We start from the raw sequence: 57671 nt of genomic DNA, 5'->3' as shown, positions 1-57671 counted from the left end.
CGAAGCTTCCGGCCTTTGGCCACTTTGACCTTTTACACGCGAGCCGGCGCCTGTTTGCTGACCGGCTCGAATCGTGCCGGCTGAGCGTGGTGGAACGGGACATTCTCGGGTTTGTCCGCCACGACGACACCCCGGGCTACCTCGCCCCGATGCTGTACTTTGACTATGTGAACGAAGGGCTTCCCGAGTTTGTGACCGGCATCCTGGAACACAATGAACAGGATATTTTATCGCTTATTACGCTTTACATTGATATTTCCAAACGAATTCTTGCCGACGGGGGCAGCGAAAAACAGTCGCTTGCCGTCGCCAAATGGTTTGACCAGCAGAAGGAATGGACCAAAAGCGCCCAGCATTACACGGCGATGGTCGAAAACGGGGAAGGTGATGGGGAAACGATGCACCGCTACGGCGTCAACCTGAAGAAACAGCACCGGTACGCCGAGGCAGTCCCCTGGTTTGAAAAGGTCTGGGAGCGTAACGAGGATTCCCGGTATACGCTCGAGGCCGGGGTGGAGCTTGCCAAATGGGAAGAGCACCAGGCGAAAAATCCCGAACGCGCGCTTCTGTATGCTTTAGGTGTGCAGAGCAAGGCGGAACGGGCAGGGCTCAAGCTTCCTGCCGGCAAGCAGGCCGATCTGCACAAACGGCTGGAGCGCCTGATGGCCAAACGGGGGCGGACGTCTTGAGGCGCCTGGCAGCGACCGGCTACAAGCCGGCCGAACTCGGCATCTTCAAAGACGACGCCCCGGAAATTGCCTACATCCGGAAAACGCTCGAGAAGCGGCTGCGGGCCCTGATTGAAGAGGGCAGCGAATGGCTGATTATTTCCGGCCAGCCCGGGGTGGAATGGTGGGCCGCCGAAGCCTGGAACGAGCTACGGGAGGAGTACGACCATATCCGGCTCGCCGTGCTGGAACCGTTTCTTGAACAGGATTCCATCTGGCCGGAGCACGTCCGCACCGCCTATGCGGAATTAAAACAGAGCGCGGACTACGTGGACGCGATTTCCAAGCGCCCGTATGTGAATCCGTCGCAGCTGAAGGCCAAAAACGACTTTATTATTTCCCATACGGACGCGCTCCTGATTTTATATGACGAAGAGCAGGAGGGCGTGCCGAAGTATATGCTTGCCTCCGCCGAGCGCCGGCAGCAGAGCGACCATTATCCAGTCTATACGATCGTTCCGGAGGACCTTGAGGAAACGGTCCGGGAGGAAGCCGAGCGGGAATGGGACGGGTAGGCGCAGGAAGGAAATTGACTTTTTTCATGTATTCTGAAAGAATGTAAGCAGATAAATGCGCGGCCGTCCGCCAGGCAGGCGCCGGCGCCCGCGAATGTATCATACAAATAAAGCAGAGGTGGTCCTTGCTGATGGAACAGACACAGTTAACTGCCAAAGACATTTTAGACAAAGATTTCAAAAACAGTGTCAAAGGCTACAACAAAGACGAAGTCGACCAATTTTTGGACATGATTATTCAGGACTATGAACAGTTCGAACAAAAGGTACGCGAGCTTGAAGACCAGCTGAACCGCTCGCCGGAGCAGCGCACAGCCGCGTCGCCGGAGGGCGACTCCCGCTACCAGCGCACCGTGACGTCGTCGATTTCCACCCGCTCCGAAAGCGGTGCCGGCAATCCGGACACCCCATCAAACGCCGCCGCAGCCGAACCGGCAGCCGGGACAACCAATTACGATATTTTAAAGCGGCTCTCGAACCTCGAAAAAGAAGTATTCGGCAAAAAACTATACGATTAAAGGCGGGAACCGGAAGATATGCGCACCATTCACATTGACGGGGCCAGCGCCGGCCAGCCCGGGCCTTCCGGCGTCGGGGTTTTCGTCAGGCACGATGACGGCAGCGTGGAGGAATTTTCCCGCCCGCTCGGATGCCTGACCAACAACGAAGCGGAATTTGAGGCGTGTGTGTACGCGTACGAACTCTGTCGCGAGCGTGGCTGGCATTCGGCCTCTATCCGTACGGATTCGCAGCTTGTGAATGCCTCGGTGGAAAAACGGTTTGTGAAACGAAAGCTGTACCAGCCGTATTTAGCCAAAATCCTGCGTGCTGAAGAAGAACTGCCTCTTTGTTTTCTGAAATGGGTGCCGTCCCGGGAGAACCGGGCCGCCGACCGGCTCGCCAGGCAGGCCGTGCTCGCTTCGCGCAGGGAGGATTCGTGCTGAGCGGCAATTTCTTTTCTTGCTTCTCCTGCCCGGAACCGATATAATGGTTCATGGTCATACAGAGCCGGGAGCCGTTCAGGTGATCGCTGCATGTACCCATGCAGAGGAAAGTCCATGCTCGCACAGCCTGAGACGGCTGTAGTGTTCGTGTCTGACGAAACCATAAGTCAGAGCAGCTCCGTTTCGGGGCTGACGGCGGGGAAACAGCCTGTGTCCCACCGGATATGGCTGGAGTCCCCTGAACAGTGCCACAGTGACGTAGTCCGGCGGGAAACGGCCGGAGTGGAACGCGGTAAACCCCTCGAGCGAGAAACCCAAAATTAGGTAGGGGCGCCTTTCGGAAGGAATACAACGGAACGAAAGGGCAGAAGTTTTCTGCAGATAGATGATTACCACCCGAGTGCAAGGTGAACAGCCGCTGGCAGCACAAGGGAACAGAACATGGCTTACACGAACGGCCCCGGCTTCTTGAAGCAAAACCCCTGGAGGAATTCAGGGGTTTTTTTAGTAGATATGAACGGATATTTCACTCCAAGGAGGAACCTATGACACAACCAACATACACCTTAATCGCCACGGCAACGATGGGGCTCGAAGCCCTGGTCGCCAAAGAAATCAAAGCGCTCGGCTACCGGCACCTGCGCACCGAAAACGGCCGGGTGGAATTCGAAGCGCCCGCCGAGGGCATCGCCCGGGCCAACCTGTGGCTGCGGACCGCCGGCCGGGTTAAAATCAAAATCGGCTCGTTTGCTGCGGTAACGTTTGACGAGCTGTTCGAACAGACGAAGGCCCTCCCGTGGGAGAAGTTTCTGCCCGAAAATGCCGAATTTCCCGTCAGCGGACGCTCGGTCAAATCTACCCTGTTCAGCGTCTCGGACTGCCAGGCAATCGTCAAAAAAGCGATCGTGGAACGGCTGAAGCAGTCCTACCAGAGCGAATGGTTCCCGGAAAACGGAGCGCTCTTTAGGCTCGAAGTGGCGCTGCATAAGGATGAAGCTGTGCTGTCGCTCGACACGTCCGGAGCCGGACTGAACCAGCGCGGCTACCGGGAAACGCATGCCCGGGCCCCCCTCAAGGAAACGCTCGCCGCGGCCCTGATCACACTCGCCAACTGGCACCCGGACCGCCCGCTGGTGGATTTATTCTGCGGCTCGGGGACGATCCCCATCGAAGCGGCCATGATCGGCCAGAACATGGCGCCCGGCGTAAACCGCTCGTTTGTCAGCGAAACGTGGCCGTGGGCCGAAGCCATGCAATGGGAAACCGCACGCCAGGAGGCCGAAGACCTTCTTCGCGACGACCAGCCGCTGATGATTATGGGCAGCGACCTGGACCCCAAAGCGATTGAAGTCGCCGAGGAAAATGCCAAGGAAGCCGGCATGTACGGCCTGATTACGTTTAAGCAGATGGCGGCACGGGATTTTAAGCCGAAAGGCGAGTACGGGGCGGTGATCAGTAATCCGCCGTACGGGGAAAGGATCGGGGAGCGCGACGAGGTGGAGAAAATGTATCAGGCACTCGGCCAGATCGCCCGGGAGACGCCGACCTGGTCCTACTACGTCCTGACGTCGCACGAACGGTTTGAAGCGCTGTTCGGCCGGCAGGCGACCAAACGGCGCAAGCTTTACAATGGCAATCTCAAGACAGATTATTACCAGTACTGGGGACCAAGGCCCCCGCGCCCGTCTTAATTGTTCGGGTGGTCGGTGTCCCCGAGCCGGGGGTTATCGAAATGAAGATAGTCGATGGCCGGATGATAGCTGATGGTCATGCCGTCGAGGTACCACTGGTCCTGCGGCTCGACAAAAAAGCGGAGGCCGCCTGCTTCTGTCTGGTAACTGACGGCGGACGGCTCGCCGGGGTCAACCCCGATGGAAAATCCGCCGGAGCCAACGCCGCCAATGCGGACAAACAGGCGCACCGCGGCACCGTCGGCCAGATCCATTTCCTGCTTGTAGTGCTGGCCGGCTTCTTCGGTAATGGTCATTTGCATACGTATCTTTCGCTCCCTTCCACTCTTTGTTATATCATGAAGGAAGGAGCCATACCAAACAGAGTTCATATCAAGGAGGAATCGTCATGCCGGATTATGCACAAATCGAACAGGAGTTTTTGAACGAACAGCGCAGCCTCAATGCCTACGACCAGGCGCTCAGCCTGCTTGGCTGGGACGCGCGGACCGGCGCGCCCAGAAAAGGCATGGAGGAACGCTCGGAAGTGGTGGGGGCTCTTGCCGCCGAATTGTTTGCCCGAAAAACCTCCGGGCACCTGAAGGACATGAGCCAGCATCTGCTCGAACCGGAAGCGGCGGAGCAGGTCTCCGCCGTTGCGCGGCGGGCTGCGGAAGAGACCCTGGTGGACGTGGAGCGGATGGAGCGCCTGCCCCGGAACGAGTATCAAGCGTTCACCACGCTCACTTCCAAAACGGAATCATACTGGGAAGAGGCGAAAGCCTCCGGGGATTTCGAAAGTTTCCGCCCCTACCTGGAAGAAATTGTGGCGTACCAGCGCCGGTTCGCCGATTACCTCGGGTACGAGGCGCATCCATACGACGCGCTGCTGCATGACTTTGAGCCCGGCATGACCGTCTCGACCCTCGATGATACATTTTCCAAGCTCCGGGACGGCCTGCTGCCGCTTGTGGAACAGGTGAAAGCAGCCCCGGCCCGGCCCGATACATCGTTTCTGCATGCCCATGTTCCAAAGGACCGGCAGCGTGCCTTCAGCGAGCACGTGCTCCGGCAGATGACGTACGACTTTGATGCCGGACGGCTTGATGAAGCCGTGCACCCGTTTGCCGTCGGCCTGAACCACAACGACGTGCGGGTCACGACCAAATACGACGAACACGATTTCCGCACCGCCGTGTTCGGTACGATCCATGAAGGCGGCCATGCGCTGTATGAGCAGAACCTCGGCACGGACCTGGCCGGCACCATTTTAGCGGACGGGGCGTCCATGGGCATTCACGAGTCGCAATCGCTCTTCTGGGAAAATTTCGTGGCGCGGACCCGCTCGTTCTGGGAAAACAACTACGGCAAACTCCAGGAGCTTAGCGGCGGCCAGTTTCAGCACGTGGCCCTCGATGATTTTTATTTTGCCGTCAACAGCGTCGAGCCGTCCCTGATCCGGATCGAAGCTGATGAAATGACGTATTCGCTGCACATCATTCTCCGCTACGAGCTGGAAAAAGCCCTGATCGAAGGCAGCCTGCAGGTAAAGGACCTGCCGGAGGCCTGGAATGAAAAAATGAAGCAGTACCTCGGCGTCCTGCCATCCAATCACGCGGAAGGCGTGCTGCAGGATGTGCACTGGGCAGGCGGGGCCTTTGGCTACTTTCCGTCGTATGCGCTTGGCTATATCTACGCCGCCCAGTTTCAGCAGGCCATAGTCCGTGACCTTCCGGCATTCGACGATCTGGTTGCAAGCGGCGACCTTGCGCCGATCCGGCACTGGATGACCGAACGCGTGCACCAGCATGGGCGGATGAAGCGCCCGGCCGATATCGTTACGGCCGCCACCGGGGAGGGGACGAACCCGGAGCCGCTGCTCGCTCATTTGTCCCACAAATATCAGAGCCTGTACCGCTGGTCCTGATCCCGCCGGCGCCTCCGGCGGCGAATTTCCGCTCCGGGACGTTTGAAGGAGGCGCTTTTGTGAAATAAAGTAGAGACTCTAATATTTTAGATGTCCCTTGCACCAGAACCATTAGAGGGGGATTGGCATGATTACATTCACTGACATTGCAAAGACGTTTCCGGGCGCTGAACACCCGGCCGTCCAGAACTTCAACGCCACGGTCGAGCAGGGGGAATTTTTCGTCCTGATCGGCCCGAGCGGCTGCGGCAAGACGACGACGCTGAAAATGATCAACCGGCTGATTGAGCCCACCGCCGGCACGATTCATATTCAGGGCAAGGATATCCGGGAGTGGGACCGCCACGAGCTGCGCTGGAACATTGGGTACGTACTCCAGCAGATTGCGCTGTTTCCGACGATGACCATCGCGGAAAACATTGCGGTTGTTCCGGAAATGCGGCGCTGGAAGAAAAACGAGATCAAGGACCGCGTCGATGAACTGCTGGAGATGGTCGGTCTCGACCCGGATACATACCGCAACCGGAAGCCGTCGGAGCTCTCCGGCGGCCAGCAGCAACGGATCGGGGTCATCCGGGCCCTTGCTGCCGATCCGGACATTATTCTGATGGACGAGCCGTTCAGCGCGCTCGATCCGCTGAGCCGGGAGCAGCTGCAGGAGGACATCCGGGCCCTGCAGCAGAATATCCAGAAAACGATCGTCTTTGTTACCCACGACATGGACGAAGCGCTCGCCCTCGGCGACCGGATCTGTCTCATGAAAGATGGCGACGTCGTCCAGACCGGCACGCCCCGGGAGCTGAAAAATGAACCGGCCAACGATTTTGTGCGCGACTTTATCGGCGACCGCCGGGACGAATGGGATACCCCGGTCCGATCGGTCATGAGCGGGCGGGACAGCCAGTACATTGCAAGCGTCCACGATATGCCCGAGATGCCGCTGTACCCGGCGCCGCTCTATATTTTCGACCAGAACGACACGTTTCTCGGCCGGCGGGACGGCGACTCGATCACGTCCCAGAAAACCGTGATTTCCCCGGATCACGTGCTGTACGACGCCCTTAGAACCTTTAATGACACCGAGGCCGAAGCGCTGCCGGTGCTCGAGGAAGGGCGGCTCGTGGGGGCGCTCAGCTACAAAGACGTCATGCAGTTTCTGCAGAAAGCAAAGCTCGCATCCGCAGGAGGTGACACGAAAGCATGAACCTTCTCGAAAATACGTATCAGCTGTTTACTGATGAACAGGGACAGTTCTGGACCCTCGTGTGGGAGCACGTCAATATGAGCCTGATTTCGCTTTTGTGCGCGTCGTTTATTGCGGTGCCGGTCGGCGTGCTTTTAACCCGGCGCCGGTCGATTGCCGAACCAATCATCGGCGTCGCCGCTGTGCTGCAGACGATCCCGAGTCTGGCCCTTCTCGGGTTTATGATTCTCATACTCAACCAGATCGGCACGGTGCCGGCAGTGGTCGCGTTGACCGCCTATGCGCTGCTTCCGATCCTGCGTAATACCTACACCGGCATCGCCGGCGTGGATCCGGCTCTTGTGGAAGCGGCCACCGGCATGGGGATGAATTCCTTCCGGCGCCTGCGCAAAATTGAGCTGCCGATGGCCATGCCGGTGATCATGGCCGGGATCCGGACCTCCATGGTCTTGATTGTCGGGACCGCCACCTTAGCGGCTCTGATCAGTGCGGGAGGCCTCGGTGATTTCATCATGACGGGCATCGACCGGGCAGACAACGCCTATATTCTGCTCGGCGCCATTCCAGCCGCTCTGTTGGCCCTGTTTTTTGACCTGGTGCTGCGGATCACAGAACGCACCTCCCAGGGCAAAGCGCTTGCTCCCGTAGCAGTTGTTCTCGGCGTGGCCCTGTTAGTCGTCATCACCCCGGCGCTCGCCTCCACCCAGCAGGAAGAGCTCGTGATCGGCGGGAAGGAAGGGGCCGAACCTGAAATACTCGCCAACATGTATTCGCTCCTGATTGAGGAAAACACCGATCTTGAGACGAGCGTTGAGGCCGGCCTGGGGAGCACCAGCATCGCGTTTAACGCCCTGGAGTCCGACGACATTGATATTTATCCGGAGTTTACCGGTACCGTTACCGCCAACCTGTATGACCAGGGGGTACCGGCCGGAAGCACCCGCGAGGAAGTATACGAAGAGGCGCGCAGCCTGCTTGAAGATGACGGCCTGGCCTACCTGGAGCCGATGGAGTACAACAATACGTATGCGCTGGCGCTCCGGCAGGAAGAGGCGGACCGCCTCGGAATTGAAACGATTTCCGAGCTCGAGCCGCATACCGATGAGCTTGTGCCCGGGTTTACCTTCGAATTTGCTGACCGTCAGACCGACGGTTATCCCGCGATTGTCGAGACGTATGGGTTTGAGTTTGACGAAGTGGAAACTCTTGATGCCGGCCTTCGTTCGAATGCCCTGCAGGAGGGCCAGATCGATTTAATTGACGCCTACTCCACCGATGCGTATATCATAGAGTACGGGCTTACCGTACTAGAAGACGACGAAAATGTGTTTCCGCCGTACCAGGGCGCTCCGCTCTTGAAGCAGGAAACCCTGGATGACAACCCCGGCCTGGAAGAGGCGTTAAACCGTCTTGGCGGCCAGATTACCAATGAAGAAATGCAGGAAATGAACTACCAGGTGGACTATGAAAACGCGGATCACCGGGAAGTTGCCCGAACGTACCTGGAGGAAAACAATCTGCTTGGCGGCAATTAACCGCCTGCTAGTTAGTATTTAAAGGAGGAATCCCCAATGAAAAACCCTGAACGACAGGAAATACGGGCCATTCTTGACCGCAGCAAGCGTATCGCGGTCGTCGGCCTGTCAGATAACCCGTACCGGACGTCGTACCAGATCAGCAAAGTCATGCTTGAAGCCGGTTATGAGATCATCCCGGTGAACCCAACGGTGGAAAAAGTTTTTGACATTCCGGCCGTGGACTCCCTGAAAGACATCGAAGGGCACATTGATATCGTGAATGTGTTCCGCCGCAGCGAGTTTCTGAAAGGTGTGGCCGAGGAAGCCGCCCAGGTAGATGCGGACGTCTTCTGGGCCCAGCTCGGCCTGGTGAGCGAAGAAGCGTACGACATTGCAGCCAATGCGGGCATGACGGTAATCATGGACCGCTGCATCAAAGTGGAGCATGCAATCGCATAGCACGATTATATCAACCAGCATTCAACCTTGGCGGGGCTTTCCTGCCAAGGTTTTCCTGTCTGCGGGCAGAAACAGGCTAAAATCGAAACATATGTTCCCGTTCATTGACAAACTGTGTTAGTATGAAATATAACTAGAACGGAGAAGGAAGAAGGGAGAGACAGGAGTGGCAGCAGATAAATCCTATCAATACAATGATGAATCCATTCAGGTACTGGAGGGGCTTGAAGCGGTCCGGAAACGGCCGGGCATGTATATCGGCAGCACGGACAGCCGCGGGCTTCACCACCTGATTTTTGAAATCGTCGATAATTCGGTGGACGAAGCGCTTGCTGGTTACGGCAGCGTCATTGAAGTAACTCTGCACAAAGACGGAAGTGTCGCCGTTTCCGACCACGGCCGGGGCATGCCGACCGGCACCCACAGCTCCGGCAAGCCGACCCCGGAAGTCATCCTGACCGTGCTGCACGCCGGCGGGAAATTCGGGCAGGGCGGCTATGCGACGAGCGGCGGGCTTCACGGCGTCGGCGCCTCGGTCGTAAACGCGCTGTCAGAGTGGCTCGAAGTCACCATTTACCGCGACAACCAGATTTTCACGCAGCGCTTTGAGAACGGGGGCCGGCCCGTCACCACCCTCGAACAGAAGGGCAGCACCAAAAAAACCGGCACGACGATCCGGTTTAAGCCGGACGCTTCGATGTTCAATGCGGTGCACTACCAGTTTGACGTCCTCGCCGAACGCTTGCGCGAAGCGGCATTCCTGCTGAAGGGCACAAGCATCCGCCTGCATGACAAGCGCGACAAAGAAACGGTGTCCGAGGAATTTCAGTTTGAAACCGGCATCCAGGCGTTTGTGGAATACTTGAACGAAGACAAGGAAACGCTCCACCCGGTCGTGGCCTTTGAGGGCCGGTCCCAGGATATTGAGGTGGACTTTTCCTTTCAGTTTACCGACGGCTATACCGAGAATATGCTGTCGTTTGTAAACAACGTCCGCACCCGCGACGGCGGGACCCATGAATCCGGCGCCCGCTCGGCGTTCACCCGCGTGCTGAACGAACATGCCCGCAAGCTTCAGCTGCTGAAGGAGAAGGATAAAAACCTGGACGGCAGCGATATCCGTGAAGGGCTGACCGCCGTGGTCTCCATCCGGATCCCGGAGCATCTGCTGCAGTTTGAAGGCCAGACGAAAAGCAAGCTCGGCACCCCGGAAGCCCGGTCTGCCGTGGATCAGTATATTACAGATCGGTTGACGTATTTTCTCGAAGAAAATTCCACGGTCAGCACCATGCTGATCAAAAAGGCGATCAAAGCGGCCCAGGTGCGGGAAGCGGCGCGCAAGGCCCGCGAAGAAGCCCGGAATGGCAAAAAGAACCGGAAAAAAGACGCGCTCCTGAGTGGCAAGCTCACCCCGGCGCAGTCCAAGAACCCGGAGCGCAACGAACTGTACCTCGTCGAGGGCGATTCGGCCGGCGGCTCCGCCAAGCAGGGGCGCGACCGGAAGTTCCAGGCCGTACTCCCGCTTCGCGGCAAGGTAATTAACACCGAAAAAGCCAAGCTCGATGACATCATGAAAAACGAAGAGATCCGCACCATTATCTATGCACTCGGGGCCGGGGTTGGTACGGATTTCACCCTCGAGGACCGGAATTACGACAAAGTTGTCATTATGACGGACGCCGATACCGACGGCGCTCATATCCAGGTGCTTTTGCTGACGTTTTTCTATCGCTACATGCGCGAGCTGGTGGAAGCGGGAAAAGTCTATATTGCGCTGCCGCCGCTCTATAAGGTCAGCAAGGGCAGCGGGGCCAGGCAGAAAGCCGAGTACGCCTGGGAGGAAAACGGCCTCCAGAAAGCCATTCAGCGTGTCGGCAAAGGCTACGCCATCCAGCGCTATAAAGGTCTCGGGGAAATGGACGCCTCCCAGCTGTGGGAAACGACGATGAATCCGGAGAGCCGGACCCTTATCCGGGTGACGGTGGAAGACGGCGCCCGCGCAGACCGGCGCGTATCCACGCTGATGGGCAATAAAGTAGAGCCCCGGCGCAAATGGATCGAATCCAACGTGGCGTTCGGCATGGAAGAGGACTTGAATATTTTAGATAACACTGATTTGCAGATTATTAAGGAGGAACCGTAAGTGGCTGAGGCAGAACAATACTTGGATCTGCGCCTTGAAGACGTTCTCGGGGAACGTTTTGGGCGCTACAGCAAATATATTATTCAGGAGCGTGCCCTCCCGGATGCGCGTGACGGGTTAAAGCCCGTCCAGCGCCGGATTCTGTTTGCGATGCTTCAAGACGGCAACACCGCGGACAAACCATTCCGCAAAGCCGCAAAAACGGTCGGGAACGTGATCGGGAACTACCATCCCCACGGCGACTCCTCGGTGTATGAAGCGATGGTGCGGATGAGCCAGGAATGGAAGGTACGCGCCCCGCTCGTTGAAATGCATGGCAACAACGGGTCCGTCGACGGGGATCCGCCGGCGGCGATGCGGTACACGGAAGCACGGCTGGCAAACGTTTCGTCGGAGCTGTTGAAAGACATTGAAAAACAGACGGTGGAGCATGTAACGAACTTTGACGATACCCAGGAGGAGCCGACCGTCCTGCCGGCGAAATTTCCCAATCTGCTGGTGAACGGATCGACCGGTATTTCCTCCGGGTACGCCACCGATATTCCGCCGCACCAGCTGGGGGAAATTATTGATGCGGCCGTTGCCCAGCTGGAAAATCCGGCGGTGGCCACCGATGAACTGATGCAGTACGTCCAGGGGCCCGATTTTCCAACCGGCGGCGTGATCCAGGGCAGGGACGGCATCCGCCAGGCGTATGAGACCGGGCGGGGCAAAGTCGTGGTCCGTGCCAAAACGAGCATTGAGCAGGCGCGGGGCGGCCGGGAGCAGATCCTGATTACCGAACTTCCGTACGAAGTAAATAAATCCTCGCTCGTAAAGAAAATGGACGAGCTCCGGTTCGACCGTAAAGTCGACGGGGTCGCAGAAGTTCGTGATGATACGGACCGCACGGGACTGCGGGTCGTCATTGAGCTGAAAAAAGACGCCGATGCCCAGAGCGTGCTCAACTTTTATTACAAAATGACCGACCTGCAGGTGTCCTACAATTTCAATATGGTCGCCATCAACAACCGGACCCCGCAGCTGATGAATCTAAAGCAGCTGCTGGATGCCTACATCAGCCACCGGCGGAGCGTCGTCACCAACCGCTCCCAGTTTGAGCTCGATAAAGCGGAGCGGCGCCAACATATCGTCGAAGGACTGATTAAGGCGATCAGCGTACTCGACCAGGTGATTGATACGATCCGCCAGTCGGAAAACAAGAAAAACGCGAAGGAAAACCTCGTGGAGCAGTTTGCCTTTACGGATGCCCAGGCCGAAGCGATCGTGAACCTTCAGCTGTACCGACTGACAAATACCGACGTCACCCAGCTGGAGAAGGAAGCCGGGCAGCTGGAAAAGGAAATCAAACGTCTCCGCGGCATTCTTTCAAGTGAAAAAAAGCTGCAGCAGGTCGTGAAAAAAGAGCTGCAGGAAGTGAAAAAACAGTATGATGATACCCGTCGTACCGTGATTGAAGCGGAAATCGAAGAGCTCAAAATTGACCGCGAGGTGATGATCCCGTCCGAAGACGTGATTGTTACGGCTACGGCGGAAGGCTACATCAAACGCACGAGCCAGCGGTCCTATGCGGCTTCGAACACCGAACCGCCAGGGATGAAAGAAGAAGACGCCCTGTTGTTTTTCAGCGACATGAATACGACAGAGATGCTGCTGTTGTTTACGAAAAAAGGACAGTTTATCTACCTGCCGGTGCACATGCTCTCTGATATCCGCTGGAAGGATAATGGCCAACATATCGGCAACATTTCTCCGCTCGATCCGGGAGATGCACTCGTGGCCGTGGTGCCGGTGCAGGAATTCACCGATGAGGATTATTTTGTGTTTATTACCCGCCAGGGCATGATCAAAAAAACCGCGATGAGCGCCTATCAAGCTTCACGCTACGGACGTTCCATGATCGGAATGAATGTCAAGGACGGAGATGAAGTGCTTGCCGTATACCAAACGAACGGGGAGCAGGAACTGTTTCTTACCACCCATCAAAACTACGGCCTTCGCTTCCACGAACAGGAGGTTTCTCCTGTCGGTGTGCGGGCTGCCGGGGTTAAGGCAATTGACTTGAAAGAAGACGATGCCGTGACCGGAGCGCATGTGACGTCGGCGTACGAAACTGAGGATGCCATCATGGTGACCCAGCGCGGCGGTGTTAAACGCATGAGCCTGGATGACATTCCAATAACAAACCGGGCCAAACGAGGCGTTGTCCTGTGGAAAGAGGTCAAATCCAAGCCACACCGGATTATTGCAAGCTACATTATGGCCAGCGAGCCATTTGTGCTCCAGGCCCGCACGAAACACACAACCGTGACGATTGATCCAGCCAAGTACCGGCGGGTCGACCGTTACAGCAATGGCTCCTATGTCATTGATACGAAAAAGCACGGGGTGATTGAAGCAGTATGGAAGGATGTACCTTACCAGTAAACCAGACTCCAGCTGCTTTTATAAAGGACGCTGAACAACCATGAAAGCAGGAACACATGTGATAGGAGCTGTCACAGGAGGGCTTGCCGTGCAGTGGCTGACGCCGGTGCCGTTTGCCTTTTTTGAATGGGAAACAAGCATCTACGTCGCAAGCCTTGTGTTTGGGGGCCTGGTGCCAGACATCTGTCAGCCCAATTCCTGGATGGGGAGGCGGGTGCCGGGCGTGTCCCATCTGATCTCGAAGCTGGTGGGGCACCGCACGTTTACGCACAGCCTGCTGCTCGTCCTGCTCGTCTTCCTGTCCCTTGCCCAGTGGCAGGAGGGATGGGGCCTGGCGCTGCAGTGGGGTATCAGCCTTGGCATTGCCAGCCACATTGTACTCGACATGATGACCACCAAAGGCGTTCATTTGCTGTTTCCGCTGCATTACGCCTTTCGGTTCCCATTCACAACAAAAACCGGATCCACCTTTGGCGAAGGGATGATCAACGCACTGCTTATCGCCGGATTATTTTATGTGAGCTTTCAGCTGTTTTCCGTCGATCTCACGCTGTAAGCCACAGCAGGCAGAAGAACCTGGGAAGAAGCATCGGTACGAATCTGGACTGGTGCTTTTTTCTTTTTTTGTCTCAAAACATTAAGTTATCTTTGATATTGAAACAAAATATCCATAACTTCCGATAATATATATTATGTTAACTATAAATAAATCAAGCGCCGCGGGCGCTGATGTCAGCTTTATATCTTCGCCTTCCCTTTCAGTCCTCAGCTTTATCTTTGCTCACCCTAGCACGTTGACACTGTCTCCTCCGGCAAAATGCGGGATAGTCGCTTCGTTCGTTTCCATTGATGATAATTAATGTCTTCTTCTGTGCAAGGTTTGTCTCCCTGTATGCCTTCGGGCCAGCAAGAATCACGGTTCCTGCTCAAAGCGATTTATTTGAGTGAGCTGTCAGCGGACTTTTGGATTGTCGAGGGTTTTTTGTGAGTCGATGAAAAACAATCGGTTTGCCGGGACGGCATTTTCGTCAGCAAGTGAAATCTCCTGTAGACTCTGAGTCGATCCGGGCACTCTTTTTTCTTTGAGCTGTTCCCGCTCCAAATGGATTTTTATCTCATTTGCTGTCCCATAATTACCGGCTGCCGTCCCGCTCTCCAATATTTTGTATTAGTCCCCAGTTCCGCCTGCGTCTCAGAACAAAATGAGACGGCGCCTGTTTCAATTCTTTCCCGTTGCCAATTGGAAAGGGAGATATTATCAATACCCAAAGACAGCAAAAAAGACCCCCGGAGGAGTCTTTTCTGGTTATTTCTGACTAAATCACTGGAAAAATGGCGTTCTATTTTTAGATCACCGCGTGCAAAAGCTGTTTGTACAGCCCTGAGACGACGCACACGGACTGGTACGCTTCAAAGGCACGCTGTATGCCCTGCCTGGAGTTAAATTCATGAGAGCGGGCTGCTACGATAAGCATGGCATTGTCTGCTCTTCGCTTGATTAACAAAACTGGCACAGGTCCTACCACGGCTGCTCAGTGATTTCCTGGACTGTCCCCATGTCCTCACTCCGGTTAACCGTAAAGGTAATTTCGTCGCCGGACTGCATCAGCACCGCGTCCGCATCGTTTGAGGTATTGTAGACGTAAAGCCTCTCATCTCCTTCAAGCTTGAACTGAACGAGATTGGCATCTTCGGGGCCAGGAGTAATGGCCATTCGGTCCACTGTCCCGCTCGCTTCTTCCCGGTTTGCTTCACTCGCTTCGACGCCCTCCTCGGTGGAAGCAAGCGCCGAACGGTAATTCTCCAACGCTCCCTGCGCGGTATCGCCAAACGCGTATACATCGGCATCGTTGGCTTTAATGTAGGCATACTGGCGGAACAGCCCTGCAGGGTCAAGTGTATTCACCACCCAGGTAGCGGTGCCGTCGATGTTGTACATGATCGGCATGCTGCCGGTCCATTCTTTCTCCGGGAACTGCCGGTTCACAATGCCACGGGCGCCCTGGGTATCCATCGCACCTGTGTACTCCTCGCCGTTATACAGACGGAGCTCTCCTGTGCGGGCATTGATGAAGGAAACACCGAGCGTGGAGTCGGAGTCTTCATTCGGGCTTGTGAAGTCCGTAAAGTAGCTCATATTGCCATTTTCATCAAAAACGGGCGTCACTTTATTCTCCGTGCCGTTCTCATTTGGAATAAGAACATCCTCTTTTCCAAACATATAGTTGAGAAGCCCCTGGCCGTATTTTCCGTATTTGTCATTCATGTCACTTGCCATCGCCGGGCTGTACGAGCTTTCAATAAACGACGGGGCGTTTTCAGGTTTGTGCTTGGACGCTTCCCCTGTTTGAGGATCAACGACAACAACCTGGGCATTAGTGTGGTCGGTATGCCACGTCCAGTCACGGTTCTGGTAAACCGTCTGCACGTACCACGGCTTGCCCTCCTCATCTACTTCCAGGTACGTGCTCCCGCTTTGGTACCAGGCCGGAAAAGCGCTGTAAATGACCCGGTTTAGTTTTTCATTAAAAAAACTGCTGCTCGTGTACTGCATGGAAGCTTCCACAAAGGCCGGGTTGTCGCCTGGGTCCACGGCAGAAATCTGAAAATACCCCGGCGTCCCGCCACCGCGGAGCCAGCGGAACAGGTTCGTGTAATCGACGTTGGCAACATACATCGGCTCCCCGTCAATCACCTGGGCCTGAATGTCCCCAAAATCATAAAACTGCGCATTATCCACTTCCGACATCGCTTTCTGCATTTTATTGCGGGCGGACTCGGGTGCCACCTGCACCGGCGTTTCCTCTTCGGAAAATAAAGGCGGATTATCGGCCACCTGACTGTTGTTATCGATCGCCTCATGGGTTTTTTCATAGCCGAACAGGCTCCGTACAAGCAGCACGGCTAAAAATAGAAGAAGTACCGCCCCGCCCACCGCAGCGATATTGATGCTTTTCGCAGGCATCCCTTCTCCTGAGGCATTGGCGAGGGCGTAAAAAATACTGCTAAACACCAACAGAGCCACGAGGTTGGGAGCAGCCAAGGACAGCATGGTCCACTGCGGGAGAAAGAAATAGCTGGCAATGACGGCTAAAACAAACGTCAGCCCAAGCGCTGGCAGCACTGCCTTCAGCAGGAGACGCGGACGCATTAAAGAAATAACGAGAGCGGCCGCAAAAGAAAATATCATTACAAGTAACGCAGTAAGTAAAATCGTCAAAAAAACACTCCAAGCATCGTAAAATTAGGTATAGGAATCATTGTCGCTGCCGGCTTGCCCCTGGTTGTTCTTTTCTCATGACAGTGCTTATTGCACTTTCCCCAGGAGTTTTTGCTGAGGCATGGCCCGCCGCTTTTTTTATGTATTTGCCTGTCTCCGGGTGTTCCTGAAGTGTGATCCCCCCTTTTTCTGAATGGGTATTGGGCACAGGGATTCCCTCCATCGTCGCACCACCGCATGCCGCTGAATATTCGAAAACCGCAGCCGGAGACCTTATGAATAAAGAGTTTTCCCTCCTTTTTTCGAATTTATGCTATAGATCCCTTGCGAAATTCGCAGCCAGCGCAAAAGTAAATGAATAACTCTATAGTAAAAAAATTACTTTAGAGGCGCAAAAACCTCGTGTTTGCCAACGGGACCTGCGGAAAACCAGCCAAAAGAATTATATCAAACGTTCGGATATGATAACATGGACCGCTGCAGAGAATTAAAAAAAGCCCTGCTTCCAGGGCTTAAAATTCCACTCGGTCCTGATTGGTGACTACAAGCAGCGTTTTGCCTTTTTGCAGTTCTTCTTCCAGCCGCTCTGACTTTTCCGAGTCAAAGCCAAGCTTCTGCAGCTTGGTTAAAATGGTCTTTGTTTTTCCGCGGAACACATTTTTCAGGCTTGTTCCGAATCCGACCACCTTTACCCCTACTTTTTTCGCGTCTGTTTCTTTTCTCGTCCGGCGGTCATGGTCGTTATCATAGGCCAGGATATACATGTCTTCATCCCGGATGCCATCGTTACGCAGCTTATCAATCGTTTCGCTCAGTGTTTCATCGTTATGGAAAATCTTGAATTTAGGTTCCATTCGCTTCACCTCATTTAATTAATATACGCAGCTTTAGGTATTGGATGCTTTTTTTAATTTCTTCAATGTTTTCGCCGGCTTTTGCGCCGGGGCGTTCGTGCCTTCAAATTTTTCTTCCTCGTATTCCTCTTCCTGCTCCCAGGCGTCATTGGTCCCGCTGCTGGCTGACTCCTCCGAAGCGGCGGCTTCGTCCGTTCCGGACGGCGCCTGCACTTCACTTTCCGCTCCGTCTGCAGGTGGTCTCTCCGGATCGTACGCCGCCCCCTGAATTTTTTCGCCGGTATGAATGACGGCTTCCCCGATGTGATGGCGCAGGGTATAAATTTTCTTCTTAATCTTTTTCGGCACCTTGGCCATCGCAAATGCAGACGTCGATACCTTGGCTGCGCGTTTTACATTTTTCACTGCGCATTTGGCTTTTTTCTCCGTATGCTGCCCGGATTTAATGGCCTGGCTCAAGGGCCCGGGGCTCAGCTTCCGGGCTTTTTTCGCCGCCTGATCCACATTTTTTTCCACTTTTTTGCTGAGGTCTTTGCGCAGTAATGGCAGGGCCCCGCCGATTAAGCTGCCGGCAGCCATGAACGCGTAAGTGAGGTTGTCATTGCCGTTGGAGCTTTTTTTCCTGCTGCTCACTGTTCCACCACCATTCAAAAGTATGATTGCATGTACCATACCCTTATCCCTCTGTTCTTAAGCTAAACTCATACCATAAACATACTTTAGGTCTAGAGCAACGGATGAGCTGCTCCCGCTCAAATGCCGACGTTTATCGTATGTACAGCAAACAAGCGAAGCGGCCCTCGTAAGGCCCGCTTTTCTATCCCTGTATGCCACCTGTCAACGCATAAAAGTTATTAATCGGTCCGCTTCTCCGAAGACTCGAGAATCAGGGTATTGTTTTCCTGGCGGATCCGCTGGTCTTTTAACAGCGCCCCCACCGCCCGCTTAAACGCGGCCTTGCTGAGTCCAAATTCCTTCCGGATGGCTTCCGGACTGCTGCGGTCCCCGAACGGGAGCGTCCCGTCTGCCTGCTGCAGCCGCTCAAGAAGCAGCTGAGCATCCGAGCCAATCGCTACTTCTTTCGGCGGGTACATCGAGGCGTTTAGCGATCCATCCTCCTGGCGGTGCGTAATCCGGACCTTCAGTTCCTCTCCGACGCGTGGACGGTGCGTCCACTCCGATTCGTGCACAAAGATCTTATAGCGGTCGGCAGTTAACAAAAAGGCACCGAACGGCGGCGAACTATAGACTGTTGCGTTAACCCAGGCGTGGTGCAGGTCCGCCGGTGCCGGCGCCATCAGATGCTGCACATCGTTTTCACTGGCCGGAAAAGCTTTCAGGCCGCTCGCAGTGTACTCCAGGTGCACAAACAGGTTTTCGCCGGGAGCGGGCCAGTACGTCTCATCCTGCAGGTAGTCGTGCCGCTCCACCGGAGCCTTCCACCGGTCGTCGACCGCTACCTCGATGCCGTGGTCCGCGTCGCTGGTGACGACCTTCCGCCACATAAAAACCTCTTCCTGCATATCGGGCGGATGCACGTCCAGCCGCTTGTTTCCTGCCCCGTCAAACCAGCTGATTGCTTCTACTTGCTCCCCGGAGGAAAGCTCCCTGGAAACATCCTCTTTGTACAGGCGGGCAATCTGGGCTCCCGAAGCGAGCACATAATATTCCCCTTTGTCATTTAATACGTTCCATCGCTGCATACGTGAAAATAATTGTTTCAATGAATTAGTCCTTTCGTTGTTCAAAATGTTTGGATAAGGCGATAATCATCGCACCCATTCGTTCGTTTTCCGGCACGACATAGTCGTCGACGCCTCTTTCGCGTAAGGCTTCCGCCGTTACTTTTCCCACAGCCGTTGGTACTACCTGGTGCCGGAGCGCTTCCTGCAGCTGTCCGGCCCGGCCGGCGTGCTCTGCATACTGAAACAAGGCATGAACCTGAATCGCGGTCGTAAAACAGATGGCGTCACTTTCTGCATGCAGTAGATTTTCAAGGCACGCAGCTGCCACGTCTTCCTCAGGAGGCGTATGCTGGTACGGCAAAATATCGTACACTTCAGCGCCGCGTTCCTCCAGATACTTCCGGAGCCGGGGGTTTTCCATCCCATGCAGCTGGACCGTGACCTGTTTGTGCTGAAAATCATGACCGTCCAACGCCCGCAGTATGCCGGCCGTCGTGCCGTCATCATCCCGGGCGGAAATATCACACTGCAGGCTTTTTAAAACATTAGCGGTTTTGTAGCCGCGGGCCGCTACGCTGCTCTGCTGAATTTTTTGGACAAATGCTTCCCGAATCCCTTCTTCCTCCGCAATATCCAGCATGGCATTCAGCCCCATGCCGGTCATAAAAATACTCCAGTCCACCGGCTGCTCCAGGTATGCCTGCATTGGCGCCCGCAGCTGTTCTTTATTCAGAAACGAGGTGCCCTGGAGCGGGAAGTTCAGCGTCTCTCCCCCCTGCCGGCGAATCAGCTCTTCCATTTCCTCTGTTTTTCGGGACGCAGCAAGAATTACCTGCCGTCCGCTTAATCCTTTGGCCACCCAAATGCCTCCTCTGGTCTTTCTCCGTTTTCTGCATTTACTATATCATGCTTTTTCAGTCTCTGACAGCGGCACCGCTCTTCTTTTCTGCGGAAAACCTCCCCTTTCCCTGTTCATTTCAAGCCGCCCCGTGTTAGTATGAAACAGACTGTTATTTATAAAGGAGATATGAACATGATCGATGTACAAAACGTTGGGCTCCGGTTCGGAGATCAAATTTTATTTGAAGACGTTAATATAAAGTTCACTCCCGGCAACTGCTACGGCTTGATCGGAGCAAACGGGGCCGGCAAGTCCACATTCTTAAAGATTCTTTCCGGTGAAATTGACTCTCAGAACGGCAATGTAATCATGGATAAAGATTCAAGACTCGCGGTGCTGAAACAGGATCACTTCGCGTACGAAGAATATACGGTTATCGACGTGGTTATTATGGGCCACAGCCGCTTATATGAAGTCATGAACGAAAAGAACGAAATTTACATGAAACCGGACTTTTCCGACGAAGATGGCATGAAGGCCGCCGAGCTTGAAGCGGAATTTGCAGAGATGAACGGTTATGAAGCGGAAACGGAAGCCGCGCAGCTGCTGCAGGGCCTCGGCATCAAAGAGGATTTGCACCAGAAGCCGATGGCTTCGTTAAGCGGTTCCCAGAAAGTAAAAGTTCTTCTCGCCCAGGCGCTGTTTGGCGATCCGGATGTGCTGCTTCTGGACGAGCCGACCAACAACCTTGACGTGCAGGCGGTACATTGGCTCGAAGAATTCCTGATCAACTTTGAAAATACCGTTATTGTCGTTTCCCACGACAGGCACTTCCTGAACCAGGTGTGCACGCACATTGCGGATCTCGACTTTAATAAAATTGAACTGTACGTTGGCAACTATGACTTCTGGTACGAATCCAGCCAGCTCGCCCAGAAGATGGCCCGCGAACAGAACAAGAAAAAGGAAGAGCAGATCAAGGAACTGAAGGACTTTATTGCCCGCTTCAGCGCGAACGCTTCGAAGTCCAAGCAGGCGACGTCCCGGAAGAAAACGCTCGATAAAATTTCATTGGATGATATTAAGCCATCCTCGAGAAAGTATCCATTCGTGCAGTTTAAGCCAAACCGGGAGCTTGGCAAGGATTTGCTGACAGTGGAAAACTTGTCGAAAACGATCGACGGCGTTAAAGTGCTTGATAATGTCAGTTTCACTCTTAACAGCGGCGACAAGGTAGCTTTCGTCGGCGAAGAGGAAACGAAAAAAACCGTACTGCTACAGATTTTGGCCGGCGAATTGGAGCCGGACAGCGGTGATTATAAATGGGGGCTGACCACCAGCCGTTCCTACTTCCCGAAAGATAACTCTGCATACTTTGAAGGCCTGAATATTAACCTGGTGGATTGGCTGCGCCAATACTCCCCGGATGACCAGAGCGAAACATTTATCCGCGGCTTCCTCGGCCGGATGCTCTTTTCCGGTGAAGAAGTGTTTAAAAAAGCGGACGTGCTCTCGGGTGGCGAAAAAGTCCGCTGTATGCTTTCCAAAATGATGCTGAGCGGTGCAAACGTTCTTATCATGGACGAGCCCACCAACCATCTGGACCTCGAAGCTATCCAGGCGCTGAACAATGGCCTGAAGTCATTTAACGGCTCGGTCCTCTTTACTTCTCATGACCATGAATTTGTTCAGACCATCGCCAACCGGATTATTGAATTCACTCCGGATCGCATGATCGACAAAGAAATGAGCTACGATGAGTATATTGAAGAACAGTATGCACGTGCATAAATTTATATATTTACTTTCAGCACCAGGGCGCGTATGCTCTGGTGCTTTTTTTATGTTTATTCATGTTTTTTATTCTATTAGTGGTATGACTTATTAATATAATTAATACGGTAAATGAAATTTTAATTTGTTCGAAAAATCCACGACTCTGCACTAGTCGCGGCGTTGCCGTCATTTTTATTTATTTTTTGTTTCATCAATCAGCTCGTGTACCCGCTCCACCGGTACGGCGAGCCCGTAGCGGTTGTTTTCCTCTGTACTACTCGCAAATACCACACCGGTCACTTTTCCCGCTTCTGTAATTACAGGACTGCCACTGCTTCCGTTAAACACGGGAGCAGCAAGCACAAGCCGGTCCTCCCTCATCTCGACGATGGATCCCCGATTGGCTACATCTGAGAACCCGAGAGGATTTCCGATGACGATAACGTCTGAACCGGCAGACGCACTCGTTTTTGCAAGTGTAACGCCTCCTTCCCACTGCTCTTTTAGCGTCACAACAGCAAGATCAGCCTGCTCATCTACAGCCTCCACGGATCCTTCTGCAAGATCCCCCTCTTCGGTTTCAACGGCTACACTGTCCGCTCTTTCCACGACGTGATAATTTGTTATAAAAGCATCCGGGCCTTCTACGAAAAACCCTGTTCCAAAAGACGTTTCCCCATTTTCTGTTGCCCTTATTTTCGTGACCGCCTGTTGCCACTGCTGTACATCCTCCTGCTTGGAAAGCTGATATGAAGCGGTTAAAAAGGACCATGTGTCCAGACGAAAGGTATCAATTAAGTAATAGGCAGATTGGAAAATCAGCATTCCTGTCATCAGCACCGCTACTGCCCGGAACAGACCCCGACGCTTATTTTTTGACGGACGTGGCGGTCTCGGCTCAAAATCTTCCGGCTCGGGTTCGCCTTCGACATGCTCGTCATTGCCTTCGTCTCTTCTCATATAACGCTCCTTTTCCCGCACCTCTTCTCATACTCTACTTCTGTATTATAATGAGAAAAAGAGATTTCCGCAAAAAGGAGGGACTTAACTGGTGAATTTTCTCCAATCATTCTTTAAAAAAAGCATCGAAGACAAAATTTATGACATTGCTGCCCAGCTGGCTTATTACTTTCTTCTGGCCATGCTCCCCCTTTTAATGCTGCTGATCAGTATTATTGGCTTTTTTTCCATCGATACGGACGGTATTCTTTCACTCATTAACGCCTATGTTCCTGGAGGAGCCTTTGCAATCATTCAAAACAATCTGAACGCCATTTTGAATTCACAGTCGGTTGGCCTGTTGTCTCTCTGTACAACAGCTACACTCTGGCTGAGTTTGATGGGAACATTCGCTATCATCCGTGCAATTAATGCTGCCTATCACCTGAAGATTCCTTCGTTGCTATCCATGTTGGGAAAAGGCATCATTCTCGTTTTGTCTCTGCTTCTCGCCATCATTATATCCTTGTTGCTTCCTATCTACGGTGAACCACTCGGTGCCTTTGTTTTTCGTTTCATCGGCCTTGATGATTATTTCCTGCAATTGTGGAGCTGGATTCGCTGGATCATCAGCTTTTTGGTGATAGGTGCAATCCTTGGCATAATTTACAAAGTAGTACCTAACCGTAAGACCACCTGGCGAGAATCGCTGCCCGGCGCTACACTCGCTCTATTAACATGGCAGGCTGCTTCCTTTGGATTTTCTTTTTACGTCAGCGTTAGTGATTATTCTATGATTTATGGAAATCTGGGCAATTTAATCGTCTTAATGCTCTGGTTTTACCTTACAGGATTCGCAATCCTGCTCGGAGGAGAATGGAATGCCTGTCTCTACGAGAGGGACAATAAAGCTATCGAAATATAACTTTACCAGCCTAGACGTTTTTCTTAGGAAGACAACAAATGAGTACGCCAGGACCCGGAAGGGATAAGTGGATAATGTTTTGCCTCAGAAAGAGGGTATACATAAATCCATCCTTCCGTTTCCCCTTCGGCATCTTTTACCCATACCCTTTCGTATTCATTTATCTGTCCCGGCTGTTCATACTGCTCAAGCCAATCTAATACACTTATAGCTGCTTCATTTACTTGTATCCATTCACCCACAACATCCATTCCGTTTTCGTCAACGACAGCTGCAGGATACGGCCCAGTGTCGTATAAAAATCCCTTCACCTTTCCGCGAACCACGTTATATACACTGTTTTCAATGTAGTGATAGTTGTTTAATTTTTGCAACAATGTTCCGTATACAAATACTACCTGCATTATACACCTCCTTAAATTGACAAACCTTGCGTCTGAGGCTATAATAATCCTTAGTAAATTAATCAGGATAGTTAACTTTAAAAGGAGAGGATGCTCATGTCTCAAAGCCCAAGGGTATTGGACGGCGCTGGGTCACTTTATTTTCCCGGTGGTCCCACGGCAGTGCTCGTCTGTCACGGTTTTTTAGGTACTCCCCAAAGTGTCCAGTATGTGTGCCGCCAATTAGCCCGAAAAGGGTTTACTGTTTCTGCCCCAAGACTACAAGGACACGGCACCTCCTATCAAGACCTTGCGCGCTATACGCACCAGGACTGGATTAAAGATATCCATACAGCCTATCAGTCGCTGCGCGTTAATCACAGCAGCGTTTTCATCGTGGGACAATCTATGGGAGGAACTCTCGCCCTTCATACCGCCGCTTCCTTCCAGGATACTGCTGGCATTGCCTTAATTAATCCCGCTCTCGATGTTCCCGGGATGCAGAGGGCAGTGAGAGAAACTTCTGCTTCCTTCATTAAAGAAGACAGGCCTGATATCCGGTGTCCCCAGGAAGAAGAAATTACGTATTCGCACGTTCCGACAGCTTCCGTGCGCTCGCTGCTTCAACTAACAGCTGCTGTGCGCCCAAAGGTGCGTTCAGTTTCATGTCCCGCGCTTGTCGCAGCATCCCGGATTGATCATGTCGTACCGCCTGCAAATGCAATAGCTATCTATGAAAATCTCTCTTCCACCTCCAAGGCGTTTGAATGGCTTGAACAATCCTACCACGTGGCCACGCTCGACGCTGATCGGGATTTTCTCGCCGACCGCCTGTCCTTATGGATAGCTTCGGTCACTTCCAGCCGCCTTTCTGCTTCTCATAATTAGATTATGTAAACCAAAAGGAGCCGCAGCGTCTGCAGCTCCTTTTTATGCTTCTTCAAAGTAATCTTTATAAAACCCGCCGATGCGGCCAGTGTTGTCGATAATGAAAATGAATTCGTCCGTTTCGTTTTTAACCGGATACTGCTTTCCAGGGGTTAATACACTGTCGACCTTATATTTGGCTGCTTCAGCATGCTTGCATGTAACGTATCTTAGCGTATCGCTGTTTTTCCATTCCTGATGAATCATCGTAAGCCTCCTAACCATTTTATTCATTATTATTGTAGCATATCACTTGCTGCAATGCCGTAACGGATAAAAAAGCGCCCCTTCGAAAAGGAGCGCTTCTGGTAAATCTGAAATTTTACAGGACAAACATGCCGGCAATCGAAGCACTAAGGAGTGATACTAAAGCTCCGGCCGCTACTGCTTTCAGCCCCATTTGAGCGATATCGTTACGGCGTGTCGGCGCCAGTGAAGCGAAACCGCCTAAAATAATAGCAAGGGACGACAGGTTTGCAAACCCACAAAGCGCAAAAGTGATGATCGCCTGGGATTTTTCACTGAAGCTGTCAATTTCCGGGGCAAAGTTCGCATAGGCGACAAATTCATTCAGTACTAGCTTCTGCCCGATAAATCCGCCAGCCTGAAGAGCTTCACTCCAAGGAACGCCGATCATAAATGCAACTGGGGCAAATACATATCCAAGAAGTAGTTCAAGCGTAATTCCATCAGCTCCGAACCAACCTGTTACCCACCCAAGCAGCAAATTAATCATTGCAATTAAAGCGACAAATGCGATCAGCATCGCCCCAACGTTTAAGGCAAGCTGCAGGCCGGTAGATGCTCCGCGGGCCGCAGCGTCAATCACGTTATGAGACTCAGTGTCTTTTTCTATTTCAATCTCATCCGTCGTCAAGCTGAGATCCGGTTCCGGGAAAATCACCTTTGCAATAATCAGCCCGCCCGGTGCCGCCATAAAGCTCGCTGCCAGCAGGTAATCGAGCGGAATACCAAGTCCTGCATAGCCAAACAGCACTGAGCCGGCAACTGAGCCGAGCCCCCCGGTCATAACAGCAAACAATTCGGATTTGGTCATGTTTGCCAGGAACGGACGAACAACAAGCGGCGCTTCCGTCTGGCCAACGAAGACGTTTGCTGCTGCGGACATGGATTCGGCTTTACTCGTTTTCAGAAGGGCGGACAGGACACCGCCGATAAATTTGATAATTACCTGCATGACCCCGATGTAGTACAAAATACTGATCAGGGAAGAGAAAAAGATAATAACCGGCAGTACGGTAAACGCAAACGCACCGGTCTCTGTAATACTTTCTCCAAACAAGAAGGTATATCCTTCACTAGCAGTATCGATAACGTCCTGCACACGAACGACCAGCCATTCGAAGGCCGTGCTCCCCCACGTAGAGCCAAGCACTAAAAATGCAAATATAAGCTGGAATAGAAGCCCTACGAGTACGGGACGAAAACGAATTGATTTTTTGCGGGAAGATAGTAAAAAAGCTAAAAACAGGACAAAAACAATTCCCATCAATCCCCATAATATGTTCATATACCCACCACCATGTATGTAAGATTGATCTAATTCACAAAGAATAGATCAAAGTTAATGTATCAAAAGGCGGGCATGAAGTAAATAACTATCTCCTCTTATGCTTAAAAATTGTGTAATTTCTCAATTATCAGTCAGGCCCCTGTGCTTTTAACAAGAAAGCGGTTACGAAATTCACAGGCGTTGAAAATTAGAAAACCCCGGGGCATTTGCCAGGGGTTTCAGCCTGTATAATGTTTACTCTACGCTTAAGCGCAGATCCGGCAAGTGGTTTAAAATAAATTGGGCTTTGTTCGTATCTACTTTCATTTTGAACTGCCGGTAATACTTAAGCGCTGTTTCAAAATGAGCAGGCATATGATGATATTCGTCCATCACACGGTCAAAGGCGTCATAGGCAAGCATTAATGAACTGACCATCTCTGTAAGCGGTAAAATATATTTATCAGTGCCATGGTGCGGAGATGTGCACAGTGTCATTTGCTCTACCTGGTCATCAAAGAAAGCTGCTGCATCCTCCACGTACGGACGGTACACGGATTGGACACTCTTTGCTTTTTCTTCAAAATAGGAGCGCCATTCCCGGCAGAAGCTGATCATGTACGGAAGATCGTCCCGTGTAATAACAATATCAAAGCCGGCCTGCCGGACACGATCCATACTCATTGGTTCCATCTTTTCCTGGTGTAAAGGCAGATAAAAGAATTTGCGACGATACGCTTTCATGCTGCACCCCGTCTTTCTACTATTTTCGGCATATTTTAAAATATTATAACATCTTCCTCCGGTGTTTCCTACTCTTTTCCTTTACTTTTTTCAGGTTGGCCGTCTTCTGTTTACCACTCAAAGGAAAAAGGCATTTCCGTATCCACTGCTCCCCGAATTTTTGTGATCCGCATCGGCTCTGCGTTCAACCAGGAAGCAAACGGCAGGAGCGCCGGGTACCTGTTCCCGCCAATACCCACATATATATTCTTTTCCGCGGGAAGATACTGAGCTGTATGAATGGTGCCTGACCAATGCTCATAGTCATTCGAATAAATCATATCTGTATCATGGTTGAAACGGCGAAAAGCACTATAGACTGTCTCCCGGTTCCAGTCGATGGAACGAATACGGGCTTCACGCTCCCGTGAATTTCCCATTAAATGGCGGTTTTCTTGCTGCATGGACGGTACATTGAAATGATTGGTACAGGCTACTTCTCCTGCTGGACGCACGGCAGTGCCCCGGGGCGAGGCCTCCACCACTGCCCCTTCTCCCGAAGCATCCATCATGGAATAATTGAATGAATGCCGGTGCGGAAGCTCCTGGAGCAGCCGGACGGCCTCTCTTGTAGTGCGGCAAGTCTCGAGCACAATACGAAGAAGATTCGAACAGACAATTCCTGGCTTTGGCTTAATACGGTGCACAAAATGGTAACCAATAGAGAGCCCGTATTCATTCATCGCATCCGAACGGCCGATAATCCGCTGGGCAAACCCTGCTGATCCGGGGCCGCCGGCTGGCTTTGTGAATAAGAACCGCCCTTCATACGTACTCGGCAGGTAATCATAATTTCGAATATACATACCGTTTGCCATCAGTCCGCTGCATCCCGATCGCACTTTCGACGCCTGATAGCCGCTGAACTCCTGAAGCACATCCTGAAACGTCCATTCAAGCCCTTCAGCCAGCCCTTTCAATTCTTCCCACAGCCCAGGAACGTAAAGCTGATAAAGTTTTTTGACGTCCTCTACCGGAACATCAAATTTTGCAAGCGAACGCTTCAAACGTTCACTGTAATGGTAACGTACGAGCGGCGTATGTTTTAAGTAACGGCCCTGCTGGTAGCCGATATCTGCATAGGTTCCTTTGTAAGCTTTTACGTCTACATGAATATTTTTCATTGCTCTTTTGGACTCCTTTGCCCAACATTTCTGTTTGCTTTTATAAGTATAGAAAATATAACTCCTTTTATCGAATCATATGCTTGGCAGCATAAAAAAACGCCCGGAGTACGGACGTTTAAAATTTATCATTTTTATAAGCAGGACCAGCGTCTTACATCGCTGATGAGTTCGAGTGTTTCACTCTCACGAAAAGCAGTCTGTTCAAGCATTTCTTTGAATAGATAGATGACAATGGTATGGCGGTCCCGGTTATCAATCATTTCTACTCCGGTTTTTCCTTCGTTTCCATGCACAATATCGAGATCCAGGCGTTCGCTCACCTCTTCAATGGAAGTTCTTCCTTTTGGAATATCAAGCACCACTTTGAGGAAATTTTCCCTGTCATCATTAATCATGCCCCAGCGTTTTCCGAACCATGCCCGGCAGCCGGTCATGCTTACTAACGTATATCCGTACGGAGGAGTTGGGACAAGTTTCGTGCTGGCCCACCCTCTTAATTCCATCGCATTTGACAATTCTTTCGCCTTTTCCTGAACGAATGTCAGTTGATTTTCCTGTACTTCCATTTTATAGCCTCCTTAACAATCTCGTTTTACCGCTTGGTTTACTTACCACTCCCCACGATATACATTCGTCCATGTGTGTAAATAAATATATCACAATTGAAAGCAGTTGTCGATAAAATGAAAGAAAATTCAAACAATGTTTATCGTCACATTCACTGAATGCTTTTTCATTATACCTTATTTTCATACTTTTAAAACATCTCGCAAAAATTGTACTTTTACTGTTAGAATACGTTTAAGAGTGTTAATATAAGGAGATGAGTTTTTGAGCTGTTCAGAGGTGAAAGTTCGAGGCGTTTCTTTGGATGAAGAAACAAGATGCGCCCATTATCATACATCAGTCGATATTGTTGCCATGAAGTTTTATTGCTGTGGTCGCTGGTACAGCTGCCACGCCTGTCATGAAGAGAGTGAAAGCCATCCTATAGCACCCTGGCCTTCTTCGCTATTTTCCGAAGAAGCAGTTTTGTGTGGAAAGTGTCGGCACACCATGAGCGTGACTGCTTATCTTCATGCTGATCATCAATGCCCGAATTGTCATGCGGCATTCAACCCAGGATGCCAACGCCATGCTTCTCTCTATTTTTCACTGTCACAGGGCTGAGAAATTTTTGAAAACCATTAGGTCTTCCTGACCTTTCTTTTCAACATAAATGCCTTTATTATAGATAAGTCGTTAATAGGTGAAGCATTGGCGGTGTCAAATGACGTTCAAAAACTAATCAGACCACCCAGAAAGGAGTTTGACCCGTGAATGCACAAAAATTAACGTACATACTTGCTGCGGTAGTCGTTGCAGGACTACTCGTCTATGTAGGAATAACAAATTTTGGGGGAAGCAGCCAAAGCGGCTCCAGCTCTGAAGAAGAAAGTGCTCAAAATGACTCTAATTCAAGCTCCGGGGCTTCCAGCGACATTGCTTCCGGTTCTAACTACGAGGGCTACGGTGTTAGTACAGACAATGAGCTTGCGACAGAAGCCGGCATGCAAATTCTTGAACAGGGAGGAAATGCGGCAGACGCTGCGGTTGCTACTTCCTTTGCCCTGACGGTAACTGAACCATACGGATCCGGCATCGGAGGCGGCGGTGCGGCTCTTGTGATGAATGGGCCAAACGCTTCCCCGGAAGTTTACGATTACCGTGAAGAAGCTTCTACGACTAATCGTGCTTTAAATGTAGCAGTGCCTGGCTTCGTAAAAGGCATGGCTGCCCTGCACGAAGAACAGGGAAGTGGCCAGTTCACCCTTGCTGAGTTAATGCAACCGGCTATTGATTACGCCGAAAACGGGTATGAAATTAATAGTTATCTGGCCAGCCGCATGTATTACGCTCAACCGAGATTAAACCAGCAAAATTCTCCTGCCTTTTACGATGAGAATGGCAATCTCCTGCAGGAAGGCGATACTCTCGTTCAGGAGGAATACGCTCAAACCCTTCGTACCATTCAGGAAAATGGGCCGGAGAGCTTTTATAGCGCAAATGGAGCTATTGCCCAGCAGCTGACGACCGATTACTCACACATAACCCCGGAGAGCCTGCAGCAATACAATGTGCAAACCCCTGAGGTGGCACAGGGAACTTTTGAAGGTCAAAACGTCTACAGTGCTCCTTCTCCTCTTTCCGGGGTAACGCTGATTCAAATGCTCGGCATGGGCGAGCGCCTGAATATTGGTGAAGCTCTTCAGGGAAACGAAGCGGACTACATTCATATGATGAGCGCCATCACCCGGGAAGCTTATTACCAGCGCCTTGAAAACTTGGGAGATCCGGAGTTTAACGAAATCACCACCGAGGAATATGTGAGTGAGGGTACCATCGATGATCTAGCACAAAACGTCCGTGAAGAGCGTCTGGATACAGAAGAGCTTGAAAACGCGACAGGGTATAATTCTTCCGATGGCCAAAATACGATTACCCACTCGAGCACCACCCATGTAAATGTAATGGATGCTGATGGTAACACGGTGGCTCTTACAAACACGCTGGGTAACTTCTTTGGCAGCGGCCAGACGTCTGCGGGCATGTTTTTAAACAATCAGTTGAACAACTATAACGAGACTCCGTCTTCGCCAAACAATATCGAAATTGGAAAGCGTCCGAGAAGCTTCATTGCCCCTACCATTATTCAAGATCCAGAAGAAGAAACAGTTATGGGCATCGGATCTCCAGGAGGCTCGCGCATTCCAACTGCGATGGCAGAAGTTATTTTCCGCATGGAATATCTAGATGAGAGCTATGAAGAAGCTTTCGCTGCTAACCGTTCCTTTGTAGATGTTGTCGAAGGCCAGGCAACACTTGCTATTGAAAACGGGGACCAGCCGGAAAATGCAGAACTTATTGAGGAAATCAACAGTAAATACGGGGACCGCTACTTCATCGCCCCTGATAAAGGCCCTTCCTATTTCGGAAACGTCACCTCATTAATTAAAGATTACGACGACGAAGAAATGCAGGGAATTATTGACCAGCGCCGCGGAGGTTCCGCCCAGACTCAATAAAGGAGAAGTGAATGTGAATATCTTAAAGAAAATCGGCCCTTACCTCTTTTTGTTTGCGTTAGTGCTGTTTATGTATTTCTTTAAAGTGGATGCTGAGCTGTCCACCACAGAAGAAGTTGAAATCAACAGCGCACTCAATACACCGCCGGAAACAGAAACTCAAGAAAATACAAATACGCAGTAACTATTTTCTTAGATAAGCGTCTTAGTATTGGCATTGTTTGTGGGAGTGTCTCTTAACACAAGAGACACTCTACGCTTGCAATGAGACGATTACTCCTGACGTAAGCGGGTATGGAATATTGTTGGTGTTATTTGACATTCAAAGGGAGATAATATTAGAGAGCACCGAGGAGGTAAAGCGTCGATGTTATTATTGTACGGTTCATGTATAGCAATTGCGTTAGTGGGCATTTTTGAACTTCGCAGACACCAGAAGAGAGTTGACCAGATACCACTTCGCATCAATGTAAACGGCGTTCGCGGCAAATCAACAGTAACCCGTTTAATTACGGGAATGCTGAGCGAAGCTGATTACAAAGTAGTTGGAAAAACGACAGGCACACAGGCACGCAGAATTTACTGGGATCGGACTGAAAAACCGATCGAACGTTCACTCGAAGGCCCGAATATCCGTGAGCAAAAGGAAATATTGAAGCATGCTTCGAGCCTTGAAGCCAATGCATTTGTCAGCGAGTGTATGGCTATCAATCCGGATTACCAGCGTGTACTGCAGGAGAAATACCTCCAGGCAAACGTCAGCGTCATTTTGAACGTATTTGAAGACCATATGGAAACACTTGGGCCAACCCTGAAATACGTAGCAGAAGCATTCAGCTCGACGATTCCATATAACGGCAAGCTTATTTTGTCCAACGGCCCTTATTTTCATTACTTCAGTGAAATTGCTGAAAAAAGAAATACGGAAGTATACCTTGCCAATCCGGAAGAAATCCCGGACGGCTTTATCGACAAATTCGATTACATGCTGTTCCCGGAAAATATTGCAGCGGCACTTGCCGTCGCCCGGGCAGTTGACATCGACAAGCGTACAGCTCTTTCCGGTATGCTAAATGCCAACCCGGACCCTGGAGCTCTCCGGATTGTTACCCTTGAAGACGGCAGCCGGGAGCGTTCCCACTTTGTGAATGGGTTTGCGGCGAATGACGCCCGGTCGACGCTTGAGATTTGGTCACGCGTACGATCGTCAAGCTACATGACTGACAACCCGGTGATTATTATGAACTGTCGTGAAGACCGGGTAGACCGGACCGAAGAATTTACAAAGTATGTTCTGCCTTATTTACCGGCAGAGAAATTAATTCTTATCGGCGGAAACGTACGTCCGATCACCCAGGCTTTCGATCAGGGCGACCTGCCATTTAATTCCGTTATCAATCTGGAGGGCGAAGATGCAGATGCCATTTTGGCCCGGGTGAAGCGGGAAGCTTCCCATTCGCTTATATTCGGAATTGGAAACATTCACGGTGCTGCTGAAGAATTTATGGAAAAACTTTATGATTCCCCGGAAACACTCATTAGTAAAGTCGGCGAGGAGGCCATGTAACATTGTTTGGTACAGATCTTTATATCGCATTAGTCGTAGGAGTTATTATCAGTTTGATATACGCAGAAAAGACAGGAATTATGCCAGCCGGGCTAATTGCGCCCGGCTATTTGGCAATTGTTTTTGATCAGCCTGTCTTTCTGTTAACGATTTTTCTCATCAGTTTCTTGACGTATTTAATTGTCGCCCACGGATTGTCCCGTATTATGATTCTTTACGGACGCCGGAAATTTGCAGCCATGTTATCTACAGGGATTGTGTTAAAGCTGATCTTTGACTACTTTTACCCTATTCTGCCTTTTGAAATATACGAGTTTCGTGGTCTCGGGGTTATCGTTCCGGGATTGATTGCAAACGCGATGCAGCGCCAGGGCGTTGTCCCTACCGTGGCAAGTACACTGGTTCTTACCGCTGCAACATTTGTAATCATCACGCTATACTATTTAATTTAGGGGTTCTTACATATGGCCAAGCGATTATTAAACTTCAAAGAAAAGTATTTAGCCTACACCAAACGCCAGCGCCGAAAAGCCGGCAAACATGCCATTCTCGGCATTATTATCTGCCTTGTGGCAATGACTTTAATCCGTGTGGTAGAGCCATCTGCTGCTGAAAGTGAATACCAGCAGGAACAAAACACTATATTTACATCTGCTATGGTTGGCGACATGATGACCGGCCGCCATGTAGAAGAAATTGCCAATCAGGAAGGTTACGAATCACTATTCCAATATGCAAAACCAACGCTTGAAGCTGCCGATTACACAATTGGAAATTTTGAAAACCCAATCGTGGATAACCCGGACCAGACAGAAGAAGCTGACAAAATAATTAATCTTTCTTCAAAATCAGGAGCTATTGATGGTCTTGAAGATGCAGGCTTTGATGCTGTCAATTTGGCCAATAACCATATGATGGACTACCAGTATGCAGGATTGAATGAAACCCTTCAGGCGTTTCAAAACTCCAGCATAGATGTAGTCGGCGCTGGGGCGAATGCAAATGAAGCCCATAACTATACGTTAAGTACACACAATGGCATGGACGTAGCCACATTAGGCGTGAATGACATTACGTATGCGAATATGGAACAGGCTGGACCAAACTCCCCTGGTATTTTAACAAGCCAGGACCCGAGTGCTTACATTGACGCCGTTCAGCGGGCAGATGCGAATGCGGACCTGGTCATCGTGAACATCCACTTTGGCCAGGAGTACGACAGCACACCTACCACGCGTCAACGGCAGATGACTCAAGCCATCGCAGATGCCGGCGCTGATGTCATCATTGGCGCGCATCCTCACGTGCTTCAATCGGTAGAAGTGTACAATAATACGTTCATCATGCATTCCATCGGTAATTTTGTATTTGACCAGGGTTGGACAAGGACGAGAGACAGCGTCATTGCCAATTACTCACTTGGCGAAGACGGCACTGCCCATTTGGAAATGCAGCCATTCCGGGTGTTTGAAGCTACTCCGCGTCCGGTCGAAAGCGCGTTTCACCGTGAACGGATTTTCCGTCAACTGACGAAGGACACCCAAAATAAGGATGCTATCATAGAAAACGGTGAGCATCTCGTGTTTGAAGCAGATCATTCTAATGTTATTGATAGCATGGAACAAAACAGCAACCAAAATAACAACCAGAACACTACTCAAAACCAATAAAAATATTCATTTTCTACCTGCCGGTTTCATCTGGCAGGTATTTTTTTGTTTAATTTTTTTATGTAAAACTATTTGTAATTACAATACGGTAAATGAAATTTTACCTTTTGCTTTAGAAAGCCCCTGAATCCTCAGGGACTTACACTGTCTCCATTTCTATAGTAGAACCGCTACCACCCGGACTTGCCGGAGTCACCACCAGTCGTTTCGGCACACGCTGCTGCATATCCGGAACATGGCTGATCACCCCTACTGCTAAATACTCCCCGTGCAGATTCTCAAGGGCTTCCATTACCGTCTCGAGCAAGTCCTGGTCCAGCGTCCCAAAGCCTTCGTCCAAAAAGAAAAACTCTAATGGATGCTGACCCTTCAGCTGTATAGACGTGGAGAGGGAGAGAGCCAGTGCGAGAGAAGTCAGAAACGTTTCGCCTCCGGATAGCGTGGAAACAGGGCGGTAGACCCCTCCATTGGCATCGTCCCGAATAACAAAAGCATTCTGTTCGTTTACTTCAATGGCATAGCGTCCTCTCGTTAATGCATGCAGCCGCTGCGAAGCTTCTCTTGTCACCTGCACCAGCTGCTCTTCAGCAAGAAACTCGACGAATTTTCTTCCTTTCATGATCTGGTCAAGCTCTGTGAGCCGTTCTTTTTCTGCCTGCATTTCGATCCGGTTCTGCTCGAGTTCCTGATAACGTTCTACCTTTCGTTTAATATCTTCAAGCTTTTCTTTAATGCCTCCGAGTGTTTCTTTGTACCGGTCCCATTCCTTTGCTGCTTCTTTGTATTGCTTCTCCCCCTCGTTAAATACGTCTTCAGTTACCCGTTCATTTTGAAGCTTTCCCTGCAGCCGGCTATGTTCATACTGCAGTTCTTTCTGTTTGGTATCAAATTCCTCCACCTGCTGCTGAAGATTCGTTTTCTGCTTTTCCGAGAGCGAATAGGCAAGCACTTCTTCCGGGCCGGCGGTTGAGTCTTTCTGCTGTTTTTGACGAAGCCATTCGGTTTCTGCCTCTTTCCATTTGGCTGCGCATTTTTGCAGGGATTCTTCACTTTCTCTACTCGAAGTGCGAGTGCGTTCCAACTCCTTTTCAGCTTCCCGCTCCTGCCTCTGCAGGGCTTCCTTTTCTGTTTCAAGCTTCTTTGCCCGCTCGTCGACTGCTTCTTTCCACTCTTGCCTGGTGCGTCCTTCGAGCTGCACATTTAACTTGCTTTCTGCTTCTTCTCTGGTTTTTGCAGCCTGCTTCCACTCGGATACTGCTACCGCTTCCACACTTTTTACCTCGTAGAATTGACGCTCACGGGCAGCGAGATCAGCACGTTTTTTTTCAAGATAATTCTGGCCCTTTTCAATACGCTGTTGGATACTTTTTATTATTTCTTTTCGCTCTTTTGCCTGTTTATACTCTTCCTCAAATTGATCCAGGCGAAGGGGAGCGAAGGATTGTTCCCACTGGTGCTTTTGTTTCTGCCATTGGTTCTGCAGACGCTCGAGCTTTCTTTTCTGCTCCTCGGCATGTGCTTTTTGCTGGTCGATTTTCATGGCAAGACGGTCTTTCCGACGTCTCCACTCCTCCCAGGAGCGATTCAATTCCTGGGTTTGCTCTTTTAACCGGTCTATCGTGGCTAATTCCGCTTCCCACCGGGTAAACACAATACCTTCCTCTATTTCTTCCGGGGAGGTTTCTTCTATTTGTTCTTTCCCGGAGGAAAGTGTGGAAACCACATGCTGCAAACTAACTTTTGTATTTTCCCACGCTGTTTTCCATTGGCGGAGTGCTTCCATTTCTTCCTGTACGTGCTCTTCCACTTCTTCATGCGGATCTGCAGCCGGCGATGGATGCTCTGTGGAGCCGCATAGCGGACATGCTTCCCCCTGTTGGAGCTCTTCTGCCAGGATTCGGAGCTGCCGTTTTTGTTCGGCTCGCTGCTTTTTTTCGACATATTTTAATTCCTGCTCAACGCCACGAATGTGCGTGGCTGCCCGGTCATACCAGTAATAGATATTCTGCGCTAATTCTCTAGAACGTGTCTGAAGCGTTTCCTCTTCTTTATCTGCATTCCTTGTTTCTTTGGCAACATCATTCAGTTTTTCTTTAGCGGCTGTGTCCTGCGTCATCTGTTCACTCAGCTGCTGATTAAGAGCATCAAGCCACTGCTTTTGTGACGAGGCTTCATCCATATCTGGAAGATGCTCTTCTTTTTTTTCAGATGCGGCAAAGTCCTGCTTAAGCTTTTCGAGCAGCTTCTGTGCTTTTTGTTCTTCCTTTTGCAAATGAATAACCTGACCGGAAGCTTCCTCATACAGCCGGCGCTGCTTTTCCATCTCCAAAAGCTTTTCCTTTTCAAGTTCACTAAGGCGCTGATATTCCTCTTCCAGCGTCTCAATTTGTTCGTAGCGGCGCTGCCACTCCCGCACCAGCCGTTCTTCCTCCTCCCATCGTTTTTTATTTTCAGCAGCATTACCTTCTGCTTCCTGCTTTTTGTTTTTCGCCTTTTCGTGTGCTTTTTGTTTTTCTTTTAAGTCCTGCTCCTGCTCCCTGTGCTCCTGTGCCGCTTTTTGAAGCCGGTCAGCATACGGATAAAGCGCTTCATACATTTCATTTTCTTTTAACGTGAGCCGCTTTTTTTCTATCTCCGGCCTCGACGCTTCCCATTCTTGTATGGATGACTTCAGGTGTTCAAGCTCTTCTGTCCACTGATACTTCTGTTTAACTTCTTCGTACCGTTTCCTATACTTTTCCACCTGCTTTTGCTGCTGTTCGACAAGCTTCGTCCAGCGGGCGTGTTCTTCTTGAGCTTTCTTTAAATCTTCATTCGAAGCAGGTCCGAGTCCCTGCTGTTCTGCTTCAATATTATGTACGCCCTGCTCGGCAGTTGTTTTCCGGGATTTCACAGAAGCGATCAGCTGATTGCCGTATTTCTCCAGATGAAACAGCCGTTCAAGCATTTTGCTGCGATCGCTGCCCCCTAAATGAAGAAATTCAGCAAATTTCCCCTGGGGGAGCACCACAGCACGCGTGAAATCATCGAGGGTCAGCCCGAGAAGCTCTTCAATTTTTTGATTGACCGCTTTTGTTTTTTCCGCGAGCACTACCGGCTCCTCTGTTTGATCGGTTAATCGGCACAGCTTTCCAGCCATTGTCGCTTCCCCGGTACGTTTATAATGGCGCTCGATATGATACACTGACGGCCCAAGCGAGAACATAAAGGAAACCCGCAGTTCGTTCTCCGACTGGTTCATGATCCCTTCGGTTTTCGAAGCCCGCTCGACATTTCCATATAACGCTAGCGTCATTGCGTCCAACAGTGATGATTTTCCGCTGCCAGTCGGCCCAAAGATGCCGAACACTCCATTTTCGCAAAGCGTTTTAAAATCTACGGTCTGTTTTTGGCGAAAACTATGCAAGCCTTGAATCTGCAGTTGTAATGGTTTCATTTTATCCGTCCTCTTGCTGAATAAGTTCTAAAAAAAGATTTGTCACTGACGGGTCAGGCACCGCCCCACCGGACTGTTTTTCATAAAAGCGTTCAAACAGCTGATCGATGGGGATATGTTTTTTGCTTTCCACCGGTTCAAGCTCCTGGCGGGAATAGACCGGGCGGATCGTCAGCAGTCCAGTATGCTTCGTTCTCAGGGCATGGATATCTTCAATGGAGAGCTGATTTTCCACATATACATCCACCTCCACCCAGGCGTTCCAGTCCCGCTGTTCCTCCACCCACTGCTGCAGCTCCGCGAGCCCGTTCTTTGCCTTCCATATACTGAGCGGTTTGCCTGCTGTTAAAGGAATAGTAGAAATCTGCGCTTCACTTTGGCTATCATTTGTATCTATAATTGTTACCGACTTCTGCTGGCCTGCTTCGGAAAAGCTGTAAGCAAGCGGGGAGCCTGAGTACCTTGCCGGCCCTGCTGCTCCCCTAACATCCTGAGGCCGGTGCATGTGGCCAAGAGCCGTATAGACTGCGTGCTCGGGAAGGCTGTCAGCAGTGACAGTGTAAGCTCCCCCTACTTCGATCGGACGCTCTGAATCAGTAGAGTCGCTGCCGGCAATAAATAGGTGGCTCATGCCTATAAGAATATCCTCCGGACGCCGGGAGGATGCAAGCCGCTGAAAAATTTCCCGGACTTTTTGATTGTAGGCGTCCCGTAGATCTATTTCTGTTGCTTCCTCCATAAATGCCTGCTTCAATCTTGATTCCGACGGGTATGGAAGCGTCTGCACGTACAGCCGTTCTTCTGAGAGCGGGACTACCACCGGTTCGATACCAGGATAACCACGCAAATGAATACCGTGTTTCCGAAGCAGTGTCCGTGACGCTGCCAAGCGTTCCGGATGATCATGATTGCCGGCAATGACTATAACCGGCACCCGTCCGTTATCACTCATTCTGGCCATCGCTTCATAAAACATTTCTTCTGCAGCGGCAGGCGGGTTGACAGAGTCAAACACGTCCCCTGCCATCAGGACCGCATCGATCTTTTCTTCTTCAATAATCTGAATCATTTCCTCAAGGATACGCTGCTGTTCTTCAAGTCTCGAACGCCCCTCTAGCGTCCGTCCTAAATGCCAGTCGGCGGTGTGCAGTAAGCGCATAAACTCCTGCCTCCTTTCCTTTCTTTCATTGGCCGTTCATGGAAATGGCCTGCATGCCGTCGAAGGCGAAAATATAAGCTTCTGATATAGCCGTCTTCCATATGCTCTCCAGCGACGAGCGGTATAAATCAAGCTGAGTCTGGTAGCGTTCCCGCAAAAATTCCTGCTGCTGCAGCGGGTTTCCTGGAAATCGGGATTGTACCCGGTCCGTTTTATAATCAATAAGTACCCAACGGCCATCCGCTTCCTGGATCACGAGGTCTGCCACTCCCTGGAGAAGCTGCCGGTTTTCAAGCCCTGCCTCGGTTACTCCAGCTGTAATAGGAACTTCTTTCTGCACTTTTTCTGCCGCCAGGACACGCCGGCCCAAATCAGTGTCAAAAAAGGCGATGACCGCAGCAGTATCAACGCTTTCTGCCTGCGCAGACGTTATATATTCTTCATCCACCAGCCTCCGCAGCAGCCGCTGAACCCGTTCTTCATCAGGGGCTCCAGTAAAAGCCAGCTGTTCCATAACAATATGAAGAACGGTTCCTTTTTCTGCCGGACTCACCGCTTCTTCCATCATAAATGATGGTCTTCTTGCATAAGTTGATGTGAACGTAGTCGCGTGTCGCTGCTCCGCCTGAGGATCCTCCGAGCGCCGCTTCCATTCGCTTACTGAAATTTTGGCTGCGTGCCTCGTGTCTGCCTCATATTTATAACGCCAATACATACGGCGCCGGACTTCTTTGCTCCACTCCTCGCCTGCAGGTACCTCTTCTTTATCCTTAACCGCCTGAAGCCAGCCGGCTGTCTCCGTATCTTCCTGCACTGAACCAATCTGCAGGGTGGATGCCGGCACAATATGGACCCTCCAGGTGGAATTATCCCTCAGGTTTCTGCTTGTCTGCTGCTCTAATGGGTCTACATCGGCGTGCTGCAACAGCACAGGCATCAGCCAGTCAAATGCATGCTGTGCCTCCAGACGGTCATGCAGTTCAAGAGTGTTCCCCGCCTGGGCGCTTTTCTGCTCCCATTCTTCGAATTTCTTCTCCACTCGCTGCATCGAGCTTACGAGGACTAATTTTTCTTCCGCTCTTGTGAACGCTACATAGAGCACACGCAGTTCTTCGGCAAGGCTTTCTGTTTTCATTCGGTGCTTAATCGCCGCATGCGGAAGAGTCGGCCAACTGATGCGTTGTGTTGGATCTACGTATTTCATACCGATGCCAAGCTCTTTATGAAAGAGCAGCGGCTGCCGTTGATCCTGCACGTTAAAGCTTTTTTGCAGACCGGCAGCATAAACAATGGGAAACTCCAGGCCTTTGCTTTTGTGGATGCTCATAAATCGTACGACATCTTCCTGTTCCCCAAGCGCTCGCGCTGTGCCCAGGTCTTCTTTTCGGTTCTTCATGCCTTCAATAAAGCGGAGGAAGCGGAAGACACCACGAAAAGATGTCGATTCATACACCCGGGCACGATCATACAGGGCAAGCAGATTTGCCCGTCGCTGCTTACCTCCATGCAGACCGGAGCAGAAATCCAAATAGCCGGTTTCTTCGAGCAGTGCCCAAATGAATTCTGACAGTGGTTCGTATTTGGAGCGGCTGCGCCAGCCTTCAAGCTGCTCCAAAAAAGCCTGGGCCCGGGCCTGCATGCTGGAGGAACCAGCAGCTGCCAGCTCTACACACTGATAAAAAGAAGCACTTTTGTCCTCAAGTCGTACCTGGGCTAGCATTTCTTCATCCCAGCCGATGATCGGCGACCGGAGCACAGCGGCGAGCGGAATATCCTGCAGTGGGTTATCAATAATCTGAAGCAGGGAAATCATAATTTGAATTTCAACTGCCTGAAAATATCCTCCGGACACTTCCGCGTACACAGGGATGCCATACGCCTGCATCTCTTCCATCATTTCGTTTACCCAGGGCATCGACCGCATTAAGATCACGTGGTCCCGGTACACCGGCCGGCGTTTTTCCCCTGTTTCCTGGTCCGTCACCCAGCCATTCTGCATTGAAAGACTGATCGCCTGGGCAATCCACCTGGCCTCTGCCCGGGCATTAGTCAGCTCTGCCGCCTGCGGACCCTGGTCTGCGACATTTTCCTGATCTATAACAGCTACCTCAGTTTCAATATTTCCTATGTCCGGGTACTGATCGTTGCCCCATTTTAATTCTGCCTGTCCGTCGTAGGCAATCCCGCCGAGATCGTTATCCATCAGTTGGCGGAATAAGTAATTGACAGCATCAAGCACCTGGCGGCGGCTGCGGAAGTTTTTATCAAGCATGATCCGTTCACCGTCATCGCTTTCTCCGTACCGCTGGTATTTTTCTAAAAACAGGTCCGGCTCTGCCAGCCGGAAACGGTAAATGCTCTGCTTAACATCCCCGACCATAAACAAATTATTACCAGAAGCAAGCTGATTGACGATGCTTTCCTGCACGAAGTTTGTATCCTGGTACTCGTCCACGAGTACTTCCTGGAAAAAACTGCGATAATGCTCCGAAGCTTCTTCAAAAGCCAGAATCTGCAGGCATGTATGTTCCAGATCGGAAAAGTCCATCATCGCCCGTTCCTTTTTTATCTGGTAGTACCTTTCACTAAACACCTGCACCAGCCGGCACAGCTCCCGGACCGAGGGATGGAGAGAAGCAATATCACTCAACGCGTCTTCCGGGTTTTCGGCTACCATTTCCTCCTGCAGTTTTTGAATCACTTTTTTGGCTCCGTCCCGGCCGTTTTTTACCTGTTCCCTTCGTTCAGGAGCCACCTCTTCTTCCTTTTTTCCCGCCAGGCGTTTAAAGGTGAATGCAGCCAGCGTCTGCTGCAGATCCTTCCACGTCTGGGCTTCAAGAGCCTTCCGGCACGTTTCAAGCTCATTCTGCAGGAGAGCGAGGTTTGCTTTTGGCCCGTCCGGCTGCTCTGCAGCTGCAATTGCATTTTCGTATTTGCGGGCCGCCCCGGCCAGCGAGGTCTTTGCCTGCTGTATCATTTCATGGCCCCATGGCAGTTTTTCAACCGACCTGCTTCCGTCTGTCCGGTATTGATCGGCCACTTCCCGAAGCCATCCCGACGGGTCTGCATGAGCCCGGGAATACTGGAACAGCCGGAGCACTGCTTCGCGCAGCGAGTCGTCGCTCCGATCTTTATTCAGCCGGTCAGCAAGCAGGACAAAATCATCGTTATCCTCGCCGGCATAATTTTCCTCAAGCAGTTCCTCAAGCAGTTCCTCCTGAATCATCGCCCCCTCATTCTGGTCCATAATCCGAAATTGGGGATCCACATCCACCAGATAATAATACGTGCGGATGACGTTCATACAGAACGAGTGCAGGGTGGAGATGGACGCCCGGTTCAAAAGCGCCAGCTGCCTGCGGATATGCAGATTGGCAGGCTCTGCTTTCAATTGTTCCTCGAGCGCTTTGCCTACTCTTGTCTTCATTTCTGCAGCGGCTGCATTAGTGAATGTTACGATCAACAGACGGTCTACGTCTACCGGGTTTTCTGCCTGTGTAATTTTTCGAATCACCCGTTCAACCAGCACAGCGGTTTTCCCGCTCCCCGCTGCAGCCGAAACTAAAATATTTGCTCCTTCTGCCTGAATTGCTTCCCACTGGCTGTCCGTCCAACGGGCATCTGTCGGTTTTTCAGGAATGGTCCTCAGACTCATCGTTTTCCTCCTCCTGGAACAGCGTCTCCCATTTCATGCCACCGCTTCGAAAGCTCCGGAACTCGTTGCCCGGGAACCCGCGGTCAAACTGGCATACAGAATGAAATTCACAGTAGTCACATGCTTTTTTTTGCTTCATTTGAAAAGGTTTAATACTCGTATCGCCGGAGCTCAGTTGTTCGCCGATAGCACGGATTTTTTCGCGGATATGCCCGCGAAGGCGTTCAAATTGCTCTTTTGAAACTACTGGCGATTGTTTATTAAATTCTCCGCCTTTAGTCAGACGTGCTGGAACGATAAATGAATCGGTTCCCGCTTCAAGCCGCTCATCCATCATTTTAGCAATGCCGGGATCATCAGGAAGAATCCCTTTCATCCGGAACTGCTTCATCATTTCCTGTTCAATATCTTCCGGTGACCAGGATCTTCCCGCCTGAATAATCGGGTTATGGACGTTAAAATATAGCACCCCCGCAGGGTCTGCTTTCGTTCCGAGCCACTCTTCCGAAAACGACAGCACCACGTCCAAATATACAAGCATCTGCAGCGCCAGCCCGAAAAATACTTCTTCCGGACGCAGATCTTTTTCACTGGATTTGTAATCAATCACCCGCAGCAGCACTCCACTGTCCGATACAGCCTGATCAACGCGGTCAATTCTCCCTGCCACTTCCATCTGTGTGCCATCAGCCAGTTCAAATAGAAGCGGCGGAATTTCTTCGCTCGGTCCAAAGCCTACTTCAAGCCCAATAGGAGAAAAACGGCTTGATTTGGCCTGCTGGCTCAAAACCATCGAAGCCCGCTGCACGGTCTCTTCAAGCTTTTTCAGTAAATACTGGTGTCTGGAATTGCTTAAAAGAATCTGCCGCTGAATCGCCGGAGCCAATTCATGCACAGCTTCTTCTGCATAGTCACGGGCATTTTGCTCGGAAAGCTCCTCCCATGTCCGGCCGTCCCGGTACACTGCTTTTGTCACGTCTTTTAAAGCCGCATGGAACAGCTGCCCGATATCCGGTGCTTCAAGCTTGTACAACTGTCTTTCCTTGAGTTTTAATCCGTATGAAGCAAACTGCCGGAAAGCACAGGCTTCATACTGTTCCATTCGCGACACGCTTGTTTTCATTTTTCGGCCGTACAATTCCCGGGTCGTTTCCCTGGAAAGGTCCACGGCTTCATTGCGGTAAAACAGGCTCTTAGTCAGTTTTTCAAGACGGTTGTGTTTAACAAAAACATTATAGACGCTCCACCAGAGGCCTGCCACTTCCTCGCCCTGTTTACAGCGTTCGAGTTCCCCAATTAAAAAACTCATTGTTTTCATGGAAGCATTCACAAAATGCAGCTGCTGGTCTTTCGGGTAAACGCTTGGTTCATTTTGAACCAGGATTGGCGCCTGGTCCGGGAACATATCCAGCAGCTGCTGGATCACGATCGAAGGCTGCAGCCGCTTCCCTTCTTCATCTGCCATCGGATAGCTGACAATCAGCTTGTCCGATGGCATGCTCATCGTACGGTAAATGAGAAAATTTTCATTCAAGAGCTTTGCCTCACCGCTTTCTTCAAGCTCGATTCCGCGCTGCTCCAGCCAGGCACGGTCTGCCTCCTGCAGCATGCTGCTCTCTTCGAGTGCGGCCGGAAGTATGCCTTCATTCACGCCAAGCAAGTATACCACTTTAATACCGAGCAGGCGTGAACGTTCCATATCAGCTGCCGTTACCTGATCGAGGGAAGGCGGAACAATCGAAAATGTAGCTTTTGTAAGGCCCGCTTCCATCATCTGTTGAAACGTCTGCATCCCTGCTTTGTCATTACCAGCAACTTCTACCATCTGCTCAAGCAGTTCCACCATCATGTCCCAGATCTGTTCGTGCTCTCTCGCCATTTCCAGGCGATTATGCCGGAGGCAGTCATCACGCATCGTTTCAAGCTTTTCCGGAATCCGCAGCTCCTCCAAAAATGTAAATAGCGCCCCCGCTTTCCCTCGTACGGTGTCCGCTTGTTTCAAGCGGGCCTGCAACGAGAACAACGGAGCGCTTAACCGCATCCGCGTGTGATGAATATCCTGCTCGATTTCGTAGTTGTCTTTATGCTCCCACTCGTCCTCCACATTTGTGGCATGGTACCGGTACACCCACCGTTCTTCGCTTTTCCAGTCTTTTTCTTTGATATTTCGTGCGAGCACATAGTTTTCCAGAAAGTCTACCTGTTTTCTCGCTTCTGCCCAGGACTCCTGCACGTCAAAGAGCATATCTGTTTTAAATGTGCGAAACACCGACTCATATCTCCAGCGTTCTGCAATTGTTTCAAGCGCCGAACGAATAAATTCTACCACCGGGTGGTTTAATACGGGCCGTGTTTCATCCACGAACACAGGAATACGATAATCATGAAATACAGTTTCAATGATGTGATTGTAATCCCTGGGATTTCTGGCGACCACTGCAATGTCTTCATACCTGTAGCCGTCGTCCCGGACGAGCGCTGCGATATCCCGGGCACATTCTTCTACTTCGGTCCGGCGGTTGACCGCATTTTTAACTGTAATAGCTTCGCCAGCACTAAGTGTTTTATAAGAACGGTTTTCCATAAATCTTTCTAAATGCTGTAGTGCTTCGTTTTTAGTTGATGCGCTGTCGTTGAACCAGTATGGCTTGTTCACCGGCACTGCATGTTCTTCTGCCAGGGCGCTTAGCTGATAATACGTTTTTGCTGTCTGCCTGAACATATCCGGGGCGGGAGGAGCCTCTTCCTTATTTGTCAAATCATCGAGCGTCAACGCCACCCGGACGCCTTGTGAATACTGGAGCAGCTGCTCGACCACTGCCAGTTCCTGCGGCGTGAACCGGTGAAAGCCGTCAATATATATGACGGCATCTGCGATATACTCAGATGCAGACACCTTTTCGGTCAGCCAGAACAGCTGCTCTTCGCTGCCAATGTACCGGTCGCCGATGACTTTATCCATCTCCTCCCAAATCAACAGAAGATCCTGAAGCTTTGCTGTTAAAATACGATCAGCCCCGGTTGCCCCGCTATTTTCCAATTCTTCCACCATACCGTGCATAGCCGCTTTCGACACGTTATGGGTTTTCCATTCCGTGATCACGTCATCCACCTGGTCAATGAACCCGTCCGTATAACTTGAGGTTTCGTACAGTCGAAAATGCTTACGCTGCTCACTGATAACCTTTCGAATCAGCATCTGCTTGCCTGTTTTCTGGAGAGCTGTTTTTGCTGCTCCGCCTGTTTCCTGAAAAATTTTCCATGCCAGCCTGGGAAAACTGTAGACCTGGGCTCGCGTCATTCCTTTTTCCGACAAGTGGACTAGCTGCTGTTCCACTTGAAATGTCATTTGGTCAGGGGTAATAACGATTACCGGCGGCCCGTTGGGGTCACTGGTAATCATTTCGTTAATTTCATGATATATGGCGGTGGACTTCCCCGTTCCGGAACGCCCAAGGTAAAATTGTAGGCTCATGAACATTCTCCTCTACCGGATTAAAAACCGGATCATATGTTTGGTTTTATTATATCAGATTTTTATTTTTTTGTTTAACTTGGTATGTGAAATTAAAAAAATGATTAATAAAAACGCCCTGGCTGCAGGGCGTTTTTTGATAATATTAGGAAACAGCGTTTGCTGTTTTTTGAGGTTTGCTGAATCGCTTCACGCCTGCACAATTAAGATGTTCGAACGGACCGAATCCATGGAGGAATAGGCGCAATTCTTTTTTCAACTGTAGGCGTTCATGTACGTACACAGAGATATCTTCAAATTGGTAAAGCGTATATGTAGCAGTTTCAGCAGGGCTTCCTACCTGTACTACCGTATCAACTGGGCCTTTGTCTTTTTTCTGATTCCAAAAATAAAATGGGTCCAGCGTAACTACGCCTCCATCTCTTCTAATACGCGCAGCTGTTTTTCGGTCCATTTTAATATTGCTCATACTATCCCTCCTTGATATATCGCGTTCTCTTAACGATCACAAAGCGATTATATCAATAGGTACAAGATGTACGCAAGCGTTATTTAAAGAAAAAACCATTTATTTTTACTTCACCTCTAATTTTACGAAGAAATAGCTGAAAATCAGGTTTTATCGCAAATTATCAAAAAAATGTGGGTTTTTACTCCCATGGTTTCGCACATTCATCATCCACCTGTTACTTATTTCCATAGAAAAAAGCCCGCGATCAGCGGGCTTTTTTTCCTCGGATATTAGCCTTCAAGGAGAAGGTTTTCCGGATCTTCAAGCAGCTGCTTAAGCGTTACGAGAAAACTCACTGCTTCTTTTCCATCTACGATACGGTGGTCGTATGAGAGGGCTGTATACATCATTGGGCGATTCTCCATCGTATCCTGGTCAATGGCTACCGGGCGCCACTGAATAGTGTGCATTCCGAGTATGCCAACCTGGGGAGCGTTCAGGATTGGAGTCGACAGCAGGGAACCAAACACGCCGCCGTTCGTAATCGTAAATGTACCGCCCTGGAGATCTTTCAAGGTTAATTTATTGTCCCGGGCTTTTAAGGACAGGTCCATAATCTCCTGTTCGATTTCGGCAAATGTTTTGCGATCGGCGTCCCGGACGACAGGCACCACGAGGCCATCATCAGTGGAAACAGCCATACCGATATCATAAAATTGTTTTTTAATTACTTCTGTTGCCTGAATTTCTGCATTTAATAGCGGGTATTTTTTCAGTGCAGCAATAACACCCTTCGTGAAGAAAGACATAAATCCGAGGCGCACGTCGTGCTGCTCCTGGAACGTATCCTTCCGGCGCTTTCTCAGGTCCATAATTGCTGACATGTCCACTTCGTTAAATGTAGTCAGCATCGCCGTTTCCTGCTGGACTTCCTTCAGGCGGCTTGCAATTGTCTGGCGGCGGCGGGACATTCTAATACGCTCGACCGGCTTGCCTTCGAACTCATCCTTTTCACTTTTAGCCGCAGGTTTTTCAGGCTGTTTTTCCTCTTTTTTGCTGCTGCCTTTTACTTCCTTATCCACATCTTCTTTACGGACACGTCCCTTTGGATCACTTTCGGCCACTTCGTTCAGGTCAATGCCTTGTTCGCGCGCGTATTTGCGCACTGATGGGGAAGCAACCGGACGGTCAGCCGGAGATTCTTCTTTCGCTTCCTCTTTTGTTCCTTGTTCAGGTTCAGATGCTGCCGGTTCTTTGGAATCTTCCTGTTTTTCTTCCTGTTTCGCTTCGCTTTCTTTTTCAGGGGCCGCTTCTTCCGAACTTTTTTCTTCTGAGCTTCCGCCGCCCGCTTCGCCGTTTTCATCCACTACAGCAATTACTTCGCCGACTTCCACGTTGTCGCCTTCTTCTTTCAGCAACTCCTGGAGGACACCAGATTTTTCCGATGGGATTTCCACATTTACTTTATCGGTTTCGAGTTCAGCAATGTTTTCTCCTTGTTCGACTTTATCGCCTGGCTTTTTTAACCATTCTGCAATTGTTCCCTCTGTAACGGATTCACCTAGTTCTGGTACTTTGATCTCTGCCATGACTGCGTCCTCCTTATTCGTTTCCTTTTAGGGCTTCCTGAATAATGCGATTTTGCTCTTTTTTATGAATCGTGGGATCGCCCTCTGCCGGACTTGACCTTCTGCGGCGTCCAATATAGTCCACCGTTGTCCCTTTTGGAGCCAGATTATGCAGAAGCGGGTACATATAAGACCATGCGCCCATGTTCTTCGGCTCCTCCTGGACCCATTGAATCGATTTTACGTTTGGATAAGCTGTTAAAATATCTCGAATTTCTTCTTCCGGGAACGGGTAGAGCTCTTCGACGCGGACGATATGAATATCACTCGGCACTTCGCCTTCAGCCAGTGCTTCATGCAGATCAATTGTCATCTTTCCGGTGCCTACAAGCAGACGTTTAACTTTCTTTTTATCTTTTCCAGTCAATGGATCCTCTACTACAGACTGGAAAGAACCTTCTCCGAAAGCTTCGGGTTCACTTGCTACGGTCTGATTACGCAAAAGACTCTTTGGCGTCATAAGCACAAGGGGACGCATCTCGTCTTTTCCGAGAAATTCCGCCTGGCGCCGAAGCAGGTGAAAATACTGGGCTGAACTTGACAGATAAGCAACATTCCAGTTGTTTTCTGCCGAGAGCGTCAGGAAGCGTTCAAGCCGGGCGCTCGAGTGTTCCGGTCCCTGTCCCTCATAGCCGTGGGGGAGCAGAAAGACCATACCTGATTTTTGTCCCCACTTGGCCCGGCCTGCAGATACAAACTGATCGAATATTACCTGGGCAGCGTTGCCGAAATCACCAAACTGGGCTTCCCATAATGTCAATGTTTCAGGAGCCTGCACGTTATAGCCGTATTCAAATCCGACAATGCCGTTTTCAGAAAGCGGGCTGTTATAGAGTGCAAAAGCCGCGTTCGCTTTCGAGAATGTATGCATCGGAGAATAAATGTCGCCATTTTTATGGTCATGCAGCACCAGGTGTCTCTGTGCGAATGTACCACGCTGGGAATCCTGGCCCGTCAAGCGCACCGGCGTCCCATCAGCCAGGATTGTCGCAAAAGCTAATGCCTCAGCGTGGCCCCAATCCACTTTGCCGTCTTCTTCCATTGCCGGACCGCGGCGCTCAAGGATTTTTCTTAATTTCGGGAATACGTTAAAGTTTTCCGGCCAGGTAATAAGCTCCTGGTTAATTTCTTTGAGCTCGTTTAAATCATAGCCGGTTTCTACTTTTGGAAGGCGTTTCTCCACTTCTTCCGGCACTGGCCCGATCTCAGTTTCTGTTTCTTTATCTTCTGCTACTTTATTGTATTGGTCCCGCAGGTGATTCATCGTATCTTCTTTCAGCTGATCTGTTTCGGATTTACTCCAGAATCCGATTTCGTCCAGATAGTTCGCATAATGCTCACGCACGGTCGGATGCTCCCGGATCAATCCGTATAAGTAAGGCTGGGTCGCCGCTGGTTCGTCCGTTTCGTTATGGCCGTAACGGCGGTAGCCAATCAAGTCAATCAGGAAGTCTTTGTTAAATTTGTTTCTGTATTCGTAAGCAAGCTGCACAGCTGCGAGACATGCCTCCGGTTCATCCGCATTCACATGGATAACCGGGATTTCATACCCTTTAGCCGGATCACTCGAATAGGTAGTGCTTCGTGCATCATGCGTATCTGTCGTAAAACCGAGTTGGTTATTGGCAATGACATGCACAGTTCCACCCGTCTGGTACCCTTTCAGCCGGCTCATGTTTAAGGTTTCCGTTACAACACCTTCACCGGGGAAAGCTGCGTCCCCGTGCACCAAAATAGCCATGGCTTTAGAACCGTCCTGCTGTGGGAATCCCGGTTCGCTGACATCATCCTGCGCCGCCCGTGTATAGCCCTCCACAACCGGGTTTACATATTCCAGGTGGCTTGGATTGTTTGCCAGGGAAATACGGGACTCAAAGGATTCCTGGTTAATGTTTTTATCCGCACCCAGGTGGTACTTAACGTCCCCGGTCCAGCCGTAGTTAATCCCGACCGACCCTTCAGAAGGCACGAGATCTTTATTCGGAGAATGCTGAAACTCGGAAAAAATTAAATCATATGGCTTGCCGATAACCTTAGCGAGAACGCTTAACCGTCCCCGGTGGGCCATGCCGATCATAATATTTCTTGCGCCGTCCTGCATCGCGCTGTGTGTGAGCTCTTCCATAATAGGAGCGAGGATGTCGATCCCTTCTATAGAAAAACGTTTTTGCCCGACGAATGTTTTCTGCAGAAACTGTTCAAACGCTTCTACTTCTGTAAGGCTTTTCAGCAGTGCTTTGCGCTTATCGTCCGAGACAGCACTGTAAATTTCGCCGGACTCCACTTTGCGGTTAAGCCAGCGATGTTCTTCCACATCGTGTACGTGGTCGAATTCAAACGCGATGGTTTTAGTGTACATCTGTTTTAAATGCTCAATTGCTTCAAGTCCGTCAGCCACTGATGCCGGTGCGTCCGGGCAGAGAATTTCCTTCGGAATCGTGCGAAGATCCTCTTCGCTTAATCCGTACTCTTCAATTCGTAAAAACGATGTTTCTCCGTTTGGTTCCTGCAGCGGGTTAATATCCGCAGACAGATGGCCATGAATACGAATGTTTTCAGCAAGCTTGACGGCATGCGCGATTTTTTCCATGTTAAGTCCGGCACCGACTGCCTGGTCTTTTTCGTCCACAGCAGGAGCATAACTGACTGCTGCTTCCCCGTTTGAAGAGGGCGGGCCATACTGGTCAAACCAGCTTTTGATATCCGGATCTACGTCTTCCGGATTTTCTTTATATAGGTCGTATTGCTCCCACATATAACCCAGATTGGGACCATAAAATTCCTGCCAGGCTTCTTCAGCCCTGGATTGATGCTTACTCATCGAGTGATACCCCCAGCTTATGTGATCAATAAGTTTTCCAAACTATCATATTAGTCGTGTATTATCTATGAAAGTGAACCATTGGAATGGAGTTTCCACCATCACTTCCCTTCTTCGACTCAACCAATTCTTCGAGAACATGTCTTTTCATAAATCAGACATATTTTAACATGCTTAAAGCAGTTGCTCAAAACCGTACACAGTCAAGTATACGTAAAATATGTATGTTCCTCGCTGCAGGAGGCCGAAAATTCACCTGATTCCCGTTTCAAGGCACCTTTAGAGCGGCGTTTCTTATGAAGCGTTCTCACACAACTACATTGTACACTAATTCTTTTCACTTGACAGTCCCTAAACTGAATTATTTGCTTTTCAGTACGGCGCGGCATATTTCTTTTTCTTAAACAATAATCGCTGTGCTATGATTTATACATACTTTTTACTTTCACGGGGGAATTTTTATGAAGACACTTATCTTTGATTTAGACGACACCCTGCTTTGGGACAAAAAAAGCATCTCCGAGGCCCTGCGTGCTACAGCCTTCGACGCTGAGATACGCACCGGGGTAAAAGCGCCGCTGCTCGTGGAAACTGTGAAGCAGACAGCACCCGAACTCTACAAGAATCTCTCTGTGTATGACTTCACTAAAACCATCGGTATTAACGCATTCGAAGGTCTCTGGGGACATTTTGACGATATCGAGCACCGGCGCTTTCAAGAAATGAGCCGGCTTATTTCCTCTTACCAGAAGGAGACCTGGACAAGGGCGCTTTCGGCCCACGGTATTCATCAGCCGGAGACAGGGGAATGGCTGAAAAATCGTTTTATTATGCACCGGCGGCATCTTCCCTACGTCTACTCCGATACTTTTGAAGTACTCCACACGCTAAAGGACCAGTATCAGCTGCTTATGCTTACTAACGGCTCCCCGAGCCTGCAGCGGCTGAAGCTCTCCCTGACTCCAGCCCTGGTGCCTTTTTTTGATCATATTATTATCAGCGGCGAATTCGGAGTTGGAAAGCCCGACCCTTCCATATTTACTCATGCGCTCCGGCTTGCCGGCAGCGATCCCGAGAATACATTAATGATCGGAGACAATATGAACACCGATATTTCCGGGGCCAAAAACGCCGGCATCAGCAGCGCCTGGATCAACCATGACGGCAGCATCCCGGCACACGACTTCCGGGCTGACCATGAACTAGCGTCACTTGGGGAGATTCTTCATATTCTGCGCTGAGCCTCTGCCTGCTCTGTGTAGCTTATAAAAACGGGCGCAGCTTTTTAACATATCGTTTCACACGGAAGAGCACCTCACGCTGTACCGCCGGGCGGGAAATCTGGGAGGCCACTGCTTTTACGTCAGGATAAACTCCGTAAGCATGATAAGCAACCGGTATGAGGGCTTCAAATAGTATATCGCCGTGTTCCCGGTGGATGACTTCAGTTTTCACCTCCGCTATATGTGTCCGGAGCTCATCCTCTGGTTCTTTTAAATAAACGGCTTCAATATCAAAAATGTATTGCGGCATAGCCTATTCGTTTCTCCTTTCCAGATGAAGGGTAAAAATATTCTTTGCAAATGGCGGCTTTCGTGTTAATTTAGTACAATGTTTGTAGTAATTATACATAAAATTGTATGAATATCGAGGTGAAGAAAATGAGTTCCACCCCATCCAATCGGGCGTCCCACGCCCTTAAGTTTATTATCCCTTCGTTGATCGGGATTTTCTTATTTATGGTTCCTATTTCTACCGACGCCGGCTTAACTGTTCCGGTGGCCCTTCTTGCCGGGTGGCTCGAAACACTGCTAAGTGGCATATTACCCGCTCTGGGCGTTATTTTCATTGGCATTTCCGTAGCCGGCGCCATCATTGCCAGATTTCGGCCGTTCTCTTCAGGCATTGCTGTTTCATTGTTTCATGTAACGAACGGCTGGCTTTTCATCCGGATCTTAGGCTTTCTGTTTGCCTTTTTAACATTGTTTCAAATCGGCCCTGACTGGCTTATCGGGGATGCCACCGGCGGTCTCCTTCTTTATTCCCTAATACTGCTTTTAATTACCGTCTTCTTTTTCGCCGGTTATTTCCTGCCGTTTCTGCTTAATTTCGGCCTGCTCGAGTTTTTCGGCTCCATCCTTACCATTCTGATGCGCCCGTTATTTACGCTTCCGGGTCGTTCGTCGATTGATGGTCTTGCTTCCTGGCTGGGAGATGGAACCATCGGGGTGCTTTTAACAAGCCAGCAGTATGAAAGCGGCCATTACACACAGCGGGAGGCTGCAGTTATCAGTACGACGTTCTCGGTGGTCAGCATCACCTTCACTATCACCATTCTCGGTGAGTTGGATCTGCTTGCCTACACCCTGCCGTATTACCTCACCATCGTTGCTGCAGGTGTCGTATGCGCACTCATTATGCCCCGGATTCCTCCGCTTTCCCGGAAGAAGAACGAGTATTACAACCAGCAGCCTGCAGACGAGATTGCCAATGGCCAATCAGGCAAGAACCCTGTCGTTTCCGGGTGGGAAAAAGCGCTCCACAAAGCTTCCCACACCCGCTGGTCTTCCGTCCTGGTCAGCGGCACAAAAAACGTACTCGACATGTGGATCAGCGTGATCCCAATTGTCATGGGCCTTGGTACTATTGCTGTTGTAATTGCTGAATCCACGCCGCTGTTCGCATGGCTTGGGGCCCCGTTTGTTCCGCTCCTGCAGCTCATGCAGATCCCGGAAGCTACAGCAGCCAGCGAAACGATGCTCATTGGCTTTGCGGATATGTTCCTGCCGGCTATTCTTGGCACGGACATTGAAAGCGAAATGACCCGCTTTATTATTGGGGCTTTATCGGTCAGCCAGCTTATTTATATGTCCGAAGTCGGCGGCCTGCTGCTTGGCAGTAAGCTTCCTGTCCGATTTACCGATCTTGTTCTCATCTTTTTGGAAAGAACCATTATTTCACTCCCAGTTATTGTTCTTATTGCTCATTTCATTTTTTAATACAGCGGCAGGAGACAAAAAAGCTATAAAAAGCCGGCGGAGGGCTCCGCCGGCTTTTTTATGCTTCAGTACGCTGTTTTCCGTACCATTCATCAAGCACTTTTGCATCGAGTACCTTGCTTTCAATAAAGTTCTGCTGCTTTGTTTTAAATTCTTTCTGCCAATTAATATTCAGCTCTTCTGCAAGCTCTACAGTGGTAAGCAGCTCCTGCCAGGCTACGTAACGTTTGTACCAGAAAAACTGCGGCTGTTCATTCATATAAGGATACAAATCGTCAAAAGCTGTATGTTTACAGTCGATGGTGCGTTCAAATTGAGTTTTTGCTTCCTGCAATTTGCCGGCAAAAAACGTGCTGAGGTTTGTTTCGTTTTGACTCATCAGCTCTCCATCCCTTCTGTTATTTACCTATATTCTGCCACAGAAACGCCTGTTCGAAAAGAATTAAGTTCATCCTGATCTTTCCAGAAAACAAAAAGCGCTGCGGAGCCGCAGCGCTTTGTTTATCTATTAACCAATCCGGTCAAGCCGGCGTTCCATCCGCTCAAGCTGATGGTCTCCGGCTTTCTTTTTATTGGAGGATTTAATCAATTTTTTCAGTTTTTTCTTCGTCGTTCCTGCCGGAAGAAGGCCCTCGCTGAGCAGAAACTTGTAGAAGAAATCAAGGCGTCCGGTCTCGAGTTGGTAAGCGCGCGGCACCTGCTGCAAATACGAGGTAACGGCCTCTGATAAGGAAGAATTGTGAGCATCCAACTCGCTGTAACGTTCTTTATACATGCGGTAATTGTTTTCACTGAGGCGGTTCATAAGCGTCAGCAGAAAACGCTCTTCATTTCCCTGAAGCTGAAAGCCTTTTTTCTCAATCAAACGAAGAAACACCGCAAGGTCCGTGTTATAAAAGTCGAGTGCCAGCTTCATTTCGCTTGTGACAGAAAGCGTCAGCGAGTATTTTCCCTGGGCACGGGCAAGCAGCCGATTGTAAAGCGCCCGGTTTACACGGTCATTTAAAAGAAACGACGGATGGATCGTATACAAATACTTTTCGATATCCTTATTGAGAAGTTCATCAGTCCAGTCATCGTTTTCACGTCTCTGCCTCATCTGTACCTGCAGGTCTGTGTTATGACCCTGGATCCGTTCTTCTGTTTGGCGGGCAAGCTGATTGCGCTTATCTCTCCATTTTTGCTTCATTGCTTTAAGCATATGAAAGCCTCCCTTCCTTATCCTCTCTCTTATAGGCTGGTTTTATCCAACCCTCTCTTTATTTCCTAGAGCAGTGTATCACATCACAACTCAAAATAAAATAGAGCATTTAAAAGTTTTTCGTATTAATTTAAACCTTTGCGCTACTGAGAAGACTTATTAAGCTCACATAAGGATATATCGCTTTTTAAAGGCATTCATTTCTGTTTTTTATAACAAAAAAACCTTTCCGGCCGGAAAGGTTTTACGTATCAATATGCAGGCGGGGACCCGCAGTCGTTATGTATAATGAATTAATTGAATTCATGCAGGCCCAGGCTTATTTCGAGGCCTTTACGCACCTGCTCCATGGTATCATCGTCCAGGTGGGTAATCTTATCCGTTAACCGCTGCTTGTCAATGGTACGCAGCTGTTCAAGCAGAATAACGCTGTCGCGGTCAAACCGATGCTTAGCTGCATCAATTTCCACGTGCGTCGGCATTTTTGCTTTTTTAATCTGTGCCGTAATAGCTGCTACAATTACCGTGGGACTGAAGCGGTTACCAATATTATTTTGAATGATAAGTACGGGTCGGACGCCTCCCTGCTCAGAACCGACTACTGGAGACAGGTCCGCAAAAAATACGTCCCCCCGTTTAACTACTTTTTTATGATGCTGATTGTTTTGTTTCGAATCACTCAAACCACCCATTCACCTCCTTTTCCGGTTGCGCGCTTATGCTGCCGGACAGGATGAACAGCTAGTTTTGTTCGTTCAGCCGTCGTTCTGTCAATTGTGTAGATTCTGTTTCGGCATATTCAAATTCAGCGCATATTTCAGCATTTAGTGCAGCCATTTCTGCATATCCGTTCTTCAATTTTTCCTGCATGTCTGTAGATTTTTGTTTTTCGATCTGGTCCTTTAACACCTGATGAAAAAAAGAATCCTTTTCGGACTGGGACAGATGTTCGATTTCCGTATAGAGTTCTTCTGGAAGTTCTAGAGCGATCTGCTGAAGCTGCGACATACGTAATTGGCCCCCTAATGTTCTGTTTTCCCTCCCTTATTATATAAGAAAGCTCCCCGAAAATGAAATGTGTTTTTAAAAATTTTTTATTAACATAGCTGTAGAACAATCAAAACAACTGCGGAGAAGGGATAAATAATCGATATTTAATTATGTTTATGCACATTAGAATTGGGCAATATAGAAAATACAATTAATTTTAAGACGGACTATTGTCTTTCAGGACGTTATCTGCTATGGTGTAATTAATTAATTTCATATCCTGCTTCTTTATTTGAGAAGTGAGGTTAGAGGTTGCGAAAATTATTAGTACGCTTTAGGAAGAGAAGGAGCTCTGGTGATTAAAGCGGAAAGGGGTTTTTGCCGAAGCTGAGAACGACTCACTCGTTCAACGCTGGTCTCGTATTGAATAAATGCGGGACTGTCATACAGGTTTTCTGTATGGAGGGCTATCTCACGCACGTGCGGTTCTGCTTAACAGCTGAAGCGTTCCTGCAACGATGGACTCCTTCCATGGTTGCTTTTTTCGTGTCCAGGCGGAGGCGAAGACGTGAAACCGCAAGCCCTCTCTTTTTAGGCAAGACTATACTTTTAAGAGGGTGAGTAATTATGAATTTTGGAAGATTAAGTACAGCGATGGTGACTCCATTCGATGAACACGGAGATATAGATTACACTGCATTAACCAAATTAATTAATCATTTGATCAGCACTGGAACAGAGAGCATTGTAGTTGCCGGCACCACCGGCGAATCTCCAACGCTTTCCCATGAAGAGAAAATTTCATTATTCCGTCATACGGTCCAGACTGTTAACGGCCGGGTTCCGGTTATTGCAGGCACCGGCTCCAATGACACTAGAGCTTCGCTTGCATTATCCCTTGAAGCAGAAAAAACCGGCATTGACGCTGTCATGCTCGTTACTCCTTATTACAATAAACCGAGCCAGGAGGGAATGTATCAGCATTTCCGCACGATTGCCGAAGGAATTAACACTCCGGTGATGCTGTATAACATTCCGGGAAGAAGC

The 57671-nt window shown here is 50.1% G+C and carries 50 protein-coding genes, 1 other RNA gene and 1 riboswitch (2 of these 52 cut by a window edge); of the genes, 25 read left to right on the top strand and 26 right to left on the bottom strand.

Annotation, left to right across the window (positions count from 1 at the left end; genetic code table 11):
• The 6 genes from ACTTK6_RS02350 to ACTTK6_RS02325 form a co-directional block, all read left to right on the top strand.
• Positions 1-689, top strand: partial view of a ribonuclease H-like domain-containing protein gene (locus tag ACTTK6_RS02350; protein WP_079476476.1) — the 3' portion only. It extends 547 nt beyond the left edge of the window; the window shows 689 of its 1236 coding nt (coding positions 548-1236); the start codon falls outside the window, past its left edge; its stop codon occupies positions 687-689.
• Positions 686-1243: an SLOG family protein gene (locus ACTTK6_RS02345; RefSeq protein WP_462832531.1), complete on the top strand. Its 558-nt coding sequence runs from the start codon at positions 686-688 to the stop codon at positions 1241-1243. The genes ACTTK6_RS02350 and ACTTK6_RS02345 overlap by 4 nt, the downstream gene beginning before the upstream one ends.
• Before the next feature lie 131 nt (positions 1244-1374).
• Positions 1375-1761 (top strand): cell division regulator GpsB, encoded by a 387-nt coding sequence (gene gpsB, locus ACTTK6_RS02340; protein WP_462832530.1) that lies wholly within the window; start codon positions 1375-1377, stop codon positions 1759-1761.
• A gap of 18 nt (positions 1762-1779) precedes the next feature.
• Positions 1780-2187 carry a ribonuclease HI family protein gene (locus ACTTK6_RS02335; RefSeq protein WP_462832529.1) on the top strand — a complete coding sequence of 136 codons (408 nt, stop codon included), beginning with the start codon at positions 1780-1782 and terminating at the stop codon, positions 2185-2187.
• Between the two features lie 72 nt (positions 2188-2259).
• Positions 2260-2641: RNase P RNA component class B (gene rnpB, locus ACTTK6_RS02330), an RNA gene on the top strand.
• A gap of 91 nt (positions 2642-2732) precedes the next feature.
• The gene (locus ACTTK6_RS02325) at positions 2733-3878 is read left to right on the top strand and encodes a THUMP domain-containing class I SAM-dependent RNA methyltransferase (RefSeq protein WP_462832528.1); all 1146 of its coding nucleotides are present in this window, start codon (positions 2733-2735) and stop codon (positions 3876-3878) included.
• On the opposite strand, the gene ACTTK6_RS02320 is transcribed toward ACTTK6_RS02325, so the two are convergent.
• A complete protein-coding gene (locus ACTTK6_RS02320; RefSeq protein ID WP_079476481.1) occupies positions 3875-4180 on the bottom strand; it encodes a HesB/YadR/YfhF family protein in 306 nt (101 codons plus the stop codon). The two genes, ACTTK6_RS02325 and ACTTK6_RS02320, sit on opposite strands and share 4 nt — an antisense overlap.
• 26 nt (positions 4181-4206) lie before the next feature.
• Between ACTTK6_RS02320 and ACTTK6_RS02315 the strand changes: the two genes are divergently transcribed.
• From ACTTK6_RS02315 to ACTTK6_RS02285, 7 genes are all read left to right on the top strand, one after another.
• Positions 4207-5784, top strand: coding sequence for a carboxypeptidase M32 (locus tag ACTTK6_RS02315; RefSeq protein ID WP_462832527.1), 1578 nt, complete (start codon positions 4207-4209; stop codon positions 5782-5784).
• 127 nt (positions 5785-5911) lie between these two features.
• Positions 5912-6988 carry an ABC transporter ATP-binding protein gene (locus tag ACTTK6_RS02310; protein WP_079476483.1) on the top strand — a complete coding sequence of 359 codons (1077 nt, stop codon included), beginning with the start codon at positions 5912-5914 and terminating at the stop codon, positions 6986-6988.
• Positions 6985-8523, top strand: coding sequence for an ABC transporter permease/substrate-binding protein (locus ACTTK6_RS02305; RefSeq protein WP_094908037.1), 1539 nt, complete (start codon positions 6985-6987; stop codon positions 8521-8523). The genes ACTTK6_RS02310 and ACTTK6_RS02305 overlap by 4 nt, the downstream gene beginning before the upstream one ends.
• Positions 8524-8559: 36 nt before the next feature.
• On the top strand, positions 8560-8964 hold the full coding sequence (locus tag ACTTK6_RS02300) for a CoA-binding protein (protein ID WP_322525042.1): 405 nt from the start codon (positions 8560-8562) through the stop codon (positions 8962-8964).
• Between the two features lie 166 nt (positions 8965-9130).
• Positions 9131-11107 carry a DNA topoisomerase IV subunit B gene (gene parE, locus ACTTK6_RS02295; protein ID WP_462832526.1) on the top strand — a complete coding sequence of 659 codons (1977 nt, stop codon included), beginning with the start codon at positions 9131-9133 and terminating at the stop codon, positions 11105-11107.
• Positions 11108-13534: a DNA topoisomerase IV subunit A gene (gene parC / locus ACTTK6_RS02290; protein WP_462832525.1), complete on the top strand. Its 2427-nt coding sequence runs from the start codon at positions 11108-11110 to the stop codon at positions 13532-13534.
• 40 nt (positions 13535-13574) lie between these two features.
• Entirely contained in the window at positions 13575-14090 is a 516-nt protein-coding gene (locus ACTTK6_RS02285; RefSeq protein ID WP_462832524.1) for a metal-dependent hydrolase, read from the top strand.
• Positions 14091-14880: 790 nt separating this feature from the next.
• Here ACTTK6_RS02285 and ACTTK6_RS02280 read toward each other — a convergent pair.
• From ACTTK6_RS02280 to ACTTK6_RS02255, 6 genes are all read right to left on the bottom strand, one after another.
• Positions 14881-15009, bottom strand: a complete 129-nt coding sequence (locus tag ACTTK6_RS02280; protein WP_462832523.1) for a hypothetical protein — start codon at positions 15007-15009, stop codon at positions 14881-14883.
• A 44-nt stretch (positions 15010-15053) separates the two neighbouring features.
• Entirely contained in the window at positions 15054-16754 is a 1701-nt protein-coding gene (locus ACTTK6_RS02275; RefSeq protein WP_462832522.1) for a DNA-binding protein, read from the bottom strand.
• Positions 16755-17266: 512 nt separating this feature from the next.
• Positions 17267-17608 carry a YflT domain-containing protein gene (locus ACTTK6_RS02270; RefSeq protein WP_079476493.1) on the bottom strand — a complete coding sequence of 114 codons (342 nt, stop codon included), beginning with the start codon at positions 17606-17608 and terminating at the stop codon, positions 17267-17269.
• A 33-nt stretch (positions 17609-17641) separates the two neighbouring features.
• Entirely contained in the window at positions 17642-18280 is a 639-nt protein-coding gene (locus ACTTK6_RS02265; protein WP_462832521.1) for a hypothetical protein, read from the bottom strand.
• Between the two features lie 182 nt (positions 18281-18462).
• Positions 18463-19332, bottom strand: coding sequence for a S1 RNA-binding domain-containing protein (locus tag ACTTK6_RS02260; protein ID WP_462832520.1), 870 nt, complete (start codon positions 19330-19332; stop codon positions 18463-18465).
• Between the two features lie 4 nt (positions 19333-19336).
• Positions 19337-20152, bottom strand: a complete 816-nt coding sequence (locus ACTTK6_RS02255; RefSeq protein ID WP_462832519.1) for a uroporphyrinogen-III synthase — start codon at positions 20150-20152, stop codon at positions 19337-19339.
• Between the two features lie 174 nt (positions 20153-20326).
• Between ACTTK6_RS02255 and ACTTK6_RS02250 the strand changes: the two genes are divergently transcribed.
• Positions 20327-21925, top strand: coding sequence for an ABC-F family ATP-binding cassette domain-containing protein (locus ACTTK6_RS02250; protein ID WP_079476497.1), 1599 nt, complete (start codon positions 20327-20329; stop codon positions 21923-21925).
• Between the two features lie 177 nt (positions 21926-22102).
• On the opposite strand, the gene ACTTK6_RS02245 is transcribed toward ACTTK6_RS02250, so the two are convergent.
• The gene (locus ACTTK6_RS02245; protein ID WP_462832518.1) at positions 22103-22870 is read right to left on the bottom strand and encodes a S1 family peptidase; all 768 of its coding nucleotides are present in this window, start codon (positions 22868-22870) and stop codon (positions 22103-22105) included.
• A 91-nt stretch (positions 22871-22961) separates the two neighbouring features.
• Between ACTTK6_RS02245 and ACTTK6_RS02240 the strand changes: the two genes are divergently transcribed.
• Positions 22962-23774 carry a YihY/virulence factor BrkB family protein gene (locus ACTTK6_RS02240; RefSeq protein WP_462832517.1) on the top strand — a complete coding sequence of 271 codons (813 nt, stop codon included), beginning with the start codon at positions 22962-22964 and terminating at the stop codon, positions 23772-23774.
• Positions 23775-23797: 23 nt separating this feature from the next.
• Here the strand turns inward: ACTTK6_RS02240 and ACTTK6_RS02235 are convergent, their stop codons facing one another.
• On the bottom strand, positions 23798-24178 hold the full coding sequence (locus tag ACTTK6_RS02235; RefSeq protein WP_462832516.1) for a gamma-glutamylcyclotransferase family protein: 381 nt from the start codon (positions 24176-24178) through the stop codon (positions 23798-23800).
• Positions 24179-24274: 96 nt separating this feature from the next.
• Here ACTTK6_RS02235 and ACTTK6_RS02230 point away from each other — a divergent pair, with 96 nt between their 5' ends.
• Positions 24275-25045 carry an alpha/beta hydrolase gene (locus ACTTK6_RS02230; RefSeq protein ID WP_462832515.1) on the top strand — a complete coding sequence of 257 codons (771 nt, stop codon included), beginning with the start codon at positions 24275-24277 and terminating at the stop codon, positions 25043-25045.
• A gap of 42 nt (positions 25046-25087) precedes the next feature.
• Here ACTTK6_RS02230 and ACTTK6_RS02225 read toward each other — a convergent pair whose 3' ends face one another.
• From ACTTK6_RS02225 to ACTTK6_RS02205, 5 genes are all read right to left on the bottom strand, one after another.
• Positions 25088-25291 carry a DUF6501 family protein gene (locus ACTTK6_RS02225; RefSeq protein ID WP_462832514.1) on the bottom strand — a complete coding sequence of 68 codons (204 nt, stop codon included), beginning with the start codon at positions 25289-25291 and terminating at the stop codon, positions 25088-25090.
• Positions 25292-25406: 115 nt separating this feature from the next.
• Positions 25407-26615, bottom strand: coding sequence for a NupC/NupG family nucleoside CNT transporter (locus ACTTK6_RS02220; protein WP_462832513.1), 1209 nt, complete (start codon positions 26613-26615; stop codon positions 25407-25409).
• A gap of 237 nt (positions 26616-26852) precedes the next feature.
• Positions 26853-27341 (bottom strand): hypothetical protein, encoded by a 489-nt coding sequence (locus tag ACTTK6_RS02215; protein WP_022792179.1) that lies wholly within the window; start codon positions 27339-27341, stop codon positions 26853-26855.
• Positions 27342-27451: 110 nt separating this feature from the next.
• Positions 27452-28504 (bottom strand): C45 family autoproteolytic acyltransferase/hydolase, encoded by a 1053-nt coding sequence (locus ACTTK6_RS02210; protein WP_462832512.1) that lies wholly within the window; start codon positions 28502-28504, stop codon positions 27452-27454.
• A 134-nt stretch (positions 28505-28638) separates the two neighbouring features.
• Positions 28639-29073: a hypothetical protein gene (locus tag ACTTK6_RS02205; RefSeq protein WP_079476505.1), complete on the bottom strand. Its 435-nt coding sequence runs from the start codon at positions 29071-29073 to the stop codon at positions 28639-28641.
• A gap of 280 nt (positions 29074-29353) precedes the next feature.
• Between ACTTK6_RS02205 and ACTTK6_RS02200 the strand changes: the two genes are divergently transcribed.
• From ACTTK6_RS02200 to ACTTK6_RS02175, 6 genes are all read left to right on the top strand, one after another.
• Positions 29354-29677: a CHY zinc finger protein gene (locus tag ACTTK6_RS02200; RefSeq protein ID WP_462832681.1), complete on the top strand. Its 324-nt coding sequence runs from the start codon at positions 29354-29356 to the stop codon at positions 29675-29677.
• Between the two features lie 146 nt (positions 29678-29823).
• Positions 29824-31572 (top strand): gamma-glutamyltransferase family protein, encoded by a 1749-nt coding sequence (locus ACTTK6_RS02195; protein WP_462832511.1) that lies wholly within the window; start codon positions 29824-29826, stop codon positions 31570-31572.
• 13 nt (positions 31573-31585) lie between these two features.
• Positions 31586-31756 (top strand): hypothetical protein, encoded by a 171-nt coding sequence (locus ACTTK6_RS02190; RefSeq protein ID WP_158219079.1) that lies wholly within the window; start codon positions 31586-31588, stop codon positions 31754-31756.
• 183 nt (positions 31757-31939) lie between these two features.
• Positions 31940-33139, top strand: coding sequence for a poly-gamma-glutamate synthase PgsB (gene pgsB / locus ACTTK6_RS02185; protein WP_079476507.1), 1200 nt, complete (start codon positions 31940-31942; stop codon positions 33137-33139).
• A gap of 2 nt (positions 33140-33141) precedes the next feature.
• Positions 33142-33591, top strand: coding sequence for a poly-gamma-glutamate biosynthesis protein PgsC (gene pgsC / locus ACTTK6_RS02180; RefSeq protein WP_022792185.1), 450 nt, complete (start codon positions 33142-33144; stop codon positions 33589-33591).
• 12 nt (positions 33592-33603) lie between these two features.
• Entirely contained in the window at positions 33604-34809 is a 1206-nt protein-coding gene (locus ACTTK6_RS02175) for a CapA family protein (protein WP_079476508.1), read from the top strand.
• A gap of 139 nt (positions 34810-34948) precedes the next feature.
• Here the strand turns inward: ACTTK6_RS02175 and ACTTK6_RS02170 are convergent, their stop codons facing one another.
• The 7 genes from ACTTK6_RS02170 to ACTTK6_RS02140 all read right to left on the bottom strand — a co-directional run bounded on the left by ACTTK6_RS02170 (position 34949) and on the right by ACTTK6_RS02140 (position 51434).
• Entirely contained in the window at positions 34949-38245 is a 3297-nt protein-coding gene (locus ACTTK6_RS02170) for an AAA family ATPase (protein ID WP_462832510.1), read from the bottom strand.
• Position 38246: 1 nt separating this feature from the next.
• Positions 38247-39404 carry an exonuclease subunit SbcD gene (gene sbcD, locus ACTTK6_RS02165; protein ID WP_094908055.1) on the bottom strand — a complete coding sequence of 386 codons (1158 nt, stop codon included), beginning with the start codon at positions 39402-39404 and terminating at the stop codon, positions 38247-38249.
• 25 nt (positions 39405-39429) lie between these two features.
• The gene (addA, locus tag ACTTK6_RS02160) at positions 39430-43059 is read right to left on the bottom strand and encodes a helicase-exonuclease AddAB subunit AddA (protein ID WP_462832509.1); all 3630 of its coding nucleotides are present in this window, start codon (positions 43057-43059) and stop codon (positions 39430-39432) included.
• Positions 43037-46534 (bottom strand): helicase-exonuclease AddAB subunit AddB, encoded by a 3498-nt coding sequence (gene addB / locus ACTTK6_RS02155; protein WP_462832508.1) that lies wholly within the window; start codon positions 46532-46534, stop codon positions 43037-43039. Before addB ends, addA begins: the two co-directional genes overlap by 23 nt.
• Before the next feature lie 145 nt (positions 46535-46679).
• Positions 46680-47003 carry a hypothetical protein gene (locus ACTTK6_RS02150; protein WP_079476513.1) on the bottom strand — a complete coding sequence of 108 codons (324 nt, stop codon included), beginning with the start codon at positions 47001-47003 and terminating at the stop codon, positions 46680-46682.
• 272 nt (positions 47004-47275) lie between these two features.
• The gene (odhB, locus tag ACTTK6_RS02145; protein WP_462832507.1) at positions 47276-48574 is read right to left on the bottom strand and encodes a 2-oxoglutarate dehydrogenase complex dihydrolipoyllysine-residue succinyltransferase; all 1299 of its coding nucleotides are present in this window, start codon (positions 48572-48574) and stop codon (positions 47276-47278) included.
• A 13-nt stretch (positions 48575-48587) separates the two neighbouring features.
• Entirely contained in the window at positions 48588-51434 is a 2847-nt protein-coding gene (locus tag ACTTK6_RS02140; RefSeq protein WP_079476515.1) for a 2-oxoglutarate dehydrogenase E1 component, read from the bottom strand.
• Positions 51435-51895: 461 nt separating this feature from the next.
• On the opposite strand from ACTTK6_RS02140, the gene ACTTK6_RS02135 reads away from it, so the two are divergent.
• On the top strand, positions 51896-52675 hold the full coding sequence (locus ACTTK6_RS02135) for an HAD family hydrolase (protein WP_079476516.1): 780 nt from the start codon (positions 51896-51898) through the stop codon (positions 52673-52675).
• A gap of 22 nt (positions 52676-52697) precedes the next feature.
• Here ACTTK6_RS02135 and ACTTK6_RS02130 read toward each other — a convergent pair whose 3' ends face one another.
• Positions 52698-52967 carry a hypothetical protein gene (locus tag ACTTK6_RS02130; RefSeq protein WP_462832506.1) on the bottom strand — a complete coding sequence of 90 codons (270 nt, stop codon included), beginning with the start codon at positions 52965-52967 and terminating at the stop codon, positions 52698-52700.
• Between the two features lie 128 nt (positions 52968-53095).
• Between ACTTK6_RS02130 and ACTTK6_RS02125 the strand changes: the two genes are divergently transcribed.
• Positions 53096-54433, top strand: coding sequence for a YjiH family protein (locus tag ACTTK6_RS02125; protein ID WP_462832505.1), 1338 nt, complete (start codon positions 53096-53098; stop codon positions 54431-54433).
• A 58-nt stretch (positions 54434-54491) separates the two neighbouring features.
• Here the strand turns inward: ACTTK6_RS02125 and ACTTK6_RS02120 are convergent, their stop codons facing one another.
• The 4 genes from ACTTK6_RS02120 to ACTTK6_RS02105 all read right to left on the bottom strand — a co-directional run bounded on the left by ACTTK6_RS02120 (position 54492) and on the right by ACTTK6_RS02105 (position 56642).
• On the bottom strand, positions 54492-54812 hold the full coding sequence (locus ACTTK6_RS02120; RefSeq protein ID WP_079476519.1) for a hypothetical protein: 321 nt from the start codon (positions 54810-54812) through the stop codon (positions 54492-54494).
• 129 nt (positions 54813-54941) lie between these two features.
• Positions 54942-55634 carry a hypothetical protein gene (locus ACTTK6_RS02115; protein ID WP_079476520.1) on the bottom strand — a complete coding sequence of 231 codons (693 nt, stop codon included), beginning with the start codon at positions 55632-55634 and terminating at the stop codon, positions 54942-54944.
• A 293-nt stretch (positions 55635-55927) separates the two neighbouring features.
• Positions 55928-56317 (bottom strand): type II toxin-antitoxin system PemK/MazF family toxin, encoded by a 390-nt coding sequence (locus ACTTK6_RS02110; protein ID WP_233133223.1) that lies wholly within the window; start codon positions 56315-56317, stop codon positions 55928-55930.
• Positions 56318-56375: 58 nt separating this feature from the next.
• Positions 56376-56642: a hypothetical protein gene (locus tag ACTTK6_RS02105; protein ID WP_079476522.1), complete on the bottom strand. Its 267-nt coding sequence runs from the start codon at positions 56640-56642 to the stop codon at positions 56376-56378.
• A gap of 280 nt (positions 56643-56922) precedes the next feature.
• A riboswitch (Lysine riboswitch) is annotated at positions 56923-57102 on the top strand.
• A 149-nt stretch (positions 57103-57251) separates the two neighbouring features.
• Between ACTTK6_RS02105 and dapA the strand changes: the two genes are divergently transcribed.
• On the top strand, positions 57252-57671 hold the start of the coding sequence (gene dapA / locus ACTTK6_RS02100; protein ID WP_094908062.1) for a 4-hydroxy-tetrahydrodipicolinate synthase. The gene runs 468 nt beyond the window's last position; only the first 420 of its 888 coding nucleotides appear in the window; its start codon is at positions 57252-57254; its stop codon lies beyond the right edge, outside the window.

Source organism: Marinococcus salis (assembly GCF_054971365.1).
The sequence above is the reverse complement of the archived record's forward strand: the minus strand, read 5'-3'. Positions and strand labels throughout refer to the sequence as shown.

What these genes read in the sequence shown, in the direction of transcription:
- gpsB (WP_462832530.1), top strand. Translation starts at nt 1,375, where the DNA reads ATGGAACAGACACAGTTAACTGCCAAAGACATTTTAGACAAAGATTTC.
- ACTTK6_RS02335 (WP_462832529.1), top strand. Translation starts at nt 1,780, where the DNA reads ATGCGCACCATTCACATTGACGGGGCCAGCGCCGGCCAGCCCGGGCCT.
- ACTTK6_RS02325 (WP_462832528.1), top strand. Translation starts at nt 2,733, where the DNA reads ATGACACAACCAACATACACCTTAATCGCCACGGCAACGATGGGGCTC.
- ACTTK6_RS02320 (WP_079476481.1), bottom strand. Translation starts at nt 4,180, where the DNA reads ATGCAAATGACCATTACCGAAGAAGCCGGCCAGCACTACAAGCAGGAA.
- ACTTK6_RS02310 (WP_079476483.1), top strand. Translation starts at nt 5,912, where the DNA reads ATGATTACATTCACTGACATTGCAAAGACGTTTCCGGGCGCTGAACAC.
- ACTTK6_RS02305 (WP_094908037.1), top strand. Translation starts at nt 6,985, where the DNA reads ATGAACCTTCTCGAAAATACGTATCAGCTGTTTACTGATGAACAGGGA.
- ACTTK6_RS02300 (WP_322525042.1), top strand. Translation starts at nt 8,560, where the DNA reads ATGAAAAACCCTGAACGACAGGAAATACGGGCCATTCTTGACCGCAGC.
- ACTTK6_RS02285 (WP_462832524.1), top strand. Translation starts at nt 13,575, where the DNA reads ATGAAAGCAGGAACACATGTGATAGGAGCTGTCACAGGAGGGCTTGCC.
- ACTTK6_RS02280 (WP_462832523.1), bottom strand. Translation starts at nt 15,009, where the DNA reads ATGCTTATCGTAGCAGCCCGCTCTCATGAATTTAACTCCAGGCAGGGC.
- ACTTK6_RS02270 (WP_079476493.1), bottom strand. Translation starts at nt 17,608, where the DNA reads ATGGAACCTAAATTCAAGATTTTCCATAACGATGAAACACTGAGCGAA.
- ACTTK6_RS02265 (WP_462832521.1), bottom strand. Translation starts at nt 18,280, where the DNA reads ATGGTACATGCAATCATACTTTTGAATGGTGGTGGAACAGTGAGCAGC.
- ACTTK6_RS02250 (WP_079476497.1), top strand. Translation starts at nt 20,327, where the DNA reads ATGATCGATGTACAAAACGTTGGGCTCCGGTTCGGAGATCAAATTTTA.
- ACTTK6_RS02245 (WP_462832518.1), bottom strand. Translation starts at nt 22,870, where the DNA reads ATGAGAAGAGACGAAGGCAATGACGAGCATGTCGAAGGCGAACCCGAG.
- ACTTK6_RS02235 (WP_462832516.1), bottom strand. Translation starts at nt 24,178, where the DNA reads ATGCAGGTAGTATTTGTATACGGAACATTGTTGCAAAAATTAAACAAC.
- ACTTK6_RS02230 (WP_462832515.1), top strand. Translation starts at nt 24,275, where the DNA reads ATGTCTCAAAGCCCAAGGGTATTGGACGGCGCTGGGTCACTTTATTTT.
- ACTTK6_RS02225 (WP_462832514.1), bottom strand. Translation starts at nt 25,291, where the DNA reads ATGATTCATCAGGAATGGAAAAACAGCGATACGCTAAGATACGTTACA.
- ACTTK6_RS02220 (WP_462832513.1), bottom strand. Translation starts at nt 26,615, where the DNA reads ATGAACATATTATGGGGATTGATGGGAATTGTTTTTGTCCTGTTTTTA.
- ACTTK6_RS02215 (WP_022792179.1), bottom strand. Translation starts at nt 27,341, where the DNA reads ATGAAAGCGTATCGTCGCAAATTCTTTTATCTGCCTTTACACCAGGAA.
- ACTTK6_RS02210 (WP_462832512.1), bottom strand. Translation starts at nt 28,504, where the DNA reads ATGAAAAATATTCATGTAGACGTAAAAGCTTACAAAGGAACCTATGCA.
- ACTTK6_RS02205 (WP_079476505.1), bottom strand. Translation starts at nt 29,073, where the DNA reads ATGGAAGTACAGGAAAATCAACTGACATTCGTTCAGGAAAAGGCGAAA.
- pgsB (WP_079476507.1), top strand. Translation starts at nt 31,940, where the DNA reads ATGTTATTATTGTACGGTTCATGTATAGCAATTGCGTTAGTGGGCATT.
- ACTTK6_RS02175 (WP_079476508.1), top strand. Translation starts at nt 33,604, where the DNA reads ATGGCCAAGCGATTATTAAACTTCAAAGAAAAGTATTTAGCCTACACC.
- ACTTK6_RS02170 (WP_462832510.1), bottom strand. Translation starts at nt 38,245, where the DNA reads ATGAAACCATTACAACTGCAGATTCAAGGCTTGCATAGTTTTCGCCAA.
- sbcD (WP_094908055.1), bottom strand. Translation starts at nt 39,404, where the DNA reads ATGCGCTTACTGCACACCGCCGACTGGCATTTAGGACGGACGCTAGAG.
- addA (WP_462832509.1), bottom strand. Translation starts at nt 43,059, where the DNA reads ATGAGTCTGAGGACCATTCCTGAAAAACCGACAGATGCCCGTTGGACG.
- addB (WP_462832508.1), bottom strand. Translation starts at nt 46,534, where the DNA reads ATGAGCCTACAATTTTACCTTGGGCGTTCCGGAACGGGGAAGTCCACC.
- ACTTK6_RS02150 (WP_079476513.1), bottom strand. Translation starts at nt 47,003, where the DNA reads ATGAGCAATATTAAAATGGACCGAAAAACAGCTGCGCGTATTAGAAGA.
- odhB (WP_462832507.1), bottom strand. Translation starts at nt 48,574, where the DNA reads ATGGCAGAGATCAAAGTACCAGAACTAGGTGAATCCGTTACAGAGGGA.
- ACTTK6_RS02140 (WP_079476515.1), bottom strand. Translation starts at nt 51,434, where the DNA reads ATGAGTAAGCATCAATCCAGGGCTGAAGAAGCCTGGCAGGAATTTTAT.
- ACTTK6_RS02135 (WP_079476516.1), top strand. Translation starts at nt 51,896, where the DNA reads ATGAAGACACTTATCTTTGATTTAGACGACACCCTGCTTTGGGACAAA.
- ACTTK6_RS02130 (WP_462832506.1), bottom strand. Translation starts at nt 52,967, where the DNA reads ATGCCGCAATACATTTTTGATATTGAAGCCGTTTATTTAAAAGAACCA.
- ACTTK6_RS02125 (WP_462832505.1), top strand. Translation starts at nt 53,096, where the DNA reads ATGAGTTCCACCCCATCCAATCGGGCGTCCCACGCCCTTAAGTTTATT.
- ACTTK6_RS02120 (WP_079476519.1), bottom strand. Translation starts at nt 54,812, where the DNA reads ATGAGTCAAAACGAAACAAACCTCAGCACGTTTTTTGCCGGCAAATTG.
- ACTTK6_RS02115 (WP_079476520.1), bottom strand. Translation starts at nt 55,634, where the DNA reads ATGCTTAAAGCAATGAAGCAAAAATGGAGAGATAAGCGCAATCAGCTT.
- ACTTK6_RS02105 (WP_079476522.1), bottom strand. Translation starts at nt 56,642, where the DNA reads ATGTCGCAGCTTCAGCAGATCGCTCTAGAACTTCCAGAAGAACTCTAT.